The following is a 57,671-nucleotide window of genomic DNA, read 5'->3' on the forward strand; positions in this document are numbered from 1 at the left end:
ACGTAGAGCTGCGCGAGCCCCTGCTCAAGGCCATGCTCGACAATGGCGTCAAAGGCACCCTGCTGCTGGCCAACGAGGGCATCAACGGCACCGTTTCGGCCACCCGCGAAGGCATCGATGGCCTGCTCGCCTGGCTGCGCAGCGACCCGCGCCTGGTCGATGTCGACCACAAGGAATCCTACTGCGACGAGCAGCCGTTCTACCGCACCAAGGTCAAGCTCAAGAAAGAGATCGTCACCCTCGGCGTGCCGGGCGTGGACCCGAACAATGCCGTTGGTACCTACGTCGATCCCAAAGACTGGAATGCCCTGATCAGCGACCCGGAAGTACTGCTGATCGACACCCGCAACGACTACGAAGTGGCCATCGGCACCTTCAAGGGCGCAATCGACCCCAAGACCGAGACCTTCCGCGAGTTCCCCGAGTACATCAAGGCCAACTTCGACCCCAGCAAGCACAAGAAGGTCGCCATGTTCTGCACCGGCGGCATCCGCTGTGAAAAAGCCTCCAGCTACATGCTCGGTGAAGGCTTCGAGGCGGTCTATCATCTTAAGGGCGGCATCCTGAAATACTTCGAGGAAGTACCCCAGGAAGAAAGCCTGTGGGACGGCGACTGCTTTGTCTTCGACAACCGCGTCACGGTGCGCCATGACCTGACCGAAGGCGAGTATGACCAGTGCCATGCCTGCCGCCACCCGGTCAACGCCCAGGACCGCGCGTCCGAGCACTATTCGCCAGGCGTGAGCTGCCCGCACTGCTGGGACAGCCTGAGCGAAAAGACCCGGCGCAGCGCCATCGACCGGCAGAAGCAGATCGAGCTGGCCAAGGCCCGCAACCTGCCGCACCCGATCGGTTACAACTACAAAGCCGAGGCCTGATTGCATGACTACCCGCCTGCTCTATGTGATGGACCCGATGTGCTCCTGGTGCTGGGGTTTTGCACCGGTGGCCCAGGCCCTTATCGCCCAGGCGCGTGAAGCGGGCGTGGCCACCCGGGTGGTGCCGGGTGGGTTGCGCCGCGGTGCCAGCCCGCTGGACGCCTCGACCCGCAAGTACATCCTCGAGCATTGGCAGGCGGTGGCCGAGGCCACCGGGCAGCCGTTCGCGTTCGAAGGTGCCATGCCCGATGGCTTCGTCTACGACACCGAGCCTGCCTGCCGCGCCCTTGTAGCCGCCCGCGAACTGGACGCCGAGCGCGTCTGGCCGCTGCTGGCACTGATCCAGCGTGGGTTCTACCAGCAGGGCCTGGACGTCACCACCGCGCCGCAGCTGGTCGAGCTGGCCGAGCAGGCCGGGTTCGATCGGGCAACCTTCGCCGATGCCCTGCTGCGTGCCGACGTGCGCGCTGCCACTGCAGCCGATTTCAGCTGGGTACAGGACCTGGGGATTGCCGGTTTTCCAACGCTGCTGGCGGAGCGCAACGGCCAGCTCGCCCTGTTGACCAACGGCTACCAGCCGCTGCAAAGCCTGCAGCCCTTGCTTGGCCGCTGGCTACAGCAGGCCGCTTGTGCTTGACCTGCCCGGCTCGCCCGACCCGGTGCCAGGGAAGCCCGCTGCTGTGCCTGACCGGCTGAGCTGGGCGCAAATCCGCCGCTTGGCACTGCACCACAAGAAACACCTCTGGGCCGCCAACCTGGTGGCCGTGCTGGCGGCCTGCTGCAGCGTGCCGATACCGTTGCTGCTGCCCCTGCTGGTCGACGAAGTACTGCTGGGCCACGGCGATGGCGCGCTGAAGTTCATGAACCACCTGCTGCCCAGCGGTTGGCAGGTGGCGGCCGGTTATATCGGCCTGATGCTGGTCGTTACCCTTTGCCTGCGCGTGGCCGCGTTGGGCTTCAACGTGGTGCAGGCCAAGCTGTTCGCCGGCCTTGCCAAAGACATCGTCTATCGCCTGCGCATCCGCCTGATCGAGCGGCTCAAGCGTATCTCGCTCAAGGAGTACGAAAGCCTGGGCAGCGGCACCGTGACCACGCACCTGGTCACCGACCTGGAGACCCTCGACAAGTTCGTCGGCGAAACCCTGAGCCGCTTCCTGGTGGCCATGCTGACCCTGACCGGCACGGCGGCGATCCTGATCTGGATGCACTGGCAGCTGGCCTTGCTGATCCTGTTGTTCAACCCGCTGGTGATCTACTTCACCGTGCAGTTGGGCAAGCGCGTCAAACACCTTAAAAAACTCGAAAACGACAGCACCTCGCGGTTCACCCAGGCGCTGGCCGAAACCCTGGATGCCATCCAGGAAATCCGCGCCAGCAATCGCCAGGGCTACTTCCTCGGCCGCCTGGGCCTGCGCGCCCGCGAAGTGCGCGATTACGCCGTGGATTCGCAATGGAAAAGCGATGCCAGTGGCCGTGCCAGTGGCCTGCTGTTCCAGTTCGGTATCGATATCTTCCGTGCTGCGGCCATGCTCACGGTGCTGTTCTCCGACCTGTCGATCGGGCAGATGCTGGCCGTGTTCAGCTACCTGTGGTTCATGATCGGCCCGGTCGAGCAGTTGCTCAACCTGCAATATGCCTACTATGCCGCAGGCGGCGCCCTGAACCGGCTCAACGAGTTGCTGGCGCGTGATGACGAGCCGCAATACCCGGCTGCCCGCGACCCGTTTGCCGGCCGTGAAACGGTTGGCATCGAAGTGCGCGACCTGCGCTTCGCCTATGCCGACGAGCCGGTGCTCGAGCACCTGGACCTGTCCATCGCCCCGGGCGAAAAGGTCGCCATCGTCGGCGCCAGTGGCGGCGGCAAAAGTACCCTGGTGCAATTGCTGCTGGGCCTGTACAGCGCCCAGGCCGGGACCATCCGTTTTGGCGGTGCCAGCCTGCAGGAAATCGGCCTGGAGACCTTGCGTGAAAATGTGGCAGTTGTGCTGCAGCACCCTTCGCTGTTCAACGACACGGTACGCGCCAACCTGACCATGGGCCGCGACTGCACGGACGAGGCCTGCTGGCAGGCGCTGCGCATCGCCCAGCTGGACGCCACCATTGGCGCCTTGCCGCAAGGGCTGGACAGCGTGGTCGGCCGCTCTGGTGTGCGCCTGTCCGGCGGCCAGCGCCAGCGCCTGGCGATTGCCCGCATGGTCCTGGCCGAGCCGAAGGTGGTAATCCTCGACGAGGCCACCTCGGCGCTGGACGCCGCCACCGAGTACAACCTGCACCAGGCCCTGGCGCGCTTTCTCAGTGGCCGTACCACGCTGATCATCGCCCACCGCCTTTCGGCGGTGAAGCAGGCCGACCGTGTGCTGGTGTTCGACGGCGGGCACGTGGCCGAGGATGGCGGCCACCAGCAGTTGATCGCCGAGGGCGGCTTGTATGCCAAGCTGTACGGGCATCTGCAGCAGACCTGACCCAAGCGGCAAGCTTGCAGCTTGCCACTCAAAATTCCCTCCACACAGATGGCAAATGGCCTACGCTGAGCTTGTCTGGTTGGTTCGAGCCTTATCTGCTCTGTGACAGGGACTTCATGAAGGGACATCGCACACTAGAGGCGCCAAGGCTGCTGGGTATCATCTGGCCCTTCATCGCCGTTGTAGTCTTCCAGGTCCTGTTGGGCAGCTTCAGCCTGTACGCGCTGTCGGCTGTGCGTGCCTATGTCGCCGGCGAAAGCCTGTGGTCCAAGGCACAGAAAGACGCCATCTATTACCTGAACCTGTATGCCGATACTGGCGATGAACGCACCTACCAGCGCTATCGTCAGGTCATCACTGTGCCCCACGGTGATCGGCAGATGCGTGAGGTGCTCGACCTGCCTGATCCAGACCTTGACGTCGCGCGCCAGGCCGTACTGCAAGGCGGCAATCACCCCGACGACGTCGACCGTATCATCTGGTTCTACCGCAATTTCAGCCAGATCAGCTATGTGCAGGCGGCGATCGCCTACTGGAATGTCGGTGACGATTACCTCAAGCAACTGGATGTGTTGGCCAACGAGATGCGCGAGGGTTTTGCCAGCGGCCATGCCGGCCCGCGCCAGGTCAGCCAATGGCGCGCCCGCATCGTCGCCATCAACGAAGGCGTGACCCCGGCAGCCAAAGCCTTCAGCGATGCCCTGGGCGAGGGCTCGCGCATGCTGTTGCGCGTGCTGTTGGTCACCAACCTGCTCACCGCGCTGTTTCTCATCACCTTTGCCTGGCGCCGTTCGAGCAAGCTGCTGGCCCAGCGCCAGGCCTTCGCCAGCGCCCTGCAGGAAGAAAAGGAACGCGCGCAGATTACCCTGCAGGCGATCGGCGATGCTGTGATCACCACCGATGTCGATGGCAGCATCGGCTACATGAACCCGGCGGCCGAGCAACTCACCCATTGGCAGGCAGGCCAGGCCGTGGGGCTGCCGTTGACAGCACTGTTCAGCCTGGTGGACGAGCAGGCCCAGAACGACAGCAGCACCTTGCTCGAACAGGTGCTCAGCGGCAGCCTCAAAGGGGGTGCCGAACATGCACGGTTGATCCAGCGCCTGGATGGCAGCACGGTTTCGATCAACCTGGTGGGTTCGCCCATCATCAACAACGGGCAGGTGGCGGGCATTGTCCTGGTGCTGCATGACATGACCCAGGAGCGCCAGTACATCGCCAACCTGTCCTGGCAGGCTACCCATGACGCCCTGACCGGCCTGGCCAACCGCCGTGAATTCGAGTACCGCCTGGAGCAGGCACTGAACGACCTGGTGCGCCAGGGTGGGCGGCATTCGCTGATGTTCCTTGACCTCGACCAGTTCAAGCTGGTCAACGATACCTGTGGGCATGCCGCCGGTGATGAATTGCTGCGGCACATCTGCGCCGTGCTGCAATCGGTGCTGCGCGAAGGCGACACCCTGGCCCGGCTGGGGGGCGATGAGTTTGGCGTGCTGCTGGAAAACTGCCCGGGCGAACAGGCCGAGCGCATTGCCGAAAGCCTGCGCCAGGCGGTGCAAAGCCTGCACTTCGTATGGAAAGGCAGGCCGTTCGTCACCACCGTGAGTATCGGCCTGGTGCACATGGCGCAAGCCCCGGCCACGCTGGAAGCCTCCCTGCGGGCAGCCGACATGGCGTGCTACATGGCCAAGGAGAAGGGCCGCAACCGTATCCAGGTCTACCATGCCGATGACAGTGAACTGTCGATGCGGTTTGGTGAAATGGCCTGGATACAGCGCCTGCACGTCGCTCTGGAGGAGAACCGCTTCTGCCTGTATGCCCAGGAAATCGCCGCACTCACCGCGCTTGAAGGGCCAGGGCATGTCGAGATTTTGTTGCGCCTGCAAGACGAAAGCGGCCGCACCATCCTGCCTGACAGCTTCATCCCGGCGGCCGAGCGCTATGGCCTGATGACCGCTATCGACCGCTGGGTGGTGCGCAATGTGTTCCAGGTCATTCGCCAGTGCCTGGATGAGGGGCGCGAGGGCCCGCTGTCGATGTGTGCCATCAACCTGTCGGGTTCGAGTATCGGTGACGACAAGTTCCTGGAGTACCTGCGGCGCCTGTTCGTCGAATATTCGATTCCGCCACGGCTGATCTGCTTCGAGATCACCGAGACCAGTGCCATTGCCAACCTCGGCAGTGCCATCCGGTTCATCAATGAATTGAAAGGGCTGGGTTGCAAGTTCTCGCTGGATGACTTTTGTGCCGGAATGTCGTCATTCGCTTATTTGAAACATTTACCCGTCGACTTCTTGAAGATCGACGGAAGTTTTGTCAAAGATATGCTTGATGATCCGGTCAACCGGGCCATGGTCGAAGTCATCAATCACATCGGCCACGTCATGGGTAAACGGACCATTGCCGAGTTCGTTGAAACTCCGTTGATCGAGCAGGCCTTGCAAGAGATCGGCGTGGACTACGCCCAGGGCTATCTGATCGAACGACCGCAGGTGTTCACTTGCGACAGTCTGCAGCGCCAACGGATTGCTGCACGGCCCCTGCTGCATCGGGCGCCTGGAACCTTTCGCTGAAGTAGCGTTGGTAAATCACAGGGATCAAGGAGCTGAAAAGTGATTGATGCATTCGTCCGTATCGGGCCTTTGATGGACCCGGCCAGTTACCCCCAATGGGCCCAGCAACTGATCGAAGATTGCCGCCCGGGCAAGCGTCGGGTGGTGGAGCATGAGTTCTACCAGCGCCTGCGCGATGGTCAGTTGCGCCAAGCCACCATACGCCAGTACCTGATCGGTGGCTGGCCGGTGGTCGAGCAGTTTTCGTTGTACATGGCCCACAACCTGACCAAGACCCGCTATGCCCGCCACCCGGGCGAAGACATGGCGCGGCGCTGGCTGATGCGCAATATCCGCGTGGAGCTCCACCATGCCGATTACTGGGTGCACTGGTGCCATGCCCATGGCATTCACCTGCACGAGCTGCAGTCCCAGGAAGTGCCCGCCGAGCTCAATGGCCTCAATGACTGGTGCTGGCGAGTGTGTACCACCGAGTCGCTGGCCATTGCCATGGCGGCTACCAACTATGCCATTGAAGGGGCGACGGGTGAGTGGTCGGCGGTGGTCTGTGCTGAAGACACCTACGCCATGGGCTTCCCGGAGGACCAGCGCAAGCGCGCCATGAAGTGGTTGAAGATGCATGCGCAGTATGACGATGCGCACCCGTGGGAGGCGTTGGAGATCATCTGTACCCTGGCTGGCGAAAACCCGACCTTGGGGTTGCGCAACGAACTGCGCAAGGCGATCTGCAAAAGTTATGACTGCATGTACCTGTTCCTGGAGCGGTGCATGCAGCTGGAGGGCCGCCAGCAAGGGCGCATGCGCCCGACCTTGGCTGCGGGCTGAATGCCTGGGGCTGCTTTGCAGCCCTTTCGCGACACAAGGCCGCTCCTACAGATTTGATGCCGGATTCAACGGCACCGCTGTAGGAGCGGCCTTGTGTCGCGAAGGGCCGCAAAGCGGCCCCATCGGTTTCAAGCCCTACTGAGCGTTAAAGGCCTGCCCATTCACGCCGGTACTGTCCGGCCCCATCAGGTACAGTACACCGGCATGATCTCTTCAGGCAGCGGGTTGTTCTGCGGGTTCTCGCTCGGGTAGGCCTGGGCCCGCATCGCCGTGCGGGTAGCCCCGGGGTTGATGCTGTTGGAACGCACCGGTGCCACACCTTCCAGTTCGTCTGCCAAGGTCTGCATCAGGCCTTCGGTAGCGAATTTGGACACGCCATAAGCGCCCCAGTAAGCCCGGCCCTTGCGCCCGACGCTGCTGGAGGTGAACACCACCGAGGCGTCCTCCGACAGCTTGAGCAGCGGCAGCAGGGTGCTGGTGAGCATGAACGTGGCATCGACGTTGATGTGCATCACCCGCATGAAGTTGTCGCCCGAGAGCTGCTCCAGCGGCGTGCGCGGGCCGATGATCGAGGCATTGTTGAGCAGCCCGTCCAGGCGGCCGAACTGTTCCTCGACCATTACCGCCAGTTCGTCGTACTGGTGGGGCAGGGCGGTTTCCAGGTTGAACGGGATCACCACCGGCTGCGGGTGGCCGGCGGCCTCGATTTCATCGTAGACCTCGTTCAGGTTGGCTTCGGTCTTGCCCAGCAGCAGCACAGTGGCGCCCAAGGCGGCATAAGCCTTGGCGGCCGCTGCACCGATGCCACGGCCAGCACCGGTGACCATGATGACGCGGCCCTTGAGCAGGTCGGGGCGGGCGGTATAGTCGAACATGCGTTTGTCCTTGAGTTGAAGCTTGCAGCTTGCCGCTAAAAGATCAGCACCCGCACAGGGCGCTGTCGAGCACCTTGCGCAGTTCCAGCGGGTGGTCCACCACCACGTCGGCGCCCCAGTTGTTCGGGTTGTCTTCTGGGTGAATATAGCCGTAGCGCACAGCCGCCGTGCGGGTGCCGGCATCGCGGCCCGACTCGATGTCGCGCAGGTCGTCGCCGACGAACAGCACGCTGGCCGGGTCCAGGTTCAGGGTCTTGCAGGCCAGGATCAACGGCTCCGGGTCGGGCTTGCTGTTTTTCACGTGATCCGGGCAGATCAGCAGTGCCGAACGCTCGGCCAGGCCCAGGCGCTGCATGATCGGCTCGGCGAAGCGGACCGGCTTGTTGGTCACCACGCCCCACAACAGGTTGCCCCGCTCGATGTCGGCCAGCAATTCGCCCATGCCGTCGAACAGCTTGCTGTGCACCGCGCAGTCACGCTGGTAGCGCTCGAGGAACTCCAGGCGCAGGGCCTCGAAACCTTCATCCTGCGGGCTCATGGCGAAGGTCGCGGCGACCATCGCCCGCGCGCCGCCGGAAATCACGTCGCGGATCAGCTTGTCGTCGATGGCCGGCAGGCCGCGCTCGGCGAGCATGGCCTGGCAAATGGCGATGAAGTCCGGCGCCGTGTCGAGCAGGGTGCCGTCCATGTCAAAAAGTACCGCTCGCAAACGCATGCTCATTCCTCGCGCAGGGTCTGGATCATGTAGTTGACGTCCACATCGCTGCTGAGCTTGTAGTGCTTGGTCAGCGGGTTGTAGGTCAGGCCGATGATGTCCTTGACCTCAAGGCCGGCCACGCGGCTCCAGGCACCCAGCTCGGAAGGGCGGATGAACTTCTTGAAGTCGTGGGTACCGCGCGGCAGCATCTTGAGGATGTATTCGGCGCCGATGATGGCCAGCAGGTAGGCCTTGGGGTTGCGGTTGATGGTCGAGAAGAACACCTGGCCACCCGGCTTGACCATGCGGTAGCAGGCGCGGATGACCGAGGACGGGTCGGGCACGTGCTCGAGCATTTCAAGGCAGGTGACCACATCGAACTGCTCGGGCATCTCTTCAGCCAGGGCCTCGGCGGTAATCTGCCGGTACTCCACCTCCACGCCCGACTCCAGCTGGTGCAGCTGGGCCACGGCCAGGGGCGCTTCGCCCATGTCGATGCCGGTGACGGTGGCGCCGCGCAAGGCCATGGCTTCGCTGAGGATGCCGCCGCCGCAGCCGACGTCCAGCACCTTCTTGCCGGCCAGGCTGACGCGCTCGTCGATCCAGTTGACGCGCAGCGGATTGATGTCGTGCAGCGGCTTGAACTCGCTCTCGCGGTCCCACCAGCGGTGCGCCAAGGCTTCAAACTTGGCGATTTCGGCGTGGTCGACGTTGCTCATTGAACAGTCCTCTGAAACTTCTACGAATTGCGCCGGAGTATACCCGAGCGCCCAAGGCTGTTGGTCGCTATAATCGTCCGCTTTTGATATGCGAAAGTCAGGGAGAGGTGATGCGCGAGCGACTTATGGCGGCGGAGAAGGTGACCGGTATCCGGTGGCACCACGGCGCCTTGCACCTGCTCGACCAGCGCCTGCTGCCTTCGCAAGAACGCTGGCTGGCCTGCGACAATGTTGCGCAGGTGGCGGCGGCGATCCGCGACATGGCTGTGCGGGGTGCGGCGGCCATCGGCATTGCTGCCGCCTATGGCCTGGTGCTGGCCCTGGAAGAGCGCCTGGCCGAGGGCGGCGACTGGGAAATGGACCTGGAGGAGGATTTCCTCAGCCTGGCCGAGGCGCGGCCTACCGCCGCCAACCTGTTCTGGGCGCTCAACCGCATGCGTGAGCGCCTGCAGCGCCTGCGCCCAGGCGAGGATGTGCTGGCCGCGCTGGAGGCCGAGGCCGTGGCCATTCACGAAAGCGACCGTGAGGCCAACCTGACCATGGCCCAGCAGGGCATCGAGCTGATCCGCCGCCACCAGGGCAGCGAGCAGGCCCTGCTGACCTACGGCAACGCCGGTGCCCTGGCCAGTGGCGGTTTCGGTACGGCGTTGGGGGTGATCCGCGCAGGCTTTCTCGAAGGCATGGTCGAGCGCGTCTATGCCGGCGAAACCCGGCCCTGGCTGCAGGGTTCGCGCCTGACCGCCTGGGAGCTGGCCAATGAAGGCATTCCGGTGACCCTTTGCGCCGATTCGGCGCTGGCCCACCTGATGAAAAGCAAGGGCATCACCTGGGTGGTGGTCGGCGCTGATTGCATTGCCGCCAACGGCGACGTGGCGAGCAAGATCGGCACCTACCAGCTGGCGGTGAGCGCCATGCACCATGGTGTGCGGTTCATGGTGGTGGCGCCCAGCACCAGCATCGACCTCAACCTGGCCACAGGTGAAGACATCCCGCTGGAAGAACGTGATGCCGACGAATTGCTGGATTACGCCGGCACCCGCGTGGCACCGCAGGTGGAGGTGTTCAATCCGGTGTTCGACGTGACCCCGGCTGACCTGATCGATGTGATCGTGACTGAGAAGGGCGTCGTTGAACGGCCGGATACCGCCAAATTGGCACAATTGATGTGCCGCAAACGCCTGCATTGACCGTTTGGGGTGGGGTGGGAGAGGGAGTGTGGGAGGCCGAGCGCCGGTAATCCGGCATCAGCGCCAATCACGTCAACAATTCCCACAAAACCCCCTTCCACCCCCTGGGCCATATCTCCCCCCCGCTACTGCCTTTGTGATAACATCCGGCAGTTTCCAAGACCGCCCATGACGGCGGCCTTCATTGCGCAGATCCATGGCACAACTCATTGATTTGTCGTAAGTCGTCGCACCCTTATGCGCTGCGGCGGCGAGCTTCGTTCGGCCCTTGATGGAGCTGCGAAGTTTCACCAGAAAAAGGAATCAGGCTTCTCATGGGCGAACTGGCCAAAGAAATCCTCCCGGTCAATATCGAAGACGAACTGAGACAGTCTTACCTCGACTACGCGATGAGCGTGATTGTCGGGCGAGCGCTGCCCGATGCACGTGACGGCTTGAAGCCCGTGCATCGTCGCGTTCTCTTTGCGATGAGCGAACTGGGCAACGACTGGAACAAGCCGTACAAGAAATCCGCCCGTGTGGTCGGTGACGTGATCGGTAAGTACCACCCGCACGGCGACACTGCGGTCTACGACACCATCGTGCGTATGGCCCAGCCATTCTCGCTGCGCTACCTGCTGGTCGACGGCCAGGGCAACTTCGGTTCGGTCGACGGCGACAACGCCGCGGCGATGCGATACACCGAAGTGCGCATGGCCAAGCTGGCCCACGAGCTGTTGGCCGACCTGCACAAGGAAACCGTCGACTGGGTGCCCAACTACGACGGCACCGAGCAGATCCCGGCGGTCATGCCCACCCGCATCCCCAACCTGCTGGTCAACGGTTCCAGCGGTATCGCCGTGGGCATGGCGACCAACATTCCGCCGCACAACCTCGGTGAAGTCATCGATGGCTGCCTGGCGCTGATCGACAACCCTGAAGTCACCGTCGACGAGCTGATGCAGTTCATCCCCGGCCCCGACTTCCCGACTGCCGGCATCATCAACGGCCGCCAGGGCATCATCGAGGCGTACCGTACCGGCCGTGGCCGCATCTACATGCGTGCGCGCTCCGAGATCGAAGACATCGACAAGGTCGGTGGCCGCCAGCAGATCGTCGTCACCGAGCTGCCGTACCAGCTGAACAAGGCGCGCCTGATCGAGAAGATCGCCGAGCTGGTCAAAGACAAGAAGATCGAAGGCATCACCGAGCTGCGCGACGAGTCCGACAAGGACGGCATGCGCATCGTCATCGAGCTGCGCCGCGGCGAGGTGCCGGAGGTGGTGCTCAACAACCTCTACCAGCAAACCCAGCTGCAGAGCGTGTTCGGCATCAACGTGGTGGCACTGATCGACGGCCGCCCGCGCGTGCTCAACCTCAAGGACCTGCTCGAAGCGTTCGTCCGCCACCGCCGTGAAGTGGTCACGCGCCGTACCGTGTTCGAGCTGCGCAAGGCCCGTGAACGTGGCCATATCCTTGAAGGCCAGGCGGTCGCGCTGTCCAACATCGACCCGGTCATCGCGCTGATCAAAGCCTCGCCGACGCCGTCCGAAGCCCGGGAAGCGCTGATTGCCACTGCCTGGGAATCCAGTGCCGTGCAGGTCATGGTCGAGCGCGCCGGCGCCGATTCCTGCCGCCCTGAAGACCTGCCCGAGCAATACGGCCTGCGCGATGGCAAGTACTACCTGTCGCCGGAACAGGCCCAGGCGATCCTCGACCTGCGCCTGCACCGCCTGACCGGCCTGGAGCACGAGAAGCTGCTGGCCGAGTACCAGGAAATCCTCGAGCAGATCGGCGAACTGATCCGCATCCTCAGCAGCGCCGAGCGCCTGATGGAAGTGATCCGCGAAGAACTCGAAGCGATCCGCGCCGAATACGGCGATGCGCGCCGCACCGAGATTCTCAACGCCAGCCACGACCTCAACTACGGCGACATGATCCCTGAAGAAGAGCGCGTGGTGACCATCTCCCACGGTGGCTATGCCAAGACCCAGCCGTTGTCCGCTTACCAGGCCCAGCGCCGTGGCGGCAAAGGCAAGTCGGCGACCGGCGTGAAGGACGAGGACTACATCGAGCACCTGCTGGTCGCCAACAGCCACGCCACCCTGCTGCTGTTCTCCAGCAAGGGCAAGGTGTACTGGAAGAAGACCTACGAGATCCCTGAGGCATCCCGCGCCGCGCGTGGCCGCCCGCTGGTCAACCTGCTGCCGCTGGAGGAGGGTGAGCGCATCACCGCCATGCTGCAGATCGACCTCGAGGCCCTGCAGCAGAGCGCCGACCCGGATGAAGAGCTGGAAGACGGCGACGAGGGCGTGATCGAAGGCGAAGTGGTCGAGGCTGAAGAAATCGACGAAGAAGACGGCGAAACCCCTGAGTGGGTGGCCGAGCCGACCGGCGCGTACATCTTCATGGCCACCGCTTCAGGTACCGTCAAGAAAACCCCGCTGGTGCAGTTCGCCCGTCCGCGCTCCAATGGCCTGATCGCCTTGAAGCTGAAGGAAGGCGACACCCTGATTGCTGCGGCAATCACCGACGGCGCCAAGGAAGTCATGATGTTCTCCGACGCCGGCAAGGTGATCCGCTTTGCCGAGAGCGTGGTGCGCGAAATGGGCCGTACCGCCCGTGGTGTGCGCGGCATGAAGCTGGGCAAGGGGCAGCAGATCATCTCGATGCTGATCCCGGAGTCTGGTGCGCAGATCCTTACCGCGTCCGAGCGTGGCTTCGGCAAGCGTACCCCGCTGTCCAAGTTCCCGCGCCGCGGCCGTGGTGGCCAGGGCGTGATCGCCATGGGCACCAAGGGGCGCAATGGCCTGCTGATCGGTGCTATCCAGGTGCAGGAAGGTGAAGAGATCATGCTGATCTCCGACCAGGGCACGCTGGTGCGCACACGGGTTGGCGAAGTTTCCAGCTTGAGCCGTAACACTCAGGGCGTGACCTTGATCAAGCTGGCCGCAGACGAAACGCTGGTAGGCCTGGAGCGTATCCAGGAACCTTCCGAGGAAGAGCTCGACGAACTGGTCGGGGCGGACGAGGAGGGCGTGGAGCTCGATGCGCCGGAAGCGGCGGACGATGACAATGCGGGCGCCGAAGAGGCACCGCAAGAGTAAGCAAGCGCAACAACCCGAACGGGGCGACCAAGGTCGCCCCGTTTGACTGATTACAGCAGGCAACAGCAGGACCTGCCTTTTTTTGGGGTGGCCTTGTGTCGTGAAAGGGTCGCCTGGCGGTCCCAGGGTTAAGCAGCGCAATAACTATCGCGGGGGCTGCTGCGCAGCCCTTTCGCGACACGAGGCCGCTCCTACAGGGGTGCGCGGCCTGCAACAAACGATTTTGTTCTATTTGGCAGAGCGAGAGTGGATGTGAGCAAACGAGCCTTTAACTTCTGCGCAGGCCCTGCCGCGCTTCCTGAAGCTGTCTTGCAGCGCGCCCAGGCCGAAATGCTGGACTGGCATGGCAAGGGCTTGTCGGTGATGGAAATGAGCCATCGCAGCGACGATTACGTGGCCATCGCCGAAAAGGCCGAGCAGGACCTGCGTGACCTGCTGTCCGTCCCCTCCAACTACAAAGTCCTGTTCCTGCAGGGCGGTGCCAGCCAGCAGTTCGCCGAAATCCCGCTGAACCTGCTGCCGGAGAACGGCACTGCCGACTACGTCGAAACCGGTATCTGGTCGAAAAAGGCCATCGAAGAAGCGCGCCGTTTCGGCAACGTCAACGTCGCCGCCAGCGCCAAGCCATACGACTACCTGGCCATCCCTGGCCAGAACGAGTGGCAGCTGACCAAGAACGCAGCGTACGTTCACTACGCCTCCAACGAGACCATCGGCGGCCTGCAGTTCGACTGGGTGCCGCAAACCGGTGACGTTCCGCTGGTGGTCGACATGTCCTCCGACATTCTCTCGCGCCCGATCGACGTGTCGCAGTACGGCCTGATCTACGCCGGCGCGCAGAAGAACATCGGCCCGAGCGGCCTGGTGGTGGTGATCGTTCGTGAAGACCTGCTGGGCCACGCCCGCAGCAGCTGCCCGACCATGCTCGACTACAAGGTCTCGGCCGACAACGGTTCGATGTACAACACCCCTGCCACCTATTCCTGGTACCTCTCGGGCCTGGTCTTCGAGTGGCTCAAGGAGCAGGGTGGCGTCGACGCCATGGAGCAACGCAACCGCGCCAAGAAAGACCGCCTGTACGGCTTCATCGACGCCAGCGAGTTCTACACCAACCCCATCAGCCACAACGCCCGTTCGTGGATGAACGTGCCGTTCCGCCTGGCCGATGAGCGCCTGGACAAGGCCTTCCTGGCCGGCGCCGATGCCCGTGGCCTGCTCAACCTCAAGGGCCACCGCTCGGTGGGCGGCATGCGCGCTTCCATCTACAACGCCCTGGGCCTGGACGCTGTCGAGGCGCTGGTGGCCTACATGGCCGAATTCGAGAAGGAGCACGGCTGATGTCCGAACATGAGCTCAAGGCGCTGCGCGTACGCATCGATAGCCTCGACGAGAAAATCCTCGAGCTGATCAGCGACCGCGCCCGTTGCGCCCAGGAAGTGGCCAAGGTCAAGACCGCCTCGCTGGCCGAAGGCGAGCAGCCGGTGTTCTACCGCCCTGAGCGTGAAGCTGCTGTGCTCAAGCGCGTGATGGAGCGCAACAAGGGGCCGCTGGGCAACGAAGAGATGGCGCGGTTGTTCCGCGAAATCATGTCGTCGTGCCTGGCCCTGGAAGAGCCGCTGAAAATCGCCTACCTGGGGCCGGAAGGCACCTTCACCCAGGCCGCGGCCATGAAGCACTTCGGCCACGCCGTGATCAGCCGCCCGATGGCTGCCATCGATGAAGTGTTCCGCGAAGTGGCGGCCGGCGCTGTCAATTTCGGCGTGGTGCCGGTGGAAAACTCCACCGAGGGTGCGGTCAGCCACACCCTGGACAGCTTCCTCGAGCACGACATGGTGATCTGCGGCGAAGTCGAGCTGCGCATTCACCATCACCTGCTGGTGGGCGAAAGCACCAAGACCGACAGCATCACCCGCATCTACTCGCATGCCCAGTCGCTGGCCCAGTGCCGCAAATGGCTGGACGCGCACTACCCGAACGTGGAACGCGTGGCGGTGTCGAGCAATGCCGAGGCCGCCAAGCGGGTCAAGGGCGAGTGGAATTCGGCGGCGATCGCCGGCGACATGGCCGCCAACCTGTACGGGTTGACCCGCCTGGCCGAGAAGATCGAAGACCGCCCGGACAACTCCACGCGCTTCTTGATGATCGGCAACCAGGAAGTGCCGCCGACCGGTGACGACAAGACCTCGATCATCGTTTCGATGAGCAACAAGCCAGGTGCCCTGCACGAACTGCTGGTGCCGTTCCACGACAACGGCATCGACCTGACCCGCATCGAGACCCGCCCGTCGCGCAGTGGCAAGTGGACCTACGTGTTCTTCATCGACTTCGTAGGCCACCACCGCGACCCGCTGATCAAGGCCGTGCTGGAGAAGATCAGCCAAGAGGCTGTGGCGCTGAAGGTGCTGGGCTCGTATCCAAAGGCGGTGCTTTGATTCAAGGTTGTTGGGGGCGCTTTGCGCCCCATCGCGACGCAAGGCCGCTCCTACAGGCGTCTGCAATCCCTTGTAGGAGCGGCCTTGTGTCGCGATGGGCTGCAACGCAGCCCCCTGCGGTCCCAAAGACTGTCCTGATTTCTGAACAGGGTTCGAACCAGTGGTAAATGCAGCAAAAAACAACCCCGCACCGCTCATCGGCCGCCTCGTCGTCGTAGGCCTGGGCCTGATCGGCGGCTCCTTCGCCAAAGGCCTGCGTGAAAGCGGCCTGTGCCGCGAAGTGGTCGGCGTCGACCTGGACGCCCCTTCACGCAAGCAAGCTGTGGCCCTAGGTGTGGTCGACCGCTGCGAAGAAGATCTCGCCGCCGCCTGTGTCGGCGCCGACGTCATCCAGCTGGCGGTACCGATCCTGGCCATGGAAAAGCTCCTGGCGCGCCTGGCGCAACTGGACCTGGGCAGCGCCGTCATCACCGACGTCGGCAGCGCCAAAGGCAATGTGGTGCGTGCTGCGCGTGAGGTGTTCGGCGACCGCCTGCGCCACTTCGTCCCCGGCCACCCCATCGCCGGCTCCGAGCAGAGCGGGGTAGAGGCCTCCAACGCCACCCTGTTCCGCCGCCACAAGGTCATCCTCACGCCGCTGCCCGAAACCGACCCGGCCGCCCTGGCCCTGGTCGACCGCCTGTGGCGTGCGCTGGAGGCCGACGTGGAGCACATGCCGGTCGAGCGCCACGACGAAGTGCTGGCCGCCACCAGCCACCTGCCGCACCTGCTGGCCTTCGGCCTGGTCGATTCATTGGCCAAGCGCAATGAAAACCTTGAGATCTTCCGGTACGCTGCCGGTGGTTTCCGCGATTTCACCAGAATCGCTGGCAGCGACCCGACCATGTGGCATGACATCTTCCTCGCCAACCGCGAGGCTGTCCTGCGCACCCTGGACACTTTTCGCAGCGACCTCGACGCCTTGCGCGACGCGGTCGATGCAGGGGACGGGCACCAGTTGCTGGGTGTATTCACCCGCGCTCGGGTTGCCCGCGAGCATTTCAGTAAAATCTTGGCCCGCCGGGCCTATGTGGACGCTATGAACGCCAACGATCTGATTTTCCTGGCCCAACCGGGTGGCCGCCTGACCGGGCGAATCCGCGTACCGGGCGACAAGTCGATTTCCCACCGTTCGATCATGCTCGGCTCCCTGGCCGAAGGCACGACCGAAGTCGAAGGCTTCCTCGAAGGTGAGGACGCCCTGGCGACCCTTCAGGCTTTCCGTGACATGGGGGTGGTCATCGAAGGCCCGAACCACGGCCGCGTGACCATCCACGGTGTTGGCCTGCACGGCCTCAAGGCACCACCCGGGCCGATCTACGTGGGCAACTCCGGCACCTCCATGCGCCTGCTCTCGGGCCTGCTGGCCGGCCAGTCGTTCGACGTGACCATGACCGGCGATGCCTCGCTGTCCAAGCGCCCGATGAACCGCGTGGCCAACCCGCTGCGCGAAATGGGTGCTGTGGTCGAAACCGGCCCGGACGGCCGCCCACCACTGACCATTCGCGGTGGCCACACGCTCAAGGCGCTGACCTACACGCTGCCGATGGCCAGTGCCCAGGTCAAATCCTGCCTGCTGTTGGCCGGCCTGTACGCCGAAGGCAAAACCACCGTTACCGAGCCTGCGCCCACCCGTGACCACACCGAGCGCATGCTGCGCGGCTTCGGCTATGCGGTGGAGTCCAACGGCCCGGTGGCTTCGCTGCAGTCCGGCGGCAAGCTCACCGCCACCCGCATCGAAGTGCCCGCAGACATCTCCTCGGCTGCGTTCTTCCTGGTGGCAGCATCCATTGCCCAGGGCTCCGAACTGGTGCTCGAACATGTCGGCATCAACCCGACCCGCACCGGTGTCATCGACATCCTGCGCCTGATGGGCGGCGACATCACCCTGGAAAACCAGCGTGAAGTCGGCGGCGAGCCAGTGGCTGACCTGCGTGTGCGCGGTGCCAAGCTCAAGGGTATCGATATCCCTGAGCACCTGGTGCCGCTGGCCATCGACGAATTCCCGGTGCTGTTCGTGGCCGCTGCCTGTGCCGAAGGGCGTACCGTGCTGCGTGGCGCCGAAGAGCTGCGGGTGAAAGAGTCCGACCGTATCCAGGTAATGGCCGACGGCCTGATCGCCCTGGGCGTGAAGTGCGAGCCGACCCCCGACGGCATCATCATCGACGGTGGCCAGATTGGCGGTGGCGAAGTGCATGGCCACGGCGACCACCGTATCGCCATGGCCTTCAGCGTTGCCTCGCTGCGCGCCAGCGCGCCAATCCGCATCCATGATTGCGCCAACGTCGCCACCTCGTTCCCCAACTTCCTCGCGCTGTGCGCCGAAGTGGGTATCCGCGTGGCAGAAGAGGGCAAGTCGTGAATTTGCAAGCGCCGGTCATCACCATCGATGGCCCGAGCGGCTCGGGCAAGGGCACCGTCGCGGGCCTGTTGGCGCGCGAACTGGGCTGGCGGCTGCTGGATTCCGGCGCGCTTTACCGCCTGCTGGCGTTCAACGCCAGCAACCACGGTGTCGACCTGACCAACGAAGAGCTGCTCAAGGCCCTGGCCGCCCATCTGGATGTGCAGTTCATCGCCGCCGAGCCGGGTAAGCTGCAACAGATCATTCTCGAAGGTGAGGACGTCAGCAATGTCATCCGCACCGAGACGGTCGGTGCCGGGGCGTCCATGGTGGCGTCCCTGCCGGCAGTGCGCGAAGCCCTGCTGCAGCGCCAGCGCGCCTTCCGCGAAGCGCCGGGCCTGATCGCCGATGGCCGCGACATGGGCACCGTGGTGTTCCCGGACGCGCCGCTCAAGGTGTTTTTGACCGCCAGTGCCGAGGAACGTGCCCGTCGCCGCTACCTGCAGTTGAAGGGCAAAGGCGAAGATGTTAGTCTGTCGAGTCTGCTAGATGAGATTCGTGCGCGCGATGAGCGCGACACCCAGCGCGCAGTGGCCCCGCTCAAGCCGGCGGCCGATGCCATTCAGCTGGACTCCACGGAGCTGTCCATCGAGCAGGTGCTGCACCGTATCAGGAGCGAGCTCGCCCAGCGCGACTTGGTCTGATCGTCAGGAAAGCAGGCAGGGGCACCAGTCAACGTCCTGCCCGCTTTCCTTTACTTAACGAAACCCACATTGTCTGGAGTGTGGCGATGGGCGTCTGTTTCGCCCGAATCTACAGGAATTAAAATGAGCGAAAGCTTTGCAGAACTCTTTGAAGAAAGCCTGAAAACCCTCAATCTTCAGCCGGGTGCGATCATCTCCGGTATCGTTGTCGACATCGACGGCGACTGGGTTACCGTACACGCTGGCCTGAAGTCCGAGGGCGTCATCCCGCTCGAGCAGTTCTACAACGAAGCTGGCGAGCTGACCATCAAGGTCGGTGACGAAGTTCACGTTGCGCTGGACGCGGTCGAAGACGGCTTTGGCGAAACCAAACTGTCCCGTGAAAAAGCCAAGCGCGCCGAGTGCTGGATTGTTCTGGAAGCAGCTTTCGCCGCCGAAGAAGTGGTCAAGGGCGTTATCAACGGTAAGGTTAAGGGCGGCTTCACTGTCGACGTTAACGGCATCCGTGCGTTCCTGCCGGGCTCCCTGGTTGATGTCCGCCCTGTGCGCGACACCACCCACCTGGAAGGCAAAGAGCTGGAATTCAAGGTCATCAAGCTGGACCAGAAGCGCAACAACGTTGTCGTTTCCCGTCGCAGCGTGCTGGAAGCCGAGAACTCCGCCGAGCGCGAAGCCCTGCTGGAAACCCTGCAGGAAGGCCAGCAAGTCAAAGGTATCGTCAAGAACCTCACCGACTACGGCGCATTCGTGGACCTGGGCGGCATCGACGGCCTGCTGCACATCACCGACATGGCCTGGAAGCGCATCAAGCATCCTTCCGAAATCGTTAACGTTGGCGACGAAGTCGACGTACGCGTTCTGAAGTTCGACCGTGAGCGCAACCGCGTTTCGCTGGGCCTGAAGCAGATGGGCGAAGATCCGTGGGTTGCTATCACTGCGCGTTACCCAGAAGGTACCCGCGTACAGGCTCGCGTTACCAACCTGACCGACTACGGCTGCTTCGCTGAGCTGGAAGAAGGCGTTGAAGGCCTGGTACACGTTTCCGAAATGGACTGGACCAACAAGAACATCCACCCGTCGAAAGTCGTTCAGGTTGGCGACGAAGTGGAAGTCATGGTTCTGGACATCGACGAAGAGCGTCGTCGTATCTCCCTGGGCATCAAGCAGTGCAAGTCCAACCCATGGGAAGACTTCTCCGGCCAGTTCAACAAGGGTGACAAGATCACCGGTACCATCAAGTCGATCACCGACTTCGGTATCTTCATCGGCCTGGACGGCGGCATCGACGGCCTGGTTCACCTGTCCGACATCTCCTGGAACGAAACCGGCGAAGAAGCCGTGCGTCGTTTCAAGAAGGGCGACGAGCTGGAAACCGTCATCCTGTCGGTTGACCCAGAGCGCGAGCGCATCTCCCTGGGCATCAAGCAGCTGGAAGACGATCCGTTCTCCAACTTCGTTGCTGTCAACGACAAGGGCGCTATCGTCAAGGGCATCGTGAAAGAAGTTGACGCCAAAGGCGCCATCGTCACCCTGGCCGACGACATCGAAGCCACTCTGAAAGCTTCCGAAATCAGCCGTGACCGCGTTGAAGACGCGCGTAACGTTCTGAAGGAAGGCGAAGAGATCGAAGCCAAGATCATCAGCGTTGACCGCAAGTCGCGCGTGATCAGCCTGTCGATCAAGTCGAAAGACGACGCTGAAGAGCGTGAAGCCATCCAGAGCCTGAAAAACGCTCCGGAAGCGGCTGCCGATACCACCATGGCTGCGCTGCTGCGCGAAGCAATGGCCAAGCAGAACTAAGTTCTGTTTGATCGGTGTAAAAAAGGGTGGCCTTCGGGCCACCCTTTTTTTATGCCCAAAATCTCCCCAAGCCTAACGCTATCCCCTGTAGGAGCCGGCTTGCCGGCGATGGCCTGCAAAGCAGGCCCAACCGCGTCTAAACCGCCGCGCAAAGCATCGCCAATGCATAACCAAGCTCTTTACGGCCAGCATAAAAAAGCCTGCCCTCCAGGCCACCCTTTCTCCCCTCCAAAAAATTACCCCAGCCAAACGCGATCCCCGGCGGATCAACTGTCTCACCAATTTCTAAAAGTTAACGCAGCTCCTTGTCAGAGCCACTGTCTTGCTCAACTTCTAAAAGCTGGCACGATCCCTGTGGGAGCCGGCTTGCCGGCGATGGCCTGCAAAGCAGGCCCAACCGAGTCTGCACCTGCGCGCAAAGCATTGGCCAATCCATAGCCAAGCTCTGTATACCCAGCATTAAAAAAGCCTACCCTCCAGCCCACCCTTTCCAACCCCAAAAATCCCCCCAGCCTAACGCCATCCCTTGTAGAACCCGGCTCGCCCACGATCCCCCACAAAGCTCCCCCAGCCTTATTTCCCAACACTCCAATCTTGAATTTTTTTATTAAGTCAAGAACCACCCTGTTCAAATCCCTCCCAGCGTGCTACAAACTGATTAAGCAATGATCTAGCTGCTTGATAACGAAGGGAAAAATATGACGAAGTCGGAGCTGATCGAACGTATTGTCACCCATCAAGGGCTGCTCTCGTCCAAGGATGTGGAGTTGGCCATCAAGACCATGCTTGAACAGATGTCCCAATGCCTGGCCACCGGAGATCGCATCGAGATCCGCGGTTTTGGCAGCTTCTCTTTGCACTATCGCGCTCCACGCGTAGGTCGCAACCCCAAGACCGGCCAGTCGGTCGAGCTGGAAGGCAAGTTCGTTCCGCACTTCAAGCCTGGCAAAGAGCTGCGTGATCGCGTCAATGAAGAAGAGCACGAGCACCCCTGACCGATGAAGGAGCCAGTCTGATGCGTAACCTCAAGCGCGCCCTGGCGGCGTTGTTCGTGCTGCTGCTGGCGGCGGTGGTGTTGTTCTTCGTGCTGGAGAACCAGCAGGCCGTGGCGCTCGTGCTGTTCGGCTGGTCGGCGCCCGAGTTGCCGGTTGCGGTACCGGTGCTGGCGGCCCTGGTAGTAGGCCTGGCGATTGGCCCGCTGTTGGGCGCCTACGGCGTACAGCGCAGCAAACGCAAGATTCGCGCCTCGGCCAGGCAGGCAGCGCTGGAAGGTAAGTAAGGAAAATTCCCGCCTTTTTTAGGAAAGGCTCGCCTGTGCACGCGACGGTGTAAGTGAAGTAATACCCGCTTCATTATTCCGGCCCAAACGAGCGTGCAGCAGTATGGAATTTCCCACCCTTTCCCATCACGGTGGCACCCGCGGTGTAACCGGTTCTTGTCACCAGCTTCACATCGACTCAGCCACCAGCCTGCTCGTGGATTGCGGCCTGGAGCAGGGCGCCGACGCCGCCCCGGGTTCAGCCAGCGCATCACTCGGTTTTGATATCCAGGGTATACAAGCCCTGGTGATCACCCACGTACACCTCGACCATGTCGGCCGCATCCCCGCGCTGCTGGCGGCCGGCTTTCGCGGTCCGATCCTCTGCAGCGAACCCTCGGCAAAGCTGTTGCCACTGGTACTGGAAGATGCCTACAGGCTGACCATCAGCAGCGAGCCCGCACAAGTGGCGCGTTACCTCGAGCTAATCGGTGGCCTGGTCGTGTCGATGCCCTTCGGCCAGTGGCACTCGGTGGTAAACAAGCCCGGCCTCAGGTGCCAGCTGCGCCTGCAACGCGCCGGGCACCTGCTTGGCTCCGCCTATGTAGAGTGCGATGTAGACTTGGCCGAGCAAAACCACCGCATCGTTTTCTCCGGCGACCTCGGCCCCGAAGGCAACCCGCTGCTACGCACGCTGCAGCCACCCGAGCGTGCAGACTTGCTGGTGCTGGAAAGTACCTACGGCGACCGCCTGCACCCCGACCGCAGCATGCGCGAGCAGCAGCTGGAGCAGGTTATTGACCGCGCACTGCAGGACCGCGGCACCATCCTGATTCCCGCGTTCAGCCTGGGCCGCACGCAAGAGTTGCTGTGCGAGCTCGAGGCCATTCTCCACCGCAAGGCACTGCTCGGTGACCCGGCCGTGGTGCCTGGCGATGGCACGTTCGCCTGGTCACAACTACCGATCATTCTCGACTCACCCTTGGCTCAGCGCATTACCACCGTCTACCGCCAGTTGCATGACTACTGGAATGACGAAGCCAAGGCGCGGATGAGCGAGGGGCGTGACCCGCTTGGGTTCAACCAGCTGGTGTGCGTCGACACCCATGCCCGCCACCAGCAGGTGGTCAATTACCTGAAAAGTACCGGGCGCCCGGCGATTGTGATTGCCGGTAATGGCATGTGCTCGGGTGGGCGGATCGTCAACTACCTCAAGGCGATGCTTGGTGATCCACGGCATGAGGTGATGTTTGTCGGGTATCAGGCCAGGGGAACACCAGGGGCTGCCATTCAGCGCGAAGCGGGTGCGGAAGGGGCTGTCCAGGTTGAGTTGGATGGGGCTGTATATGAGGTGCGGGCGAAGGTGACGACGTTGGGCGGGTATTCAGGGCATGCGGATCAGGCCGGGTTGGTGAGGTTTGCTATGGCGTGCGCGGCGCGGCGGGTGGTGCTGGTGCATGGGGAGAGGCGGGCGAAGCAGGTGCTGGCTCAGGCCCTGCGGGAAAGGTTTGCTGAGGCTGGAAATGAGGTGAGCGTCACAGTTGCGGGGTAACCATTGGGCGGTGCGCGTGATGTCTGTCGAAAAGTGAGGAACTTCTGTGGGAAGGTTCCCTCTATTACTGATTAATGCTAAGTAGGTGAGCGTGGCGAGCATGTGGGCAAAATGCCGCTACGCTTGATGCGAGGGGAGCGCCGCTTTCGCGAGCAGGGAGCGCCCCAAAGAGATGAAGCAATCAGACGGACCCAAGGAAAAAAAGACTAAATGCGCAATGAACGCGAGCGCCTGAGCGGTAGTGATGAGATTGACCTGATTGAGCTTGTGCAGGGGGTTTGGCGGCAAAAGCTTTGGGTGGGGCTGGTCGCGGTACCGATTATTGCCATAGGTTTCGCCTACATAAAGCTGGTTTCGCCAGTATACGAGGCGAAGCTCTACATTCAGCCACCCTCTCAGAATGAGATTGCTCAGCTCAACTACGGTCGTGGTGAGGGCACAGGCCTTGCTCCGCTCAGCGCCAAAGATGTGTACAGCATCTACCTCAAGGCGCTGCAGTCAGAAGCGGTACGAGATAAGTTCTTTCGCAGTGCATTTCTCCCTACGCTGACAGAGGAGGAGCGGGGCGGGTCGCGAGACGCCCTTTACGCTCAGTTCAATGGCATGCTCAAGGTGTCGCAGGCCGGCAAGGACATGCCAGATCGTTATGTGCTCACTGCTAACCTCGAGGACCCACGGCTTGCTGCGACTTGGGTGTCGAACTACGCCGAAATGGCGGCAGAGCGAGCAAAGAACGAACTGTTGAGCGGTACTCGTAGTGACATTTCTATCATGGCTGACAACCTCGAGCAGCAGATCCGTGCTTCCCGTGCCAGTGCCGGGAATCAGCGTACTGACCAGATTGCCCAGCTCAAGGAGGCTCTGCGGGTTGCACGCTCCATTGGCCTAGAAAAGCCGCCGATCATTTCCGACACGTTATCCAGTGAAGTGTCTGCCGCAATGAACGGGTCTCTCACCTACATGCGCGGAGCCAAGGCATTGGAGGCTGAAATTGCCAATCTGGAGTCGCGCTCCTCGGATGACCCATTCATACCGAGCCTGCGCGTGAAGCAAGAGAAACTCAATTTCCTTCGTAACCTGAAAATCGACCCTTCGCTGGTTGCGATGTATCAGCAGGACGGCGCGGTTGCGCAGCCCGATAAGCCGATCAAGCCGCGAAAGGCAATCATCATGCTGCTTTCGGTGGTTGCGGGCGTCGGCTTGGGCGTGCTCGTCGCTATCGGTCGTGACCTTTGGGTGAGGCGGCGTGAGGTGGCGTAAGGAACTTATCACCCCTGGGGGTGTCCGCAAGCGTTGTTGTCCGATGCTGAAGGTGCAACAATGCACCTTCGTCGCCTATGACATGGATAGCTGGAAGAGCGAGCATTAAGCGCTGATCTACCTTGCCTGTCTTGGTTAACTCCCGTTGGCAATGCAGGCAAGTAATGAACAATGTGGCACGCGTACCTTCCATGGCCGCTTCTGGCGAGATCGATATTTTCAGAGTTTTCCGTACCATTTGGCGCCGGCGCTTCTTTATTATCTCCGTTGGTGGCGCCTGTGCGTTCTTCGGTGCCGCTATTGCGTACTCAATTACACCAGTCTACGAGACGTCCACAACTTTAAAGCCTGTAGCTCTGAACCAGTTGGATGAGTTGAATCGTTCAAAGATCTACTCATTACCGCCAAGAGAAGCACTCAAGCGCGTAGGTGCGACGCTAGACTCTTATAATGCACGACTAGACTTTTTCCGTTCAAGGCCAGACCTAGTTGATGCTTTTCAGGTTGAAGGCCAAAGTGTTGAACAGGCATTTGAAGACTTTAACAGTAGCGCACTTAGCGTAGTTCAGGCTGACCCGAAGAGAACCGATTTGCTGAGCGACTTTATTGGTTTGAAAATGCGCTATGACAAGGGCATTGACGGTGCGGGGATTCTTAACGACTTCGTTGATTTTGCGGTCGAGCGGGAGCGTGCTCAGCTGTCCAGGGATATGCAGATCATTGTGGCTAATCGGCTGAATGAAGTGAATGCTGAATTGAGCTCTGCGATGATGGAGTATCAAGCTGGAAACGAAGGTCGCATCGCACGGCTTGAAGAAGCTGATGCTATCAAGCGTGCGCAGTTGAATGATGAATTGAAGGCACTACGTGTCCAGCTTAAGCTAAGACGCGAGGCACGAGTTGCAGAGCTTGACGAGGCAATCGGTGTCGCTCGAAGCCTGGGTTTGAAGAAGCCCTCTACCCCCTCGTTGATGGCTGATGAAGCTATGGCAGGGGGCAATGTCATTCGAACTGAGGTTAACGGCAGGCCGGTGCCACTTTACTTTATGGGTACCGAGGTGCTCGAGGCGGAACGCCTTGCCTTGAGCAAGCGTACCTCCGACGACTTCGTCGAGCCGAGAATCGGGCAAATCCGCAAAGAACTGATCCTACTCACGACCAACCGCAATGTTCAGGCGATTAGGAGCCGGGATAACGAACAGGCCTTTCTGGAAGGCATTGAAGCCCTGCGTGTGGAACGTGCGCGCTTGCAGTCCGTTGATACCGAGTTGCAAGGCTTGCGCTTAGTCAGTATTGATCAGCGTGCAGTAGCATCAGGTCAGCCAGTCAAGCCTCGTAGATCTATAATTATTCTGTTAGCACTAATCGGTGGCACACTGATTGGTGCAGTTATTGCTCTGTTGCGTAGTGCTTTCAAAGATCACTTACGACAACTACGAGTGCTTGAAGGTTCTGTCCAGCGGGTTTCCGAAACTCGGTTATCCTCAATGAGTACGCTTGAAGATAAAGGTTTAAAGCAGATTTGTGATAGTTGCCAAGCTTGTTTGTCTGGTGTTGCGCAGAGTTAATGGATGGTGCTAGGTGTTATATGTGGTAAATACATAATGTCAGCAGCTGCAGATTATAAAATGACAGTGATAAAATTCGAAGGAGAGCTTGCCTTGAGTATGCCTGAGTTGTCTGGAGGTTCTATATCGATATTGTTTCGTGAGGCTGCCATTAATTTCGATAGTCAAGATATTGTGAGTGGCGCGTGTTAAGGTTTTTTGCGAGGGTCAAAGGGAAGCAGGGGCAGTTTGCCCGAAATGTGTTGACTTTGATGACCGGCACAACAATTGCGCAGGCCATACCTCTTGCGGCTATGCCGATCTTAACGCGCCTATATGAGCCGGAAGATTTCGGGGTTTTGGCCCTTTATATGTCGGTAGCAGCTATGATATCTGTTGTGGCAACAGCACGCTACGAATTAGCAGTGATGCTTCCAGAGAAGAATGATGATGCTGCCAGTCTTGTTGTACTGGCGATTAGTATCGCAGCAGTGATAAGTTTTGTATTGTTTATATTGGTTTTGGCCTTTAACGAGCCTATTCAAGGTTTTTTTGGGGTCCCAGCGATTGGCCCCTGGTTGTACTTATTGCCGGTTAGTGTATTTGTCGCAGGTCTATGGCAATCGTTGAATTACTGGAATAATCGCGCCGCTAATTTTAGACGGTTGGCGGTTAGTCGAATGGTGCAAGGGGGGGGGATGACGTCTGCTCAACTTGGATTGAGCAGTATGGCTGGCGGAGGGTTAATCCTAGGTTATATTGTCGGGCAGGCGGTAGCTGCGTCTGTATTTCTTAGCAAAATATGGCGAGAAGATCGATCCATCTTGCATGCTGTAACTTTAGATAAAATCAGAAAAAATGCTAAAGAATATATAAAATTTCCAAAGTATTCATGCGCTGGGGCGTTGCTCGATAATGCGGCGATTCAGATGCCTGTTCTGATCTTGAGTAAATTTAATACGGCTCACGTTGTAGGTGTTTTTAGTCTGATGTTTAGAGCGCTAAATTTACCTATGAGTTTGATTTCGGCTGCCTTGTCACAGGTTTTGTTTCAGAAGTTGGTCGGCCTGCATCGCGAAGCGCCCGAGCGACTATTTGGTTTCGTATTAAAGGTATTCATAGTACTGCTGATGCTCATGGTGCCTCTGGTGCTGGTTGTCTGGTTCTTAGGGCCGGAACTCTTCAGTTTCGTCTTTGGCGAGGCATGGCGCGATGCCGGCGGTTATGCCGCAATATTAATTTTTGCAGTAGCGATACGTTTTGCGGTAAGTCCACTAAGCATGGTGCTCGCAATGGAGCACAATGTAAGAATGGGTACCCTGTGGCAATGTATCTATTTTGTGACAATTATTTCGACTTTGTATATTTTTAAAGGGGCAGAGCTTGGTACATTTATCCTTGCGTTCACTGTTCATGAAATAATCTTATATTTTCTGTATTTTTGTTTTATTCTTTTGGGTACAAAACAACATAGTTTTAGGTAGGGTTTATGTGCGGAATTCTAGGTGGGGTTTGGAAGCAAGTAGACTCATCGCTTGAGTCACGGGTTAAATCGGCGCTAGCTACAATTCGGCACCGCGGGCCAAATGACTCAGGGTACGAAGTTGAAACTATAAATGATAGTTGCGTTGTGCTTGGTCATACGCGTCTATCTGTTATAGATCTCTCAGAGGCAGGGCATCAGCCCATGTACTCACAAGATCGTCGTTACTCCATGGTTTTCAATGGGGAAATTTATAATTACAAAGAGTTGCGTAGCGAATTGGAGTCCTTCGGGTACTTGTTTGTTTCCGACTCTGATACTGAGGTTCTTCTAGTTGCGTGGCAACACTGGCAGGAGGCGAGTTTAAAGCGATTTGTCGGGATGTTTGCGTTTGCAATATATGACCATTGGAACTCGACTATACACTGTGCGCGAGATGCATTTGGTATAAAGCCATTCTTTTATTCAATTGAAAAAAGTGGTTTGTGTTTTGCATCCGAGTTATCTGCTGTTAAAGAGCTGAAAGGTGGTCGTGCCGAGTTAAATTGGCAGCGCGCTTATGATTATCTGACTCATGGCGATTACGATACTAATGATCAGACTTTCTTCAAGGATGTTTTTCATCTTCCCCCAGGGCATATCGCATCCTTTGATATTAATAACTGTAAACTATTGCAGCTTAGGCGCTGGTACACACCCACCTTGCAAGAGCGCAATGACTTAAGCTTTGCAGCTGCGGCAGACGAATTGCGTGAGCGCTTTTTGGACAGTATTCGGCTACACCTTCGCAGCGATGTACCGTTAGGTGCTGCCTTGTCGGGGGGGCTTGATTCCTCCGCTGTTGTTTGCGCAATGCGTTATATCGACCCTAAAATGCCTATCCATACCTTTAGCTATATCGCTCAGGGTAGTACTGTTTCTGAAGAGTATTGGGCAGACCAGATAAATGAGTATGTTGGGGCTCATGCAAACAAAGTAATTGTTTCTCCGACAGACTTGATTCGAGACTTAGATGATCTGATAAAGGTTCAAGGTGAGCCTTTTGGTAGTACTAGTATTTATGCGCAATACCGAGTCTACCAGTTAGCGAGGGACTGTGGCGTCACCGTCACTCTAGATGGCCAAGGCGCGGATGAGATGCTAGCCGGCTATACAGGTTACCCAGGTCAGCGAATTCGGAGCATGGTGGAACGAGGGGAATACGCGCGTGCAGTAAACTTCCTTAACAAATGGACCAAATGGCCGGGGCGTAGTCTTACATGGGCCGTTGGTTCGGCACTAGGGCAGTTTACCTCGGGACGAGTTAACGACTTTTTGAGGGCGCTTGATGGTAGACAAAATGTCCCGTCCTGGATTGATGGAGGAGTTTTAGCGGATGGCGGTGTTCGCTGCGAGAATACACGCCGGCACTGTGATATTCAGTTGCAGGGGCGCCGATTGACCTCTGAGTTGGCGACTTCTCTTCATTACCGAGGATTGCAGCATCTACTTAGGCATGGTGATCGAAACTCAATGCGTTTCTCTATTGAAAGCCGAGTCCCTTTCCTTACCACTGGATTAACAGAGTTTCTTTTATCGCTGCCTGAGCATTATCTAATTTCTGATAGTGGTGAAACCAAACACATATTCCGTGCCGCAATGCGCGGTATTGTACCCGACCAATCGCTTGATCGGCGTGACAAAATCGGTTTTCAAACTCCTGAAAAAGATCTGTTGCTCAGTAACGCTCCAGTAATTCGTAAGTGGCTGGAGGTGGATCTAGAACTACCATTTATTAGAGGTGATCAAATCCTGAGTAGTTTTGACAGAGCTATTAATGGTAAGGCAAAATTTAGTGCGGAAGTCTGGAGATGGATTAACTTTTATCGATGGTATCAAGCTGTTCTAGCGTAGGTTTTGGGATGGTCTGCCATTGGGCTTATGCAGTGGCTCGGTTTTGGTTGGTGGCATATGCGATCGGTGGGTTTAAAGTTGAGCGCGAATAGAACTATATTTTATACGGCGCTTATTGCATTTAGGGCGGTGCTTGACTTGTCCTATGCTAATATCATATCTGAGTTTTTTGTTTCTGAGGGGTTTAGTTCAAGCATAGATTTCTCTCAATATGTTATTTCATGGGTTGTATATTTAATTAGTTTTGCTTGTGCGGTAGATCGCGTAAGGAAAGTCAGCCATTATTTTTTTGCTATGGCGATTTTATCTATTGTTGCGCCATTGACATCTCTTTACGGATTGGATTCTAACAAGCCATTGTTTCCGGTATTAGTAACTATCGCAGCATTGTATGTAATCTATTTTATGTCCCGGGTCAATGTGTTGAGTGTTAAGAACTTGCCAGTATTAACTGGTGGTAGGGCATTGGCAATTGTAGTTTCGCTCGCTTTTGTTCTGTTCTTAATTGTTTGGTTTGCGATGTCGGGCGCTCGGCCGAATTTGGATTTGGCGGAGGTGTATCAATACCGAGAAGCGAATAGTGAATTAACTGGGGGTGGGATTTTAGCATACACCAATAACTGGACCTATCAAGTTTTTTCTATTTACCTCATAAGTTTCGCTTTGATGTATAAGCGTTATTTCCTTGTGGTACTGTTATTGCTCGCGCAGGTTTATTTTTTTTCAATCGCTTCTCATAAGTCAATACTGTTTATCCCGCTATTGGTGTTTGGCTCGTGGATGTATTTCCGATATTCCAATTCGTTGATATTGCTGCCAGTAGCTTATATAGTCGTGATAGGTTGTACACTCCTTAGTTTTTATCTCTTCGGGGATATAGTTTTGAGTTCAATGTTTTCGCGACGAGTTTTTTTTGTGCCTGCAAATTTGTGCTTTGTTTACTTCGATTTTTTTAGTAGTCATCCACAGGTTTACTGGTCGAATTCTGTGCTTTCAAGTTTATCGGCTTATCCCTATGGGGAGCTTGGTGTTCCATACGTGGTAGGGGAGTATTTAAATCGCCCTGGCCTGGGTGCTAATAATGGATTCGTTTCTAGCGGGTTTGCCCATGCCGGCTTACTTGGTGTGTTTTTTTATGCAGTGATTATTGGGTTTATTTTGAGACTAATCAACGATATGGCAAGTGAAAGTATGCCGATTTGGATTGCGGTAGCCATATCCGTAGTTCCGTTACGGAGTGTTTTGGTCTCGTCAGATTTATTTACTGTCATGCTGACTCATGGTTTTGGTATGGCAATAATTCTTATCTATCTCTCTCGTGTGTCCCGTTCCAAAACAATCCAGATTAGCGTTGCACATGATAAGCAATGAGGAAGTCATGAAGATTGCACATTTGACATCTGTCCATCCTAGGTATGATGTTCGTATATTTTACAAAGAATGTCGTTCGTTGGTCCGTGTCGGTCATGAAGTTCATCTAGTTGTTGCTGACGGGAAGGGAAGTGAAATTAAAGAAGGTGTGTGCTTTCATGACGTAGGTTGCAGCCGAGGGCGTTTGGCTCGGATGTTAAGGACGCCTAGTAAGATTTACAAGGAAGCAGTAAAAGTTAATGCTGATATTTATCACATTCATGACCCTGAGCTTCTTCCCGTAGGATACAAGCTAAAAAGGAATGGTAAAAAGGTGGTCTTCGATTCGCACGAGGACGTACCAATGCAAATTCTGGGTAAACCCTATTTAAATAAACCTAGTAAGTGGTTAATTTCAAAGTTGTTTTCTGCGTACGAGTCCTGGGTTTGCTCTCGGTTGGATGCGGTTGTTGCTGCTACCCCGCACATACGTGATAAATTTATCTCGATTAATCCAGCAAGTGTTGCAGTTAACAATTTTCCTATGCTGGACGAACTGGCGATTATCGACGCTTCGTGGCCTGAAAAAAAAGACCAGGTTTGCTACATCGGCAGCGTTGATAAAATTCGCGGTGTCGTGGAGGTTGTCGAAGCGATCCAGTACGTCAGTGGTACAACAACATTGGCATTTGCGGGGGCATTAAAAAATGATGCTTTGGCACAAACACTAGAGAATTCTAAGGGGTGGGTGCGTACTAAGCCTTTAGGGTATTTGGATCGTGATGGGGTTAAAGCGACGCTTAAAGAGTCTAGGGGTGGGTTGGTCACTTTGCATCCTGCTCCTAACTACCTTGAGGCTCTACCAGTAAAGATGTTTGAATATATGGCTGCAGGGTTGCCGGTTGTAGCCTCAGACTTTCCACTCTGGCGAAACATCGTAGAGGAAAGTAAGTGTGGGATTTGTGTGAATCCGCTTAATCCCGAAGATATCGCACGGGCTATAGATTATCTAATCCAAAACCCTTCTGTGGCCGAAGAAATGGGGCGTAATGGTCGTCAAGCTGTAGAGGAGAAATATAACTGGCTGAATGAAGAGCGTACGCTAGTTGAGCTATACCAAAAGATGGTTTAAAAATCTATTAAGGCGTATATAGTATGCTTAATCTATTTCGAGTTGTCTGTAATGCTTGCTCGTCGTTTGCGCTTGTCTAAAAAACAGAGTTCGGCTAGTATTAAGCAGAGGACCTGCTTTGGTGGATTATGATTAAGCAGGCACGAATGTAACAAGATGTGTTGCTGGCCAATTTTATATGATAAGCATTTATATTATTGGCTGTTGGCTATGGTAGCGGCGGTGGTGAGCGGGGTGTTATGAAAGTTACAGTATTTGGTACTGGTTATGTAGGGTTGGTTCAGGGGGCGGTTTTGGCCGATGTTGGTCATGAAGTTGTGTGTCTTGATATTGATAAAGCTAAGGTAGAAATGCTTTCTCAAGGCCGGATACCTATTTACGAGCCTGGGTTGGAGACTATAGTTAAAACTAATCTGGAAAGCGGTAACATCCAGTTCACTACTGATTATAAAACAGCAATTAGTCACGGTGATGTCTTGTTCATTGCCGTAGGTACACCTCCGGATGAAAATGGCTCCGCAGATCTGAAATATGTTTTAGATGTTGCGACTTCCATTGCTCAGCAGATCGAAAGCTATAAAGTCGTAATTAATAAATCAACGGTACCTGTTGGTACTGCAGATAAAGTTAAAGCAAGAATTGATGAGGTTTTGGCCCAGCGGTCAAAATCCGTTCCGTATGATGTCGTATCGAATCCGGAATTTTTAAAGGAAGGATCTGCTGTCAATGACTGTTTGAGGCCTGACCGAATTATCGTTGGCACAGACAGTGAGCGAGCCGAGCATATAATGCGGGAGCTTTACGCACCGTTTAACAGAAATCATGAAAAAATTATTGTAATGGATGCGCGCAGTGCAGAGCTTACTAAGTACGCTGCTAACTGTATACTCGCGACGAAAATCAGCTTTATCAATGAAATTGCTAGCCTGGCAGACAAGCTTGGTGCTGATGTGGAAAAGGTTCGTAATGGTATAGGTAGCGATCCGCGCATCGGCTATGAGTTCATCTATCCAGGCGTGGGCTATGGCGGATCCTGTTTCCCTAAAGATGTGCAAGCGTTGATCAAAACGGCTGACGACATTGGGTTCGATGCGATGGTGTTGAAGGCTGTTGAAGCGCGTAATCAGATCCAAAAAACAGTTATTTTTGATAAAATCTCAGACTATTTTTCCGGGGATTTGAAGGGGCGGGTCTTTGCGCTTTGGGGACTGAGCTTTAAGCCAAACACCGATGACATGCGTGAAGCTCCGAGTCGTGTTCTTATGGAGGCTTTGTGGGAGGCAGGCGCTATTGTTCAGGCCTATGATCCCGCGGCAATGGATGAGACTCGTCGAATTTACCCAGATGCGGATTCGCTAAAACTCTGCACAACAAAGGAATTAGCGCTCGAAGGTGCCGAGGCCCTCGTTGTTATCACTGAGTGGAAAAGTTTCCGCGCACCGAATTTTGATCTAATTAAGGCTAGTCTTCGGAATCCGTTAATTTTTGATGGTCGTAATATTTATGATCCAGCTTCCGTTGTTAGGGAAGGGTTTGAATATTTCTCCATTGGGCGCCCATAAGTATTTCGATTTAAGGTGAAACAACATGGTTAAGTTTGCATTAGTTGGATGTGGTCGTATCGCGAAGCGTCATGCTGAACTGCTTGGTGGGGGAGTCATTGGGCAGGGGGAGTTAGTAGCTGTTTGTGATAGTGATCTGCAGAAAGCGAAAGTATATGGGGAAAAATACGAGGTTCCCTATTTCGCAGATATGCATGAGATGATGAGGTCGGTTGAGATTGATGTTGTTTCTGTCTTGACGGAAAGTGGAAATCACGCAAAAAATGTTATTGCTCTCAGTGAGTATGGTAAGCATATAGTAGTGGAAAAGCCAATGGCTTTGACGCTTGCAGATGCAGATGCAATGATTTCTGCCTGTGAAGAGGCGGGTGTAAAGCTGTTTGTCGTGAAACAAAATCGCTTCAACGTTCCAGTTGTAAAACTCCGTGAAGCACTAGAGCAAGGACGTTTTGGTAAGTTAGTACTAGGAACTGTGCGTGTGCGTTGGTGCCGACCTCAAGCTTACTATAACCAGGATAGTTGGCGTGGAACTTGGGCAATGGATGGTGGAGTTCTTACTAACCAAGCTAGCCATCATGTCGACTTACTTGAGTGGATGATGGGTGAAGTCGAATCTGTCTATGCGATGGCGAATACAGCATTAGTCGATATTGAGGCAGAGGATACGGCTGTTGTAACACTGCGCTTTAAGAGTGGCGCACTTGGCGTTATTGAGGCTACTACCGCTACTCGTCCCAGGGATCTTGAGGGGTCGCTGTCTATTGTGGGTGAGCACGGTGCAGTTGAGGTAGGCGGGATTGCTGTTAATGAGATGAAAGCATGGCGCTTCGCTGAAGAAACAGAAGATGATCAGCAAGTCATGGACCGTTATTCTGTAAACCCGCCCAATGTTTACGGGTTTGGTCATCAGGCATACTATGAGCATGTTGTCGATGTTATTAAAAACGACAAGCCTCAGTTGGTAGACGGTAACGGAGCACGCAAGAGTCTTGCGCTCATCGTTGCGATTTACGAGTCAATCGAAACTGGCAAAGAAGTATTCCTGAGCAAGTCGACAGGCAAGTGTCGGTTGGGTGCATAAATGAACAATCCGATAGAGAAGTTTTCTGCCGTTCGTGACGTAGAATTCGGTCATGATGTTACTGTAGTACAGCCTGTGAATATCTATGGCTGCAGCATTGGTAGCAACACTTTTGTAGGGCCTTTTGTTGAAATCCAGAAAAGTGTCGTGATAGGCCAGCGCTGCAAAATTCAGTCACATAGCTTTATCTGCGAGTTGGTCAGTATCGGCGATGATTGTTTTATCGGCCATGGAGTAATGTTTGTTAACGATCTATTTTCCGCGGGCGGTCCGGCTCGAGGGGATAAAACGCTCTGGAAAGAAACGCTGATTGGTGACAATGTATCTATAGGAAGTAATGCAACTATATTGCCAGTCAGTATCTGTTCCAATGTCGTGATCGGCGCGGGTGCAGTAGTAACAAAAAATATCGAAAAGCCAGGTGTCTATGCTGGCAACCCTGCTAAGAAAATTAGGTGAGATCAATGGTAAAGTTTTTGGATCTGCACTCGCAATACCTTTCTATTCGCGAAGATATTGATGCTGCAATCGCTGGAGTACTTGCTAACTCAAGTTTCATTGGCGGGCAAGGAGTGGCCGCTTTCGAGCAGGAGTTTGCGAGTTATTGTGATGCAAAGTTCTGCCTCGGTGTAGGTAACGGGACCGATGCACTTGAAATTGCTTTAGAGGCTCTTGCATTACCTGCTGGTAGCGAAGTGCTCGTGCCTGGTAATAGCTTCATCGCGAGTTCTGAAGCCGTGACTCGTTGTGGACATAAAGTAGTGTTTGTAGATAATCACGAAGCGAGCTATGTTCTTGATATTGAGGACGTCCTTCGGAAAATTACGCCGAACACAAAGGCTATCATTGCTGTACACCTCTACGGTCACCCTTGTGACATGAAACGTCTTAAGGAAATAACGGCGGAAAAGGGCATCTTCATCATAGAGGATTGTGCTCAGGCACATGGCGCTGAATTTGAGGGTAAGCGAGTCGGTGGACTTGGTGATATTGCCGCTTTCAGTTTTTATCCAGGTAAAAACCTCGGAGCCTACGGTGATGGCGGTGCTATTGTAACTAACAATGAAGCGCTAGCCATTAAGTGTCGTCAGATTGCAAATCATGGCCGTATTGCTAAGTACGATCACGCTTTCGAAGGGCGTAACTCACGCTTAGACGGACTTCAAGCCGCAATTTTGAGTGTTAAGCTTAAGCATCTCAATGCTTGGACCTCTAAGCGTATAGATATCGCTGATCGTTATATGCAAGCGCTTTCGGGTATAGCAGGATTAACGCTTCCTGTCCGTCAAGACTGGGCTAAGCAGGTATATCATCTCTTTGTAGTCCGCACGCAGCAGCGTGACGAACTGAAGGCGTTCTTGGAAAGGGCTGGGATTGAAACAGGTGTTCATTACCCTAAAGCTTTGCCCAAACTTCAGGCGTATAGTTATTTGGAACAGGTAGATAGCACAGCAAACTATTATGCTCAAGATAGCACCCTGCTGAGTCTTCCGATTGGCGAGCATCTATCTTTCGAGCAGGTAGATGTGGTCATCAGAGCGGTTAGAAGTTTCTTTGATGGCGGAGATGCAGGGAGCGGCATCAACGGTTGAACACTTTTTTTATTGAGTGTTCATGCTGCTCAGTAGTTTTATGACCGACGCTTATGGGGGGAGCCCCATAGGCGTTGTTTGCTTCGTAATGGTTCTTTTTTTATTCTTCTTTGCGTTAAATAATATCGTTTCTTTTCGAAGTCGGGTTTTACAGAGGTTTTTGAGTTTGTTCGTCTTTACTGTCGACGAGTAATTTGATGAAATTGCAATATGTGCGTGACTTTATTGATGCGTTGATTGAGATTATAAAGATAATTCCAGGGTGGCATGATGAATATTTGGTTGATCAAGCTCGAGGAGCCGGTACCGCAAGACGCTGATTACAGGCCTTACCGCATGGGTATGCTCGAGCGCGAATTGGTGGCCAATGGGCATAGCGTTGTAAGATGGTGCTCAGATCTAAATCACTTGACTGGTCTCCATCGTTATGGGGTTACCTGCTCCGTAAAATATTCCGATAGGCAACAGTACGAATTCATAAATAGCGGAGTTAAGTATAAGTCTGCTATTTCAGTAGGTCGTATAATCGACAATTTTTTAATCAAGCTCAAAATTCGAAAACGAGCGAAAGAGCTTAGGGCTCCCGACCTAATTGTTTGTAGTATGCCGACTCCCGCGCTTTGCAAGTTGGCTGCGGTATTGGCGCGTGAGTATGGCATTCCTCTCGTTTTGGATTGTCGTGATTATTGGCCTGAAGTAATATTGGCTGAAGCAAAAGGTTGGAAAGCCCTCGCCGCTAGGTTGCTGGCTTTCAAAATGCGTCGCGATCTTATATTTGCTTGCAAGCAGTCGCATTCCTTTATTGGAATTACTGATTTTTTTACTCGTCATTTATTAAAACATGCCGGTCGTCATCCTACACGCTTTGATGTGGTGTTTCCTTTGGGTTTCGATTCTACGGCGATAATTTGTTCGGAACAAAATCGTCAAGCAGCATTCGGTTTTTGGGCTGCCCATGGGATTGCTTTGGGTAAGGGTCAAAGGGTCGTGTACTTTGCCGGGCGGTTGAATCGTACAGTCTATGACGCCATTGAACCTGTTGTTCAGGCAGCGCAGCAGCTTGCAGAAGTTAATCCAGATATTGTTTTTGTTTTATGCGGGTCTGGAAGCTACCAAGAAGCTATTAAGGAAAGGTTTTCGTGCTTGTCTAATGTTATTCTTCCAGGTGAGGTAGATGCGACGTTTCTCAAGGTGTTGAGGGACTATTCGGTCGCTGCACTGCAACCAATAGATCGGCGGATTGATTATCAGAATTCTTATTCAAATAAATTTTTCGAATACCTGAGCTCCGGGTTGCCAATCTTTTCTTGGCTGGACGGGATTTCAGGTCAAAAGTTGGTGGCCGAAAAGTGTGGCTATATCTATAACAGCTCTGCTGAGTTGATTGAGAAGATGTCTATGTTTTTTGATGATGATGATCTTCAAGTCGAAATGTCTAGTCGCGCTAAGAAGTTGTTTGCTCGAGAGTTTGAAGCCAAGACTGTGTACAGTGGTTATGCCCGTCATTTGGACGCGGTGGTTGAAGAAAGTTTATCCAGAACTTCTAATTGATGTTGTTAGGAAGCATAATGATTAAGCGTATTTTTGATATAGTGGCTTCTTTTTTTGGTATCTTGTTTTTATTGCCAGTATTACTGGTCGTGGCTTGGGCGGTAAAAAGAAAGTTAGGATCTCCAATCTTATTTCGTCAAGTGCGCCCAGGTGCGCGTGGTGTACCTTTCGAAATGATAAAATTCAGAACTATGCTGGACGCTCACGATTCAAAAGGTGAGCCACTTGCAGACGCAGATAGAATGACTGTCTTTGGCAAGTTTCTTCGTTCTACCAGTTTAGATGAACTACCCGAGCTATGGAACGTATTAAAGGGCGAAATGAGTGTTGTTGGGCCGCGTCCTTTGTTGATGGAATATCTTCCTCTTTACAATGAGAGGCAAAATCTACGGCATAAAGTTCGTCCAGGGATAACTGGATGGGCGCAAATTAACGGTCGTAACGCTCTGAGTTGGCAAGAAAAATTTGAACTCGATGCTTGGTATGTTGAAAATCGTACTTTTTTGTTGGACCTTAAAATAATTGCACTGACGATAGTTAAGGTATTTAAAAGAGATGGTGTTTCCGCGAATGGAGAGGTTACCATGCCTAAATTTCAAGGTAACAAAAAATGAGTCGGCTGGCTATACTAGGTGCCAGTGGGCATGGGAAAGTAGTCGCTGATACCGCTGAGCTTTGTGGGTGGTCCGATATTTCATTCTTCGATGACATTTGGCCTAAACGGTTGTCGACCGGTAGTTGGGAAGTTGTCGGTACCGGAGACGATCTTCTCAAGCGATTGAGTGAGTTTGATGGTGTGGTCGTTGCTATCGGGAATAACAAAATACGCGAGCGCAAGATATCTGAGCTTTTTAGTCATAATGCCGCATTGGCCACTCTTATCCATCCATCTGCTAGTGTTAGTCGCTACGCCGATGTTGGAGTGGGTACTGTCATATTTGCTGGTGCGGTATTGCATGCGGGCGCTACAGTGGGGGTCGGCTGTATACTAAATACGGGCTGCAGTGTTGATCACGACTGCTGTCTTGCTAACGCAGTTCATATCAGCCCTGGTGCTCGACTTGCTGGCGATGTGAGAGTTGGAGCTCGCTCATGGGTGGGCATAGGTTCTAGCGTCAGGCAAATGATTACTTTGGGCGAGGACGTCGTTGTCGGCGTCGGTGCGGCCGTTGTCGCTGATGTTATGGCGGGGATTACAGTCATCGGCGTACCCGCTCGTCCACTAAATTAGTCCCACAAATCTCTGCGTGTGGTTGTAGACTGTGTCATAACCCCTTCGCGCTCTTGCGAATTTGATGAATCAGGACCTGTTCATGCTGAATACCCCTTTCTCTCCTTGGCCATCTTTTTCTGAAGAAGAGGCGGACCGCGTACGGGATATTATCTTGTCTAACAAGGTGAATTACTGGACTGGGCAGGAATGCCGTCAGTTTGAGCATGAATTTGCAGACTGGGCTGGAGCGAAGCATGCCGTGGCCGTCGCAAATGGTACGGTAGCGCTCGATCTGGCGTTGCATGCGTTGGGCGTTGGTAAGGGTGACGAAGTGATCGTCACCTCTCGTACATTTCTCGCTTCGGTATCAAGTATCGTCAACGCTGGCGCTTGTCCAGTGTTCGCGGATGTGAATGTCGATTCCCAGAATATCGACGCTTACACCATCAAGGCGGTGATTACTCCTCGCACAAAAGCCATTGTATGTGTTCACCTCGCAGGATGGCCTTGTGATATGGATCCGATCATGGCGTTGGCGCAAGAGCACGGTATACGTGTTATCGAAGATTGTGCACAAGCGCACGGTGCCCGCTACAAAGGTAGGCCTGTCGGTTCTATTGGCGATATCGGGGCTTGGTCGTTCTGTCAGGATAAGATTATGACCACCGGCGGCGAGGGTGGCATGGTCACCACCAATGATAAAGAATTATGGTCAACAATGTGGTCGTTCAAAGATCATGGTAAGAGCTGGGAAGCGGTCTACGAACGTCAGCATGCCCCCGGATTCCGCTGGCTGCATGAAAGTTTTGGTACCAATTGGAGGATGCTTGAGGTCCAAGGTGGGATCGGTCGGATTCAATTGAAGCGAATGCCAGAGTGGCATCAGTCGCGATTAGAAAATGCTCAGCGCATCTGGGAGTGCGCCAAAGGCCTACCCGGACTTCGGGTTCCTGTTATCCCGGAAGATAATGTACATGCGGCCTATAAATGCTACGTGTTTGTTGAGCCAGGACAGCTTGCTTCAGGTTGGGATAGAGATCGACTACTAAATGAAATAAATTCCCTTGGCGTGCCTTGTTTCTCGGGTTCCTGTTCAGAGGTATATCTTGAGAAAGCATTCGATGGCACAGGCTTTAGGCCAGAGAAAAGTCTGCCTGTTGCAAGTCAACTGGGAGAAACTAGCCTCATGTTCTTGGTCCATCCAACGCTGACAGATGCTGAAATCGCGAAGACGTGTGAGGTGTTGACAAGAGTCATGCGCCAAGCAGCAGGCAAATGAAATGCATTACGACTCGTACGCTGGCGCGCGAGTCGTACTCTTTTATGCCTGGTGTTGGTGTGTCAAGTTGCCTTAAGCGGGCACGTATGAAAATGAAACAGGAAGGGATCTGGTTTGGTTCGGAATCAGGAGTGTAAACGGATGACGGATAAGCTGCGCGCGGGAATGCTACTTTTGCCGCGACGCTACAAACGCGCGCTCCAAGTCGTAACCGACGTGTTGTTGGTATGGTTCGCCCTTTGGTTGGCGTTTTTGGTACGTCTTGGCATTGATGAGATTTATCAGCCACTGCGCACGCACTATTGGCTTTTTTTAGCCGCGCCAGTCGTCGCCATACCTATCTTTATCCGTTTTGGCATGTACCGTGCTGTCATGCGGTATTTCGGTAATGACGCATTAATTGCTATTGTTAAAGCTGTTTCTTTATCTTCACTGATACTTTCGCTAATCGTTTATTGGCATAGCAACCATACTGCAGTAGTTCCGCGCTCTATCGTTTTCAATTACTGGTGGCTAAGCCTGGTGCTAATTGGCGGTCTTAGATTAATCATGCGGCAGTATTTTTTGGGTGATTGGTTTGCAGCCCGGCAGCATGTACCTTTCACCAACCGCGATAATGGTTTACCGAAAGTTGCGATCTATGGTGCTGGTGCTGCAGGAAATCAGTTAATCGCTGCATTGAGAATTGGTCGCGTTATGCGACCAGTTGCTTTCATTGATGATGATGAAAGTGTTGCGGATCGCGTCATTTCTGGGCTTCAAGTATTTCGTGGAAAAGATATTCAGCGAATGATTGATGTTACCGGTGCTGAAGAGATCTTGCTGGCTATTCCTTCTGCCAGTCGTGCGCGTCGAAGAGAAATACTGGGGCTATTAGAGCACTTCCCACTCCACGTCCGTAGTATCCCTGGGTTCATGGACTTGGCCAGTGGTCGTGTAAAGGTCGATGATATTCAAGAGGTTGATATTGCTGACCTATTGGGCCGTGATGCCGTACCTGCGCAGAGTGACTTGCTTGCTCGTTGCGTATCAGGCCAAGTGGTAATGGTAACGGGCGCCGGTGGTTCCATTGGTTCGGAACTATGCCGGCAGATACTCATGCTCGAGCCTAAAACCCTCCTTTTGTTCGAGCATAGTGAGTTTAATCTTTATAGCATTCATGGAGAGCTCGAGCAGCGTATTCGGCGCGAGTCCTTGCCTGTCAGGCTGGTCCCATTCTTAGGTTCCATTCGGAATCAGAAGCATATGGCAGACACCATGAAAATGTGGAGTGTGGACACCGTTTACCACGCTGCCGCCTACAAGCATGTCCCTATGGTTGAGCACAATATTGCCGAAGGTGTCCTGAACAATGTGATCGGTACCCTGAATACAGCTCAGGCAGCCCTGCAGTCCAATGTGGCCAACTTTGTACTTATCTCGACCGATAAAGCTGTGCGACCAACTAATGTCATGGGTAGCACCAAAAGGTTGGCAGAGCTGATTCTTCAGGCGTTGAGCAAAGAAGTTGCGCCTGTGTTGTTTGGGGACTCGAGCAAAGTTGCGAGAGTTAATAAAACTCGCTTTACGATGGTGCGCTTTGGCAATGTTCTTGGGTCGTCTGGGTCGGTGATCCCATTATTTCATAAGCAGATCAAGATGGGCGGGCCATTGACGGTAACACATCCCAAGATTACCCGCTACTTCATGACCATTCCTGAGGCTGCTCAGCTTGTTATCCAGGCCGGCTCGATGGGGCAGGGCGGAGACGTATTCGTACTGGATATGGGCGAGCCGGTAAAAATTGCTTCATTGGCGGAGAAGATGATTCATCTTTCGGGCTTAAGCGTAAGATCTGAAAAAAATCCTCATGGTGACATTGCAATTGAATTTACAGGACTACGACCAGGCGAAAAGCTTTACGAAGAGCTTTTAATTGGCGATAACGTTTTGCCAACTCAGCACCCGATGATCATGACAGCCAGCGAGGATTTCTTAGCGTGGGATGCACTTAGGGATAGCTTGGCTTTGTTGCTTAGAGCCGTTGAAGCTGAAGACTTTTCGCGCGTGCGCCAGTTGCTTAGGGAGTTGGTTAGTGGTTACACCCCAGAGGGGGAGATTGTGGATTGGGTGTATCAGCAGCGGATGAAAGACATTTAGTCCTTTCACAGTTCGTCGGCAGTTTTCGAACTGCCGACTGCCTGCCGGTAGAATAACGGAGTAGTATTTTTACTTTTATATAGCTAATAGTTATAGATTGGAGCTCTCAATTACTGGGCTTACTTGGTTTTGGCCTACTTCAGTGCCAATGCTTGAACTTGAGAAAGTTACTGAATAACGGCCTAGATTTGTGGGGTCTCGTGCGAAATCAACAGCGCCGCCCTCTGTGTTCCACTTATAGGCGTCAGCCTCATACGAAGCACCTGACTGTAGTTTTACCCATTGGGTGGCACTAGTGGCAGGCTTACCGAGTTTGTCCGTGAGCATCTCTTTAACTAGATACAAGTTACTAGCATTACCGGTCAACACTAGTTGAATGACAGTGCCATCATTCACCGTAGCGAACAATTTATAGCCCGGTGAAATTGGCAAATATGGCAGCCCTCGCACCTCAAACTCACCCGCTTTGGTGGTAGCGACACGGCAAGGCTCGTCGGGGCGTTCATCTTCCGCTGAACATTCTGGCACCTCGGCCATGAAATTGCCCTGCAGGTCAACACCCAGGAACGCGCTCGGCGCGATCACTCGGTCAGCAACCTGCGTGGATTGCGCCCAGACAGGCGCGGCAGCAAACGCGGCCGCAAGAACGACCGAATGAGAAATATTAGGCATGAACGATCCCTGTGAGCCAAGGTGGCTTTTCCTGAGAGGAATTCGTATTTTGCCCCGCCGGCGATGACAGAACAACTGCCAAAAGCGTGAACGGCGTCTTACCGGCACACTCCTGCATCATTCCCGTCTAGAATTGCGCCATCAATCGTCAACCATCAGCCACGAGAAGCGTTCAACCCTATGACAATCCTGGTAACCGGCGGCGCCGGCTTCATTGGTGCGAATTTCGTGCTGGATTGGGTAAGCCAGTGCGGCGAAACCATCGTCAACCTGGACAAGCTGACCTACGCCGGCAACCTGCAGAGCCTGGCCAGCCTGGAGGGCAACCCGCAGCATGTTTTTGTGCACGGTGATATCGGTGACGGCCCGCTTGTGCAGCGCCTGCTGGCAGAGCACCGCCCGCGTGCAGTGCTCAACTTCGCCGCCGAGTCGCACGTCGACCGCTCCATTCATGGCCCCCAGGCGTTCGTTGAAACCAACGTTGTAGGTACGTTCCAGCTGCTGGAGGCGGTGCGTGCTTACTGGCAGGGTATGGACGAGGATGCACGCGCGGCCTTCCGCTTCCTTCATGTTTCAACCGATGAGGTCTATGGCTCGCTGAAAGCCGGTGAGCCTGCCTTTACCGAAACCCATCAGTACCAGCCAAACAGCCCGTACTCCGCAAGCAAGGCCGCTAGCGACCACCTGGTGCGTTCCTATCACCACACCTACGGGCTGCCGGTGCTGACCACCAACTGCTCGAACAATTACGGCCCGCTGCATTTCCCCGAGAAGCTGATCCCGCTGATCATCGTCAACGCCCTGGCCGGGAAGGCGCTGCCTGTATACGGCGATGGGCAGCAGATTCGCGACTGGCTTTACGTCAAGGACCACTGCAGCGCCATCCGCCGTGTGCTGGCAGCAGGGCAGGTGGGTGAGGTGTACAACGTCGGTGGCTGGAACGAGATGCCCAACCTGGACATCGTCCATCGCGTTTGTGCGCTACTCGATGAGCTGCGCCCGCGTACCGATGGGCAGCCGTATGCCAGCCAGATCAGCTTTGTCACCGACCGCCCTGGCCACGACCGCCGCTACGCTATCGATGCCCGCAAGCTGGAGCGTGAGCTGGGCTGGAAGCCGGCCGAAACCTTCGAAACGGGCATTCGTAAAACCGTGCAGTGGTACCTGGATAACCAGGCCTGGGTCGAAGGTGTGCAATCGGGCAGCTATCGCGAATGGGTCGAGAAGAATTACACCGGGCGTTCGGTGTAAAGGCGCTGAAAACTGGGTGGCTACCCTATAATGGCAAAAAGATGGCTGGCAACTAGCCATGGACGCCTGACAGAGATTTACAACCTATGAGCACTATCAACCGCAAAGGCATCATTCTGGCTGGGGGCTCGGGCACGCGCCTGCACCCTGCAACGCTGGCGATTTCCAAGCAGTTGCTGCCGGTTTACGACAAACCGATGATCTATTACCCGCTGACCACGCTGATGCTGGCGGGCATTCGCGACATCCTGATCATCTCTACCCCGCAAGACACGCCGCGTTTCGAGCAGTTGCTGGGGGATGGTCACCAGTGGGGCATCAACATTACCTATGCGGTGCAGCCTTCGCCGGACGGCCTGGCACAGGCCTTCATCATTGGCGAAGGCTTCATTGGCAACGACCTTTCGGCGCTGGTACTGGGAGATAACATTTTCTACGGCCACGACTTCCAGGCCTTGTTGCTCGAAGCCATGGGCCGCCGCGAAGGCGCCAGCGTATTCGCTTACCACGTGACCGACCCTGAACGGTATGGCGTGGTGGAGTTCGACAGCCAGGGCAAGGCCCTGAGCCTGGAAGAGAAGCCGACCCAGCCGAAGTCCAATTACGCCGTAACGGGCCTGTACTTCTACGATCAGGATGTGATCGAGATGGCCAAAGGGCTCAAGCCCTCACCGCGAGGCGAGCTGGAGATTACCGACCTCAACCGCTTGTACCTTGAGCGTGAGCAGTTGTCGGTGGAAGTGATGGGGCGTGGGTATGCATGGCTCGATACCGGCACCCATGATTCCCTGCTTGAAGCCAGCGGTTACATTGCCACCATCGAGCGCCGCCAGGGCTTGAAGGTCGCCTGCCCAGAAGAAGTGGCTTACCGCCAGCGCTGGATTGATGCAGAGCAGCTGGCCAGGCTGGCCGCGCCGCTTACCAAGAACGGCTACGGGCAGTACCTGCAACGGGTGCTGCGCGACACGATCTTCTGACAGTGAAAGTTCTGTGCACGCCTGCTGTGGGAGCTTTTACCCGGCAGGTGTGCAACATGCTGTGACGTCTAATCTGGTAACCATTCCCTGGCGGCAACCGCTGGGCGAATGGCCTGCGAGCCGCTAGTTTGAGGGGGCAGCCAAGGAGCTTGCTGCATTCAAACTCAACTCACAGGAGTGACCTTCATGCGCAATACCGTTCTCAATTATCTGCTGCTGCCACTGTTTGCCGGCCTGTCGTTTTCGATCAGCGCTGCGCCTGCTACGGCCACGGTACCGAAGGAACCGGTACCGATGGTTAGCCAGTTACCGGCCACCTCAGCCAAGCTCAACCTCAATACCGCCGATGCGCTGACCTTGCAGAAGGAGCTGAATGGGATAGGCAAGGCCAAGGCCGAGGCCATTGTGGCTTACCGGGAGGCCCACGGTGCGTTCGCTTCAGTGGATGAACTGCTGGAGATTAAAGGGATTGGCAATGCGTTGATGGAGCGCAATCGGGACAAGTTGGCGGTCGAGTAGGGGAGTAGGCCGGGGCGGCTTGTTGCCTGCCCCGGCGTCATCGCCTGCAGCCTACCTGTCTTGCGCATCCTTGGCATCCGCCTCGGCATTGCGCTCATGTACCTTCTTCAGTTGCTCATCGGTCAAGGGCAGTTTCTTCGCCGTATCGCGCAACATCATCAACCCGCCCACGATCGAGCCAAGGGCTAGGATGAGTATCAGCCAGGCATACCAGGGCATTGTCGTTCTCCTATGAGCTGTGAGGCTTCGCTTGTACCCGTTTTGAGCGACCGCGTTGCCCGTTGGTTCAATTATAGGAGGGGTGCCCCGCTGGGCCAATTCTAATGGCCTCTGGCCCCCAAGGCGTGGCGACTTCGTTTACAATGCGCGCCGTTTACGAATTACCAAGAGACCCCGACCATGTCCGCCTGCCAGACGCCCCTGATCGTCGCCCTGGATTTCCCCACCCGTGACGCCGCCCTGAAGCTGGCTGACCAGCTCGACCCCGCACTGTGCCGGGTGAAGGTTGGCAAGGAGCTGTTCACCAGCAGCGCTTCGGGCATTGTCGAAACCCTCTGCGCGAAAGGTTTCGAGGTGTTCCTCGACCTTAAATTCCATGACATCCCCAACACCACCGCCATGGCCGTGAAGGCTGCGGCCGAAATGGGCGTTTGGATGGTAAACGTGCACTGCTCCGGTGGCCTGCGCATGATGTCGGCCTGCCGCGAAGTGCTGGCCAAGCGCAGCGGCCCCCAGCCATTGCTGATTGGCGTGACCGTGCTGACCAGCATGGAGCGTGAAGACTTGGCCGGTATCGGCCTGGATGTAGACCCGCAAGAGCAGGTGCTGCGCCTGGCTGCGCTGGCCGAGAAGGCTGGCATGGACGGTTTGGTGTGCTCGGCCTTGGAAGCGCCGGCGTTGAAAACCGCGCACCCATCGCTGCAACTGGTGACACCAGGCATTCGCCCAGCAGGCAGTGCTCAGGATGACCAGCGTCGCATTCTTACCCCGCGCCAGGCACTGGATGCAGGTTCGGACTACCTCGTGATCGGGCGCCCTATCAGCCAGGCGGCAGACCCGGCAGCAGCATTGGCGGCGGTCGTCGCCGAAATTCGCGGCTGAGATATGAACGAGGGCAGCAATGCTGCTCTCGCTCAAATAACGGCGATTTTTCACGGTTGCAGTCATGACGCAACTGAAATCGCGTAGGACATAGGGAATGAGCCCTCCGCATGAGTATGTTAGATGTCAGTTGATGTTTCGGATCAGAGCCCGGTTCAGCGCTTTGGAAGCCTGATTGGTACTTACCTGCTGCCCGTAGGCTGGTTCATCATTCTTACGGGAATGTTCTGGGCCTGGGACCGCTCTGCTTATCACAAGCTCTTTTATATTTTTCTTGCGGCGCCCACGCTTGTGATGCTGATCAAGCACCGGCATCTGCTGAAACCTCTGGTTTGCAATCCGCTGTTCTTGGCGTTCCTGGTTTTCAGTGGCTACACCCTTCTGAGTATCGCGTGGTCCGACACTGAAAACTCCACCAGCAGCTTGCTGAAGCGCCCGCTGTATATTGCGATGTTGCTATTGGCCGCAGGTATCATCAGCCTGCGCACACCCGGGCAACTGGATCAATGGACGCGCCTGGCCGCTATAGTGGTTGCGGTGGCGGCGGGTGTGTCATTGGTAGTTTATCTCTACCAAACCCCCGTATTGGCAGGCAGGCGCCTGCATGGTTACGGTGCGTTGTATAACCCGTTGCTGACTGCGCATGTATTTGGCGCCTTCGCTGCATTCTGGCTCGCATCCTGGTTCCAGGCTCGTAGTGCGCTCAGCCCATTGCCTTTGGTTTGCCTTGCTGTTCTGGGCGTGGCAATCCTGGCGACGGGTTCCCGCACGCCGTTGATCGGCCTGTCAGCTGCTTTGGGTTGGTTGCTGATCGTCGGTGATCGCCGACGCACCGGGCTGGCATTGACTGTGATCGGTATTGCAGCCGTCAGTGTGGTGTTGCTCTACCCTGAAGCCATTACCCAGCGTGGCGTCTCGCACCGCCCGGCCATCTGGCTGGACTCCCTGCGCCAGATCAGCGAACACCCATGGCTGGGCCGCGGCTTCGATTCGCCGATGACAATCATCATCCCAGGCTTGGGCAAGACGCTTGCCGACCCTCATAACATTGAGCTTGGAGTGCTTTATGCGGGTGGGGTCGTTGGCTTGGTGCTGTGGATGGCGCTTTACGGCTTGGCCATGTACTTCTGCTGGGTGTACCGCAAACACCCAGGCGTGATGATAGCGGCAACCTGGCTGATCTTCGGCTTCGCTTCGGGCCTGACCGAAGGCAGTGCCTTCATGTCGCGCCCGAAGGAGCATTGGTTCCTGATATGGATCCCGATGGCCCTGGTGTACGGCCAATCACTGATCCACTGGAAGCGCAGCCGGTCTGCTTAAGAGCAGACCATCCGCCATATACCGCGCAAGGTCTTGCGGTTCCAGTACTTGAGCGGGATTTGCGAAAGTATTTCCCGGCTCAATGCCTTGTCGCGGTTGGCGTACTTCAGCACCATAGAGTTACGGAACCTCATGCACACCTGCTCATATTGCGGGTGGTCGCTGAACACCGCAAAGGTGCGCAGCACGTTGTCCACCATGAAGCGGCCGTTCTTGAAGGTGTTGGTCGGGTGGTCACGGTACTGCGCCAGTACCTCGCCCAGTACGTCGATGAAATAACCGGCCCGTGCGATCGACAGTTCGATATACACGTCTTCCAGGCGGATATCGGCATTGAACCCCCCCACTTTTTCCAGTGCCTCACGGCGCAGCATCAGTGTGGCTGCCATTGGCCCTGGCTTGCGGTCGAGGAACAGGTCGTCGAAGTCCAGGCGGCGGAAGGGCAGGTTGCGGTTGCGTTGCTCGCGTGCGCCCATCACGTTGCCATCCTGGTCGATGGTTTCGATGTTGGCCGAGCAGATGCCTACCTCGGGCTTGCCGTTCATGTACTCCACCTGGGTGGCAATACGGTGGGGCATCATGATGTCGTCAGAGCCGAAGGGCACGATCAGGTCGCCCCTGGCGCGTGCTATCGCGTCGTTGAGGGTGCGTGCCAGGCCCTGGTTGGCCTGGAAGCGCAGATCGAAGCCATGCTGTTCCTGAAGCCGCTTGAGCACTGCTGGGCTTTCGTCCTTGGAGCCGTCGTCCACCACCAGAAGCTCGATGTTCTTGTAGGTCTGGTTGATGACGCTGTTGATGCTTGCTTCGATGTAGCGCGCGTGGTTGTAGGACGCGATGATCACTGTCACCAACGGTGTGTCAGCAACGCCGTGATTCTCAGAACACATGTGAAACCCCTAGCTTTGATCCGTTCTTTTGACGCCTCTATGCAGGCTACCTGCTGGTTTTTCTAAAGTGATGGCAATTCAGCATCTTATGCAGGTATTGGCCATTCTAATGGAAGGGGCACTTGAGGGATACGATAGCGTGTTGCAGGCTTATACGTAGGGAGGATCCTGCGATTTGTTCAGATATTTCCTACGACTCAGGACTGGTGATGCCTTGCCTGAGGAAATACCCTACATGTTCTGTCGACACGCGTCTGATTGTTCCTGGAAACACTGCCCTTTAGGCTTCTTGGGTCGCTGATATTCAGCGATGCGGGTGTGGAAACCCGGTTATCACCTAGAACGCTGTCGTAATGGCAGCTGTGCGCGGGAGGCCTCTTGGCCTGCCGGGTCCTGGGTGTCCGGTTTTCCACCCCGCGTACAGTTGCCGCCTCAACGCATGGAAAACGTTGGTGGCAATTCCTACGTACCCACCCAGGAGTTGCTTATGAAAAAGATCGTTCCGGATCCACCCCATAATTTCGACCTTCCCTCCGACAAGACCCTCTCCAGCGCCATCAGCGAGCGCATCGTGCCGATCGATCACGTGGTCATGAACGTCACCCATTACCTGATGCTGGCCTACAACCACTGCCACATGGCCCTCTACGCAATCGAGGATGAGGCCACCCGTGAGTTGATGGTAAACGGGCTGCGGGCCATGCAGATTGCCTGGGGTCAGTCGGATGCGCTGTCGCTGGCCTTGGAACGTACTAACGGCCTGCATTGAGGGGAATACGGCAATGACTACAGACGTTACCCATGTCACAGCAGGCGTGACCACGTTTTTTCAGGGTGAGCACCAGAGCCATCCCTTGTTCCGCATCGAGCCGGGTATACCTTGCCAGGACGCCCGCGAGCAGGCTTCGGAGTTGATGGGGTACGTGCGCGAGCTGACCATCGTTGGGCTGATGGATGAGAAGCCGATGATGATCTGGGCTTCGCATTACCTGAGCGCGATGGCCAAGGCGCTGATGGATGATGCTGAGTTGGGGATGAAAGGCTGAGGCTGCCTGTCACAGAATCTTCGGGCACTCGGTTTCCGTCACGCGGCAACACCCAAGGCAAGCCGCAAAAAACCAACAAAAAGGGCCGGTACGCGCGCGTACCGGCCCTTTCAGATCACTCAGCGACTCAACCAATAACCAGCGGCGGGAACGATTTCACCAGGTCATCCAGCGCCTTGATCTGCGCCAGGAACGGCTCCAGCTTGTCCAGCGGCAGGGCGCTTGGGCCGTCGCACTTGGCCTGGTCCGGGTTCGGGTGGGCTTCCAGGAACAGGCCAGCCAGGCCAACGCCCATGCCGGCACGGGCCAGGTCAACCACCTGCTCACGGCGGCCACCAGAAGCAGCACCCGAAGGGTCGCGGTTCTGCAGGGCGTGGGTTACGTCGAAAATGATCGGCAGGTCATCGCAGGTGCGCTTCATCACGCCAAAGCCCAGCATGTCCACAACCAGGTTGTCGTAGCCCATGCAGGTGCCGCGGTCGCACAGGATCAGCTGGTCGTTACCTGCTTCCTTGAACTTCTGCACGATGTTCTGCATCTGCGAAGGGCTCAGGAACTGAGGCTTCTTGATGTTCACCGGTTTGCCAGTCTTGGCCAGCGCCACCACCAGGTCGGTCTGGCGGGCCAGGAAGGCAGGCAGCTGCAGCACGTCGACCACTTCGGCCACTGGCGCGCACTGGTAGATCTCGTGCACGTCGGTGATGATCGGTACGCCGAACTCGGCCTTGACCTTCTCGAAGATGCGCAGGCCTTCTTCCATGCCCGGGCCACGGTAGGAGTGGATCGAGGAACGGTTGGCCTTGTCGAAACTGGCCTTGAACACGTAAGGAATGCCCAGCTTCTCGGTTACCCGCACGTATTCGGCGCAGGCGGTAAGGGCCAGGTCCTCGGACTCAAGGACGTTGATGCCGCCGAACAGCACGAACGGGGCGGCATTGGAACATTCGATGTTCTGGGTGATCTTGATCATTTTCTACTCTATGAAGTCTGGGGTAGCCATGGCGCTCTACCAACGACTTTCGAGTACACCGCTGGTGAAGATTTCGCGGCGCTCTAGGCGCCCGATTTCCTCATGTTTGGCAAGCGCGTACACCCGGTTGAAGGCTGCGCGTTGCACATCAGGGAAGTACTCGGCCAGTGCGTATTCTACCGCAGCATCATAGTCCGCTTCGGTTATATAGCGGTAAATTTCTCGGTAGTAGAAAAAGCCGAACTGAAAACCCAAGGTTTCGCTCATGTAGGCCGTGGGCCCGGAGAAGCTGTTCTCCAGGTCGATGGCCTGCGCTTGTCCTTCTTCCGGGAGCATGACGTTGGCCGCCCACAGGTCCATGTGCGTGACGCCTTGGCAGTGCAGGGCATGCAGCAGTTCGAACGCTGCCGCGATCACCCCGTGCACGGCCTCTGGCTTTTTGCGCACTTTTGCCAGCCCGTCCTCGTGCCCGCTCAGTAATTCTGTGATGAGGAAAAAGTCCTGCATCAGGCCGAACCGGGAGCGGCTGTAGCCGTAGCCGACCAGCCTGGGCACCCGCGCACCCCGCCGGGCTGCTTCGCGGGTGTTGATCAGTTCTTCGAGGGACCAGTCGTACATGCCGTTGCGCTTGGGCCGGCCACGCTGCATGCGCAGCTTCTTTTTCAGCGAATCGAGCTTTTCACGTTTGGTGAACAGCAGGCTTCGGGAGCATTCAAGAGGGGCGCTGACCCGTTTGGCACTGGCGCTCTGCTCGATCAGTCGTTCGAAGGCTTGCCGGGTATGCGGGGCAATAGGGGCTTGAAGGTGCAAGGTGGTGTCGCGATGGCGCAGAGTGTGGGGGTATTCGTTTTGCCAGATCTGTGAATCGCCAACCACACCTTCATTCCTTGTAGTATCAAATAGCCATGGATAATGGATCCAATACTACAGTTTTTTCACATTTTTCGTACAGGTTCTTAACGATACTTAACGTTGAAATGTGCTAAGGGGCCGCGTGAGCGGCCCCTGTATTTCAAACCTTCAACACCAGCTTGCCAAAGTTTTCCCCGCTGAACAGCTTGAGCAGGGTTTCTGGGAACGTCTCCAGCCCCTCCACCACATCCTCCTTGCTCTTGACCTTGCCACTGGCCAGCCAGCCGGCGATTTCCTTCGCGGCCTTGCCGTACTCCCTGGCGTGGTCCATCACCACGAACCCTTCCATGCGCGCACGGTTCACCAGCAGCGCCAGGTAGTTGGCCGGGCCTTTGACTGCTTCCTTGTTGTTGTACTGGCTGATCGCCCCGCAGATGACGATGCGGGCCTTGAAGTTGATGCGGGTGAGCACGGCGTCGAGGATCTCGCCACCGACGTTGTCGAAGTACACGTCAACGCCCTTGGGGCATTCGCGCTTCAGGCCGGCCAGCACGTCTTCGGCTTTGTAGTCGATGACGCCGTCGAACCCCAGTTCATCCTTGAGGTACTGGCATTTCTGCGCGCCGCCGGCAATGCCGACGACGCGGCAGCCCTTGATCTTGGCAATCTGGCCGACGATGCTGCCCACGGCGCCGGCAGCACCGGAGATGACCACGGTGTCACCCTCTTTTGGCTGGCCGACATCGAGCAGGGCGAAGTAGGCGGTCATGCCGGTCATGCCCAGGGCTGAGAGGTAGCGGGGCAGGGGGGCAAGGTTGGGGTCGATCTTGTGCAGGCCCTGGGGCTCGCCGGTGAAATAGTCCTGCACGCCGAGCGCGCCGCTGACATGGTCGCCGGGTTTGAAGTCGGGGTGGTTGGAGGCCACCACTTCGCCTACACCCAGGGCGCGCATTACCTGGCCGAGTGCCACGGGCGGGATGTACGACTTGCCTTCATTCATCCAGCCGCGCATGGCCGGGTCCAGCGACAGGTACAGGTTGCGTACCTGGATCTGGCCTGCGGCGGGGGCATCGGCGGGCACCGTCTCGAAGGTGAAGTCGTCGCGGCGTACGGCGCCGGTCGGGCGTTTGGCCAGCAGGAAGCGGCGGTTGGTCTGGGTCATGGCGGGGTCCTTGTGGGCAGGAGCAGAAGGGTCAATTTAACGTGGTGATGACAACAGGTCTGCAAAATCACTGGTAGGCATGATAGCCCAACCGCTGGCTTGATGATGCTGCCCAGTGGGTTGGCAGGCTGACTAGACTCTGAGCGCAGAAGCCAAAGGCTGCTGCAACCATTTGTGGGAGCCGCGCTTGCCGGCGATGGGCTGTGGAATGGCCCTTTGTTTCGGGCATTGAGAAAGGCCTGCAGGCCGGGGCGAGCGCTGCGCGCTCGATCGCCGGCAAGCGCCGCTCCCACATTAAAAAATTGCGCTTTGCTGCAACCATGATTGGAGCATTCGATGAGCATGACCTTTTCCGGCCAGGTAGCACTGGTCACTGGCGGTGCGGCGGGTATCGGCCGGGCGACGGCTCTGGCGTTTGCCCGTGAGGGGCTCAAGGTGGTGGTGGCCGACCTCGATCCGGTCGGTGGTGAGGGCACCGTGGCGTTGATCAACGAGGCCGGTGGCCAGGCGCTGTTCGTGGCCTGTGACGTGACCCGTGACGCTGATGTGCGCCGGCTGCATGAGCAGGTCATTCAGGCCTACGGTCGCCTGGACTATGCCTACAACAATGCCGGTATCGAAATCGAGCAGGGCCGCCTGGCCGAGGGCAGCGAGGCAGAGTTCGACGCCATCATGGGCGTCAACGTCAAAGGGGTGTGGCTGTGCATGAAGTACCAGCTGCCGCTGTTGCTGGCCCAGGGCGGCGGGGCTATCGTCAATACTGCCTCGGTGGCAGGCTTGGGCGCGGCGCCTAAGATGAGCATCTACAGCGCGTCCAAGCACGCGGTGATTGGCCTGACCAAATCGGCGGCCATCGAATATGCCAAGAAGCGCATCCGGGTGAATGCGGTGTGCCCGGCGGTGATCGATACCGACATGTTCCGCCGCGCCTACGAGGCCGACCCGCGCAAGGCCGAGTTCGCCGCCGCAATGCACCCGGTCGGTCGCATCGGCAAGGTCGAGGAAGTCGCCAGTGCGGTGGTGTACCTGTGCAGTGATGGGGCAGCTTTCACTACCGGGCATAGCCTGACGGTGGATGGTGGGGCTACCGCAATTTGAAACCTGATGCGAGTTAAGGCCGCTTGGTATCGGTGTTAAGTTGCGTAAAGGCGATATGCTACTAGCTTGTGTATACTCCCGCCCCTGTATTAACCCATTGACCAGTAGAGTAGCCTACCCGCGTGACAGTTTACTTCTTGGGCTGGAAAGCCCGCTACGAGCAAATCATGATCGAAAGCCTGGCGCAGTTGCATACTGTGCGGATGTTCGAACTGCCGTCCTATGCACGAAGAGTCGTGCGCTTGGCGCGAGCGCTTGGTGGTGGAGCGTTGTTGCTCAAATGGCTGGGCCGGCGTGTCAGTGCGGTCAATGGGGCTGCTGCCGGTGACATGCTGGTGTGCAATGAAGCCCAACTTAAGCGTGGGCGGCATCTGCATCTGGTAAACGGTTTTCCCGGTAAGCGGGTGCTACTGGTCCGCGACCTGGTCGATGCACGCTTCGTTGAGCGGATGCGGCCGCTGTTCGATCATATCTACAGCTACGACCCGGTTCAGTGCGAGCATCTGGGTATGACGCCGCTGGAGCAGTTTTTCCCATTCGACCTTGACGATGCCAGGCAACCCGGCACTGCACGGGGCGACGGCGCGCAAAAACCGCTGTGTTTCTTCCTTGGCTATGACAAGGGGCGGGCGCAGCGCCGGGAGGCTCTGGGGCAAGAGCTGGCGGCGTTGGGCTGTGATATTGATTTCCTGATCGTGAAGGATGATACCTCCCAGGAATCGGGCAGATATTTCGTCGATACGGGCTTATCCTACGAAGCCAACCTAGCCAAAGCCAATGCGAGCGATGTGCTGGTGGAGATCAACCAGCCGGGCCAGACCGGCCTGACCTTGCGGCCATTGGAGGCCGCGTTCTTCGACAAAAAGCTGATTACCGATAACCAACGGGTCAGGGACACGGCGTTCTATCACCCGGACCGTTTCTATGTGTTGGGTGATGAGCAACGCGATCTACGGGAGTTCCTGGCCAGCAAGGCGCCGGCAGTGGCGCCGGATACCCTGCGCAAGCATACCCCCACCGGGCTGATGGAGCGGCTGTTGCAGGATGTGGCTCCATGCTGAGCCCAGCCGGTCAATTAGCACCCCCTTCAGGAATACCGGCACTCTGAACCCCACTTACCTGTATTCCCTGCGCCGATGAACATTGTGTTTATCGGCGCACGACTTTTTCAGTTCGAGCCGACAGACGTACCTGCTCCTTCACCTAGCCTGTGTGCCTCGTTTACAACGAGTTCCGCATATGGCGTTCAACGACTACATGAACATTACCGGCCAGCATCAGGGGTTGAGCTCGGTAGGCTGTAGTTCACAGGAGTCCATCGGTAACAAATGCCAAGAGGGTCGCCGTGATGAAATCAGGGTGCTCTCTTTCAATAAAAAATGAGTGGTCCTGCGCTTGGGGTGGAGGCTCTAGTAAATGGAAACACCTTGCGCCAGATTATAGAAGAGCAGGACAAATGACGTTTCTGCAGTTCTTTTGTGTATTTCTCTGGGAAACTTGGCGGCGTACTGTTCGTGGGGAAGGGCGTGCCGTCTACCGACATGCTCGTCCGGGCCCGAACGGCTTGCGCATCGATGTCGCTCATGGGCAGGGTTCCCGTGCTCTGGCCTTTCTTTCACATGCAGGGCGACCTTCAGCAAGCTGATTACGACACGCTCATAGCTATTTGACACTATTGCGCCCTCAAGCCCTTGTGAGTTCAACGCAATCGTTGCCACGCTTGGCCTTTGCAAACTCTGAGAGCAAGGGGGCGGCGTATGGAGGCGAGCAGGCAGGGTTTTCTGGCCAACCTGGGCATGGCCCGCAAGCTGGGCCTGGGCTTTGCCCTGGTATTGCTGCTGACCCTGGCGGTGGCAGCCATCGGCATTGCCGCGCTGTACAGCGTCGGCCAGCATTTCGGTGGCCTGCGCCAGCTGGGCCAGTTCAATACCGACCTGCTCAAGCTGCGCCAGCACGAACAGGCCTTTGCCCTGCGCTCCGATATCAAGGAGGCCGAGGCCTTGCGCAGCGGCCTGCACAACCTCAGCGAGCGCGCCCGTAGCCTGCCGGCACTGGCGGCGGCCGAAGCGGACCTGGCGGCGTATGGCCAGGCCTTCGAAGCCTTTGTCGAAGCGGTGCAGGCCAAGGAGCTGGCGCTGGACATGGCCAGTTGGTCGGTCTCCAGCGTGGCCAACAACCTCGATGTACTGCAGGCCGGCCTGGCCGATGACGGCACCTACACGCTCAAGCAGTCACAAGGCCAGCAAGGCGGGGAGTTTTTGGAGCAGGCGGCGCAGGTGGCCCAGGTATCCCGCTTGATGCTGCAGGCCATGGACGAGGCGCGCGTGCGGCTGGACCAGAGCCGCAAAGGCGAGGAGGGCGCAGCCGCAGGCCGCATCGCCCAGACAGTTGAGGCGGCGGGGCTGGTCGAGCAGCTCAAGGCGGGGGTCGGCGATGCGGGCTACCAGAGCGTGCTGGGCGAGGTGCAGGGGCATATCGCCAGCTTCTCCGACAAACTCAACGAATACACCGACCTGCTCGGCAAAGAGCACGGTATCAAGGCGCAACTGCAGGCGCGTGCCGAGCAGGCTACGCAGCGGGTCGATCAGGCCTATGCGGCGGACGAGCAGGCGATGCAGGCTGAGCTGACGCGCAATGCCGTGGCCATCGCCCTGGCAACCGGCCTGGCGCTGCTGGTGGGGGTACTGGCGGGGTGGTTGATCACGCGGGCGGTGGTCGGCCCGCTCAAACGGGTGATTGGCCGTGTCCAGCGCATCGCTGCCGGGGAGTTGAGCCTGGACGCGGAAGCTGCGCGCAACGATGAGGTGGGCCAGTTGATGCAGGCCATGCAGCAGATGGCTGCCGGGCTGTCGGGCATCGTCAGCGGCCTGCAGCAGGGTATCGAGCAGCTGGCTGGCAGTGCCCAGGCGCTGTCAGCGGTAACCGAGCAGACCAACCGCGAAGTGGGCAGCCAGAAGGAAGAGACCGAGCAGGTGGCGACCGCCATGCAGCAGATGACCGCCACCGTGCACGATGTGGCGCGCAATGCCGAAGAGGCGGCACTGGCGGCCCAGGCCGCTGACGAGAAGGTCGATTCGGGCCAGGTGGTGGTGCGCCAGAGCATGCAGCGTATCGAGCAACTGGCGGCGGCGGCGGATGCGGCCAGCGCCGGTATCGACAGCCTGAGCGCCGAGATCCACACCATTGGCGATGTGCTGGAAGTGATCAAGAGCGTTGCCGAGCAGACCAACCTGCTGGCGCTCAATGCCGCCATCGAAGCGGCGCGTGCGGGTGAGCAGGGGCGTGGTTTTGCCGTGGTGGCCGATG

The 57,671-nt window shown here is 56.7% G+C and carries 48 protein-coding genes and 3 pseudogenes (2 of these 51 running past the window's edge); 42 read left to right on the top strand and 9 right to left on the bottom strand.

Going from position 1 to position 57,671, the window contains the following annotated elements:
• The 5 genes from EGJ09_RS15915 to EGJ09_RS15935 form a co-directional block, all read left to right on the top strand.
• A protein-coding gene (locus tag EGJ09_RS15915) for a rhodanese-related sulfurtransferase (protein WP_125924323.1) crosses the window boundary here: on the top strand, positions 1-878 show its 3' portion. The gene continues 55 nt to the left of window position 1, outside the view; the window shows 878 of its 933 coding nt (coding positions 56-933); the start codon falls outside the window, past its left edge; its stop codon occupies positions 876-878.
• Between the two features lie 4 nt (positions 879-882).
• Positions 883-1,515: a DsbA family protein gene (locus EGJ09_RS15920; protein WP_125924324.1), complete on the top strand. Its 633-nt coding sequence runs from the start codon at positions 883-885 to the stop codon at positions 1,513-1,515.
• Entirely contained in the window at positions 1,508-3,340 is a 1,833-nt protein-coding gene (locus EGJ09_RS15925) for an ABC transporter ATP-binding protein (RefSeq protein WP_125924325.1), read from the top strand. The genes EGJ09_RS15920 and EGJ09_RS15925 overlap by 8 nt, the downstream gene beginning before the upstream one ends.
• Positions 3,341-3,456: 116 nt before the next feature.
• Entirely contained in the window at positions 3,457-5,913 is a 2,457-nt protein-coding gene (locus EGJ09_RS15930) for an EAL domain-containing protein (protein ID WP_125924326.1), read from the top strand.
• 39 nt (positions 5,914-5,952) lie between these two features.
• Positions 5,953-6,738: a TenA family transcriptional regulator gene (locus EGJ09_RS15935; RefSeq protein ID WP_046787384.1), complete on the top strand. Its 786-nt coding sequence runs from the start codon at positions 5,953-5,955 to the stop codon at positions 6,736-6,738.
• Positions 6,739-6,873: 135 nt separating this feature from the next.
• On the opposite strand, the pseudogene EGJ09_RS15940 reads toward EGJ09_RS15935, so the two are convergent.
• The 3 genes and pseudogenes from EGJ09_RS15940 to ubiG all read right to left on the bottom strand — a co-directional run bounded on the left by EGJ09_RS15940 (position 6,874) and on the right by ubiG (position 9,029).
• Positions 6,874-7,613: pseudogene (locus tag EGJ09_RS15940) on the bottom strand (YciK family oxidoreductase).
• A gap of 43 nt (positions 7,614-7,656) precedes the next feature.
• Positions 7,657-8,328 carry an N-acetylmuramic acid 6-phosphate phosphatase MupP gene (gene mupP, locus EGJ09_RS15945; protein ID WP_012313283.1) on the bottom strand — a complete coding sequence of 224 codons (672 nt, stop codon included), beginning with the start codon at positions 8,326-8,328 and terminating at the stop codon, positions 7,657-7,659.
• A 2-nt stretch (positions 8,329-8,330) separates the two neighbouring features.
• Positions 8,331-9,029 (bottom strand): bifunctional 2-polyprenyl-6-hydroxyphenol methylase/3-demethylubiquinol 3-O-methyltransferase UbiG, encoded by a 699-nt coding sequence (gene ubiG, locus EGJ09_RS15950; protein WP_046787382.1) that lies wholly within the window; start codon positions 9,027-9,029, stop codon positions 8,331-8,333.
• A gap of 110 nt (positions 9,030-9,139) precedes the next feature.
• Between ubiG and mtnA the strand changes: the two genes are divergently transcribed.
• The 25 genes from mtnA (at position 9,140) to EGJ09_RS16075 (ending at position 42,510) form a co-directional block, all read left to right on the top strand.
• Complete coding sequence (mtnA, locus tag EGJ09_RS15955) at positions 9,140-10,216, top strand: S-methyl-5-thioribose-1-phosphate isomerase (protein ID WP_039602966.1); 1,077 nt, start codon at positions 9,140-9,142, stop codon at positions 10,214-10,216.
• A 314-nt stretch (positions 10,217-10,530) separates the two neighbouring features.
• Positions 10,531-13,302 carry a DNA gyrase subunit A gene (gyrA, locus tag EGJ09_RS15960; protein WP_125924327.1) on the top strand — a complete coding sequence of 924 codons (2,772 nt, stop codon included), beginning with the start codon at positions 10,531-10,533 and terminating at the stop codon, positions 13,300-13,302.
• Between the two features lie 252 nt (positions 13,303-13,554).
• Positions 13,555-14,640, top strand: coding sequence for a 3-phosphoserine/phosphohydroxythreonine transaminase (gene serC / locus EGJ09_RS15965; protein WP_039604670.1), 1,086 nt, complete (start codon positions 13,555-13,557; stop codon positions 14,638-14,640).
• Positions 14,640-15,734, top strand: a complete 1,095-nt coding sequence (pheA, locus tag EGJ09_RS15970) for a prephenate dehydratase (RefSeq protein ID WP_039604669.1) — start codon at positions 14,640-14,642, stop codon at positions 15,732-15,734. The genes serC and pheA overlap by 1 nt, the downstream gene beginning before the upstream one ends.
• Before the next feature lie 160 nt (positions 15,735-15,894).
• On the top strand, positions 15,895-18,135 hold the full coding sequence (locus EGJ09_RS15975; protein ID WP_125924328.1) for a bifunctional prephenate dehydrogenase/3-phosphoshikimate 1-carboxyvinyltransferase: 2,241 nt from the start codon (positions 15,895-15,897) through the stop codon (positions 18,133-18,135).
• Positions 18,132-18,818 (top strand): (d)CMP kinase, encoded by a 687-nt coding sequence (gene cmk / locus EGJ09_RS15980; RefSeq protein ID WP_046787379.1) that lies wholly within the window; start codon positions 18,132-18,134, stop codon positions 18,816-18,818. Before EGJ09_RS15975 ends, cmk begins: the two co-directional genes overlap by 4 nt.
• 123 nt (positions 18,819-18,941) lie before the next feature.
• A complete protein-coding gene (gene rpsA / locus EGJ09_RS15985) occupies positions 18,942-20,618 on the top strand; it encodes a 30S ribosomal protein S1 (protein ID WP_012313291.1) in 1,677 nt (558 codons plus the stop codon).
• Positions 20,619-21,316: 698 nt separating this feature from the next.
• Positions 21,317-21,613 carry an integration host factor subunit beta gene (ihfB, locus tag EGJ09_RS15990; protein ID WP_012313292.1) on the top strand — a complete coding sequence of 99 codons (297 nt, stop codon included), beginning with the start codon at positions 21,317-21,319 and terminating at the stop codon, positions 21,611-21,613.
• Between the two features lie 20 nt (positions 21,614-21,633).
• Entirely contained in the window at positions 21,634-21,897 is a 264-nt protein-coding gene (locus EGJ09_RS15995) for a lipopolysaccharide assembly protein LapA domain-containing protein (RefSeq protein WP_039601301.1), read from the top strand.
• 103 nt (positions 21,898-22,000) lie between these two features.
• The gene (locus EGJ09_RS16000; RefSeq protein WP_125924329.1) at positions 22,001-23,428 is read left to right on the top strand and encodes an MBL fold metallo-hydrolase RNA specificity domain-containing protein; all 1,428 of its coding nucleotides are present in this window, start codon (positions 22,001-22,003) and stop codon (positions 23,426-23,428) included.
• A gap of 210 nt (positions 23,429-23,638) precedes the next feature.
• On the top strand, positions 23,639-24,688 hold the full coding sequence (locus EGJ09_RS16005; protein ID WP_125924330.1) for an LPS O-antigen chain length determinant protein WzzB: 1,050 nt from the start codon (positions 23,639-23,641) through the stop codon (positions 24,686-24,688).
• Positions 24,689-24,852: 164 nt separating this feature from the next.
• Complete coding sequence (locus EGJ09_RS16010; protein WP_239539362.1) at positions 24,853-26,256, top strand: Wzz/FepE/Etk N-terminal domain-containing protein; 1,404 nt, start codon at positions 24,853-24,855, stop codon at positions 26,254-26,256.
• A gap of 239 nt (positions 26,257-26,495) precedes the next feature.
• Positions 26,496-27,719 carry a lipopolysaccharide biosynthesis protein gene (locus EGJ09_RS16015; protein WP_256658441.1) on the top strand — a complete coding sequence of 408 codons (1,224 nt, stop codon included), beginning with the start codon at positions 26,496-26,498 and terminating at the stop codon, positions 27,717-27,719.
• A 5-nt stretch (positions 27,720-27,724) separates the two neighbouring features.
• Positions 27,725-29,611: an asparagine synthase (glutamine-hydrolyzing) gene (asnB, locus tag EGJ09_RS16020; RefSeq protein WP_125924332.1), complete on the top strand. Its 1,887-nt coding sequence runs from the start codon at positions 27,725-27,727 to the stop codon at positions 29,609-29,611.
• Positions 29,612-29,749: 138 nt separating this feature from the next.
• Positions 29,750-30,982, top strand: coding sequence for a hypothetical protein (locus tag EGJ09_RS16025; protein WP_125924333.1), 1,233 nt, complete (start codon positions 29,750-29,752; stop codon positions 30,980-30,982).
• Between the two features lie 7 nt (positions 30,983-30,989).
• The gene (locus tag EGJ09_RS16030) at positions 30,990-32,093 is read left to right on the top strand and encodes a glycosyltransferase family 4 protein (protein WP_125924334.1); all 1,104 of its coding nucleotides are present in this window, start codon (positions 30,990-30,992) and stop codon (positions 32,091-32,093) included.
• 239 nt (positions 32,094-32,332) lie between these two features.
• The gene (locus EGJ09_RS16035) at positions 32,333-33,655 is read left to right on the top strand and encodes a UDP-glucose/GDP-mannose dehydrogenase family protein (RefSeq protein WP_125924335.1); all 1,323 of its coding nucleotides are present in this window, start codon (positions 32,333-32,335) and stop codon (positions 33,653-33,655) included.
• Between the two features lie 25 nt (positions 33,656-33,680).
• Positions 33,681-34,736 (top strand): Gfo/Idh/MocA family protein, encoded by a 1,056-nt coding sequence (locus EGJ09_RS16040; protein ID WP_125924336.1) that lies wholly within the window; start codon positions 33,681-33,683, stop codon positions 34,734-34,736.
• Positions 34,737-35,195 (top strand): acyltransferase, encoded by a 459-nt coding sequence (locus tag EGJ09_RS16045; RefSeq protein ID WP_125924337.1) that lies wholly within the window; start codon positions 34,737-34,739, stop codon positions 35,193-35,195.
• Between the two features lie 5 nt (positions 35,196-35,200).
• Complete coding sequence (locus EGJ09_RS16050) at positions 35,201-36,328, top strand: DegT/DnrJ/EryC1/StrS aminotransferase family protein (protein WP_125924338.1); 1,128 nt, start codon at positions 35,201-35,203, stop codon at positions 36,326-36,328.
• A gap of 270 nt (positions 36,329-36,598) precedes the next feature.
• Entirely contained in the window at positions 36,599-37,879 is a 1,281-nt protein-coding gene (locus tag EGJ09_RS16055) for a glycosyltransferase (RefSeq protein ID WP_158621138.1), read from the top strand.
• A gap of 17 nt (positions 37,880-37,896) precedes the next feature.
• Positions 37,897-38,493 carry a sugar transferase gene (locus tag EGJ09_RS16060; protein ID WP_125924340.1) on the top strand — a complete coding sequence of 199 codons (597 nt, stop codon included), beginning with the start codon at positions 37,897-37,899 and terminating at the stop codon, positions 38,491-38,493.
• Entirely contained in the window at positions 38,490-39,110 is a 621-nt protein-coding gene (locus EGJ09_RS16065) for an acetyltransferase (protein ID WP_125924341.1), read from the top strand. The genes EGJ09_RS16060 and EGJ09_RS16065 overlap by 4 nt, the downstream gene beginning before the upstream one ends.
• A gap of 82 nt (positions 39,111-39,192) precedes the next feature.
• Entirely contained in the window at positions 39,193-40,371 is a 1,179-nt protein-coding gene (locus tag EGJ09_RS16070; RefSeq protein ID WP_125924342.1) for a DegT/DnrJ/EryC1/StrS aminotransferase family protein, read from the top strand.
• A 141-nt stretch (positions 40,372-40,512) separates the two neighbouring features.
• Positions 40,513-42,510: a nucleoside-diphosphate sugar epimerase/dehydratase gene (locus EGJ09_RS16075; protein ID WP_125924343.1), complete on the top strand. Its 1,998-nt coding sequence runs from the start codon at positions 40,513-40,515 to the stop codon at positions 42,508-42,510.
• A gap of 90 nt (positions 42,511-42,600) precedes the next feature.
• Here the strand turns inward: EGJ09_RS16075 and EGJ09_RS16080 are convergent, their stop codons facing one another.
• Positions 42,601-43,182, bottom strand: a complete 582-nt coding sequence (locus EGJ09_RS16080) for a hypothetical protein (RefSeq protein WP_125924344.1) — start codon at positions 43,180-43,182, stop codon at positions 42,601-42,603.
• A 180-nt stretch (positions 43,183-43,362) separates the two neighbouring features.
• Between EGJ09_RS16080 and rfbB the strand changes: the two genes are divergently transcribed.
• The 3 genes from rfbB to EGJ09_RS16095 all read left to right on the top strand — a co-directional run bounded on the left by rfbB (position 43,363) and on the right by EGJ09_RS16095 (position 45,929).
• Positions 43,363-44,433: a dTDP-glucose 4,6-dehydratase gene (rfbB, locus tag EGJ09_RS16085; RefSeq protein WP_125924345.1), complete on the top strand. Its 1,071-nt coding sequence runs from the start codon at positions 43,363-43,365 to the stop codon at positions 44,431-44,433.
• Between the two features lie 95 nt (positions 44,434-44,528).
• Entirely contained in the window at positions 44,529-45,410 is an 882-nt protein-coding gene (gene rfbA, locus EGJ09_RS16090) for a glucose-1-phosphate thymidylyltransferase RfbA (protein WP_177433163.1), read from the top strand.
• A gap of 186 nt (positions 45,411-45,596) precedes the next feature.
• Positions 45,597-45,929, top strand: a complete 333-nt coding sequence (locus tag EGJ09_RS16095) for a ComEA family DNA-binding protein (RefSeq protein WP_125924347.1) — start codon at positions 45,597-45,599, stop codon at positions 45,927-45,929.
• Between the two features lie 51 nt (positions 45,930-45,980).
• Here EGJ09_RS16095 and EGJ09_RS16100 read toward each other — a convergent pair whose 3' ends face one another.
• Entirely contained in the window at positions 45,981-46,148 is a 168-nt protein-coding gene (locus EGJ09_RS16100; RefSeq protein WP_012313328.1) for a DUF2897 family protein, read from the bottom strand.
• 180 nt (positions 46,149-46,328) lie between these two features.
• Between EGJ09_RS16100 and pyrF the strand changes: the two genes are divergently transcribed.
• On the top strand, positions 46,329-47,030 hold the full coding sequence (pyrF, locus tag EGJ09_RS16105; RefSeq protein WP_125924348.1) for an orotidine-5'-phosphate decarboxylase: 702 nt from the start codon (positions 46,329-46,331) through the stop codon (positions 47,028-47,030).
• Positions 47,031-47,153: 123 nt separating this feature from the next.
• Entirely contained in the window at positions 47,154-48,350 is a 1,197-nt protein-coding gene (locus EGJ09_RS16110; protein WP_125924349.1) for an O-antigen ligase, read from the top strand.
• On the opposite strand, the gene EGJ09_RS16115 is transcribed toward EGJ09_RS16110, so the two are convergent.
• On the bottom strand, positions 48,347-49,237 hold the full coding sequence (locus tag EGJ09_RS16115; RefSeq protein ID WP_125924350.1) for a glycosyltransferase: 891 nt from the start codon (positions 49,235-49,237) through the stop codon (positions 48,347-48,349). The genes EGJ09_RS16110 and EGJ09_RS16115 overlap by 4 nt on opposite strands.
• 487 nt (positions 49,238-49,724) lie before the next feature.
• Here EGJ09_RS16115 and EGJ09_RS16120 point away from each other — a divergent pair, with 487 nt between their 5' ends.
• A complete protein-coding gene (locus EGJ09_RS16120) occupies positions 49,725-50,006 on the top strand; it encodes a hypothetical protein (RefSeq protein WP_012313332.1) in 282 nt (93 codons plus the stop codon).
• Positions 50,007-50,019: 13 nt separating this feature from the next.
• On the top strand, positions 50,020-50,283 hold the full coding sequence (locus EGJ09_RS16125) for a DUF3077 domain-containing protein (protein ID WP_125924351.1): 264 nt from the start codon (positions 50,020-50,022) through the stop codon (positions 50,281-50,283).
• Positions 50,284-50,410: 127 nt separating this feature from the next.
• Here the strand turns inward: EGJ09_RS16125 and kdsA are convergent, their stop codons facing one another.
• The 3 genes from kdsA to EGJ09_RS16140 all read right to left on the bottom strand — a co-directional run bounded on the left by kdsA (position 50,411) and on the right by EGJ09_RS16140 (position 53,267).
• On the bottom strand, positions 50,411-51,253 hold the full coding sequence (kdsA, locus tag EGJ09_RS16130; RefSeq protein ID WP_012313334.1) for a 3-deoxy-8-phosphooctulonate synthase: 843 nt from the start codon (positions 51,251-51,253) through the stop codon (positions 50,411-50,413).
• Between the two features lie 36 nt (positions 51,254-51,289).
• Positions 51,290-52,129, bottom strand: coding sequence for a lipopolysaccharide kinase InaA family protein (locus EGJ09_RS16135; RefSeq protein ID WP_125924352.1), 840 nt, complete (start codon positions 52,127-52,129; stop codon positions 51,290-51,292).
• Between the two features lie 136 nt (positions 52,130-52,265).
• Positions 52,266-53,267 (bottom strand): NADP-dependent oxidoreductase, encoded by a 1,002-nt coding sequence (locus EGJ09_RS16140; protein WP_125924353.1) that lies wholly within the window; start codon positions 53,265-53,267, stop codon positions 52,266-52,268.
• Between the two features lie 336 nt (positions 53,268-53,603).
• On the opposite strand from EGJ09_RS16140, the gene EGJ09_RS16145 reads away from it, so the two are divergent.
• The 5 genes and pseudogenes from EGJ09_RS16145 to EGJ09_RS27035 form a co-directional block, all read left to right on the top strand.
• Positions 53,604-54,365 (top strand): SDR family oxidoreductase, encoded by a 762-nt coding sequence (locus tag EGJ09_RS16145; RefSeq protein WP_125924354.1) that lies wholly within the window; start codon positions 53,604-53,606, stop codon positions 54,363-54,365.
• A gap of 167 nt (positions 54,366-54,532) precedes the next feature.
• Complete coding sequence (locus tag EGJ09_RS16150; RefSeq protein ID WP_125924355.1) at positions 54,533-55,426, top strand: hypothetical protein; 894 nt, start codon at positions 54,533-54,535, stop codon at positions 55,424-55,426.
• Between the two features lie 178 nt (positions 55,427-55,604).
• Positions 55,605-55,739: pseudogene (locus tag EGJ09_RS26790) on the top strand (type VI secretion system tube protein Hcp); the annotation flags it as partial.
• Positions 55,740-56,977: 1,238 nt separating this feature from the next.
• A pseudogene (locus EGJ09_RS27030) lies at positions 56,978-57,202 on the top strand (HAMP domain-containing protein); the annotation flags it as partial.
• Positions 57,200-57,671 carry the 5' portion of a methyl-accepting chemotaxis protein gene (locus EGJ09_RS27035; protein WP_371928088.1) on the top strand. The gene runs 392 nt beyond the window's last position, so the window shows 472 of its 864 coding nt (coding positions 1-472); it begins with the start codon at positions 57,200-57,202; its stop codon lies off the right edge, out of view. The pseudogene EGJ09_RS27030 and the gene EGJ09_RS27035, both read left to right, overlap by 3 nt.

The sequence above is a fragment of the Pseudomonas sp. p106 genome (assembly GCF_003936645.1).
Lineage (GTDB): Bacteria > Pseudomonadota > Gammaproteobacteria > Pseudomonadales > Pseudomonadaceae > Aquipseudomonas > Aquipseudomonas putida_E.

Bases quoted from the DNA above. Each gene is read 5' to 3' on its own strand.
- EGJ09_RS16040 (WP_125924336.1), top strand. From the start codon at position 33,681: ATGGTTAAGTTTGCATTAGTTGGATGTGGTCGTATCGCGAAGCGTCAT.
- ubiG (WP_046787382.1), bottom strand. From the start codon at position 9,029: ATGAGCAACGTCGACCACGCCGAAATCGCCAAGTTTGAAGCCTTGGCG.
- rfbB (WP_125924345.1), top strand. From the start codon at position 43,363: ATGACAATCCTGGTAACCGGCGGCGCCGGCTTCATTGGTGCGAATTTC.
- EGJ09_RS15930 (WP_125924326.1), top strand. From the start codon at position 3,457: ATGAAGGGACATCGCACACTAGAGGCGCCAAGGCTGCTGGGTATCATC.
- EGJ09_RS16050 (WP_125924338.1), top strand. From the start codon at position 35,201: ATGGTAAAGTTTTTGGATCTGCACTCGCAATACCTTTCTATTCGCGAA.
- EGJ09_RS16060 (WP_125924340.1), top strand. From the start codon at position 37,897: ATGATTAAGCGTATTTTTGATATAGTGGCTTCTTTTTTTGGTATCTTG.
- EGJ09_RS16120 (WP_012313332.1), top strand. From the start codon at position 49,725: ATGAAAAAGATCGTTCCGGATCCACCCCATAATTTCGACCTTCCCTCC.
- EGJ09_RS16005 (WP_125924330.1), top strand. From the start codon at position 23,639: ATGCGCAATGAACGCGAGCGCCTGAGCGGTAGTGATGAGATTGACCTG.
- gyrA (WP_125924327.1), top strand. From the start codon at position 10,531: ATGGGCGAACTGGCCAAAGAAATCCTCCCGGTCAATATCGAAGACGAA.
- EGJ09_RS16075 (WP_125924343.1), top strand. From the start codon at position 40,513: ATGACGGATAAGCTGCGCGCGGGAATGCTACTTTTGCCGCGACGCTAC.
- EGJ09_RS16145 (WP_125924354.1), top strand. From the start codon at position 53,604: ATGAGCATGACCTTTTCCGGCCAGGTAGCACTGGTCACTGGCGGTGCG.
- pyrF (WP_125924348.1), top strand. From the start codon at position 46,329: ATGTCCGCCTGCCAGACGCCCCTGATCGTCGCCCTGGATTTCCCCACC.
- EGJ09_RS16065 (WP_125924341.1), top strand. From the start codon at position 38,490: ATGAGTCGGCTGGCTATACTAGGTGCCAGTGGGCATGGGAAAGTAGTC.
- EGJ09_RS16100 (WP_012313328.1), bottom strand. From the start codon at position 46,148: ATGCCCTGGTATGCCTGGCTGATACTCATCCTAGCCCTTGGCTCGATC.
- EGJ09_RS16080 (WP_125924344.1), bottom strand. From the start codon at position 43,182: ATGCCTAATATTTCTCATTCGGTCGTTCTTGCGGCCGCGTTTGCTGCC.
- rpsA (WP_012313291.1), top strand. From the start codon at position 18,942: ATGAGCGAAAGCTTTGCAGAACTCTTTGAAGAAAGCCTGAAAACCCTC.
- EGJ09_RS16140 (WP_125924353.1), bottom strand. From the start codon at position 53,267: ATGACCCAGACCAACCGCCGCTTCCTGCTGGCCAAACGCCCGACCGGC.
- EGJ09_RS16125 (WP_125924351.1), top strand. From the start codon at position 50,020: ATGACTACAGACGTTACCCATGTCACAGCAGGCGTGACCACGTTTTTT.
- EGJ09_RS16070 (WP_125924342.1), top strand. From the start codon at position 39,193: ATGCTGAATACCCCTTTCTCTCCTTGGCCATCTTTTTCTGAAGAAGAG.
- EGJ09_RS15995 (WP_039601301.1), top strand. From the start codon at position 21,634: ATGCGTAACCTCAAGCGCGCCCTGGCGGCGTTGTTCGTGCTGCTGCTG.
- kdsA (WP_012313334.1), bottom strand. From the start codon at position 51,253: ATGATCAAGATCACCCAGAACATCGAATGTTCCAATGCCGCCCCGTTC.
- EGJ09_RS16150 (WP_125924355.1), top strand. From the start codon at position 54,533: ATGATCGAAAGCCTGGCGCAGTTGCATACTGTGCGGATGTTCGAACTG.
- EGJ09_RS16045 (WP_125924337.1), top strand. From the start codon at position 34,737: ATGAACAATCCGATAGAGAAGTTTTCTGCCGTTCGTGACGTAGAATTC.
- EGJ09_RS16030 (WP_125924334.1), top strand. From the start codon at position 30,990: ATGAAGATTGCACATTTGACATCTGTCCATCCTAGGTATGATGTTCGT.
- mtnA (WP_039602966.1), top strand. From the start codon at position 9,140: ATGCGCGAGCGACTTATGGCGGCGGAGAAGGTGACCGGTATCCGGTGG.
- EGJ09_RS16110 (WP_125924349.1), top strand. From the start codon at position 47,154: ATGTCAGTTGATGTTTCGGATCAGAGCCCGGTTCAGCGCTTTGGAAGC.
- EGJ09_RS16035 (WP_125924335.1), top strand. From the start codon at position 32,333: ATGAAAGTTACAGTATTTGGTACTGGTTATGTAGGGTTGGTTCAGGGG.
- asnB (WP_125924332.1), top strand. From the start codon at position 27,725: ATGTGCGGAATTCTAGGTGGGGTTTGGAAGCAAGTAGACTCATCGCTT.
- pheA (WP_039604669.1), top strand. From the start codon at position 14,640: ATGTCCGAACATGAGCTCAAGGCGCTGCGCGTACGCATCGATAGCCTC.
- EGJ09_RS16095 (WP_125924347.1), top strand. From the start codon at position 45,597: ATGCGCAATACCGTTCTCAATTATCTGCTGCTGCCACTGTTTGCCGGC.
- EGJ09_RS16000 (WP_125924329.1), top strand. From the start codon at position 22,001: ATGGAATTTCCCACCCTTTCCCATCACGGTGGCACCCGCGGTGTAACC.
- EGJ09_RS16055 (WP_158621138.1), top strand. From the start codon at position 36,599: ATGAATATTTGGTTGATCAAGCTCGAGGAGCCGGTACCGCAAGACGCT.
- mupP (WP_012313283.1), bottom strand. From the start codon at position 8,328: ATGCGTTTGCGAGCGGTACTTTTTGACATGGACGGCACCCTGCTCGAC.
- ihfB (WP_012313292.1), top strand. From the start codon at position 21,317: ATGACGAAGTCGGAGCTGATCGAACGTATTGTCACCCATCAAGGGCTG.
- EGJ09_RS16010 (WP_239539362.1), top strand. From the start codon at position 24,853: ATGAACAATGTGGCACGCGTACCTTCCATGGCCGCTTCTGGCGAGATC.
- EGJ09_RS16115 (WP_125924350.1), bottom strand. From the start codon at position 49,237: ATGTGTTCTGAGAATCACGGCGTTGCTGACACACCGTTGGTGACAGTG.
- EGJ09_RS15920 (WP_125924324.1), top strand. From the start codon at position 883: ATGACTACCCGCCTGCTCTATGTGATGGACCCGATGTGCTCCTGGTGC.